Below are 57,671 nucleotides of genomic sequence, written 5' to 3' on the forward strand. Positions count from 1 at the left end.
ACAAGTAAAAGAATTTTGGGTGAAATGGAAGTCATGACTTTTATGATAATTAGCTTGTTGTCATCAGCTTTAGCTTTAGGTACGCTCAGCTATTTTTTAAACGAACCTTTTACTGGATTTTCAGATGCAGGTTGGTTGGTTTTAGTTATTCAAGGTCTTGTTTGTCAACTTTTGGCTTGGTTACTTATTAGCTATGCTACCAAGCATATGCGAGCAACAAGAGTTTCAGTGAGTTTATTAGGACAAGCTGTGCTAGCCTCTATTTTAGCTTGGTGGTTTCTCGACGAACAGGTGTCCATACAAATGGTAATTGGAGGTATTGTGTTGTTATTAGGGATTAGACTTACATTTTATGAAAAACCTTTGCATAAGCTTAAAGCTTAAAAGTATTTGGTATTATTTTAAATATGAGTTATCTATAAATATGGATTGTAGCATTTGTTTTATGTAAATGAAATTTTGATATAAACATTGATGTATTCGTGGCAGAATGAATTAATAATTTATTTTTACAAAATCTTAATTTCAGAATAACATAATTATAATAACAGCTATGACATTCGCCATCATAAAAGAACGTAAAAATCCACCAGATAGACGTGTGGTTTTTTCTCCAGAACATTTAGCAGCAGCAAGAGCACAATTTCTAGAGGCTAATTTTATAGTAGAATCTTCGAGTATTAGGGTTTTCTCTGATGAAGACTACAGAAAAGAAGGCTTTGAAGTTCTAGATGATGTGTCTCATGCGGATGTTATGATTGGTGTAAAAGAAGTGCCAATTGAAAATTTAATTCCGAATAAAAAATATTTTTATTTTTCGCATACCATCAAAAAGCAACCTTACAATAGAAAGTTATTGTTAGCGATGTTAGAGAAAAATATCGAAATGTTTGATCACGAAACTATCGTTAAAAAATCAGGAGCACGTTTAATAGGTTTTGGACGTTATGCTGGTTTAGTTGGTGCTTATAATGGATTTAGAGCTTTAGGATTGCGAGATGATTTATTCAATCTACCAAAAGTAGAGACACTTGCAGATTTAAACGAAGTAAAATCAGAATTAGATAAGATTACTATTCCAAACATAAAGATTCTACTTTCAGGAACTGGTAAAGTAGCACATGGAGCAAAAGAAATTTTAGACCATTTAGGTATAAAGGAAATTAGTGATGCTTTGTATTTAACATCGCAATTTACAGAACCTGTTTATTGTATGGTAGATGTTATGGAATACAGTAAACGTAGCGATGGTAAAGTAGGAGATAAGTTTAAGTTTTATAAAGATCCATCTGGCTATGAAAGCAATTTTATGCCGTATGCAAAAGAAACAGACTATTTTATTGCAGGTCATTTTTATGGTAACAACGCACCTTATTTATTTACACGAGAAGATGCTAAACATCCAGACTTCAGAATTAACTTAGTCGCAGATATATCTTGCGATATTGATGGACCTGTTGCAAGTACAATTAGACCATCTACAATAGCAGACCCATTTTATGGTTATGATGCAAAGATAGAAAAGGAAGTTGCTTTTAATGCTGAGAATGCAATAACAGTAATGGCTGTAGATAATTTACCATGCGAATTACCAAAAGATGCGAGTGAAGGTTTTGGTGTCACATTTTTAGAACACGTAATCCCAGCATTTTTTAATAACGACGAAAGAGAAATCTTAAAACGAGCTAAGATTACCGAAAATGGCAAATTAACCAAACGATTTAGTTATTTACAAGATTATATAGATGGAAAATAATACCACTAAAACAGCATTAGTAACTGGAGCAGCATCAGGATTGGGATTTGAGTTGGCACTTTTATTAGCTAAAGATGCTTATAAACTGGTGCTAATAGATATAGATTTAGAAAAGCTTGAGACAGCAAAAAGTGATATTTTAAAGACCTATGACACCAATATTATCTTAATGAGAAAAGATTTAAGTTTGGTAAATATTTCACAAGAAATCTTTGAAGATCTAAATAATACACCAATTGATGTTATTATAAACAATGCAGGTTTTGGGTTATTTGGTACTTTTAATGATACAGATTGGGAGCGTCAATCTCAAATGCTAAATCTTCATGTGTTAACAACAACGCATCTTGTAAAATTACTGTTACCAAGTATGGTAGAACGTGGTTACGGTAAAATTTTAAATTTATCATCGTTAGCCGCTTTTCAACCAGGTCCGATGATGGCCTTATATTATGCCTCAAAATCTTATATCTTATCGTTTTCGCAAGCTATTGCAAATGAGTTAAAAGGCACAGGTGTTACAGTTACTGCTTTATGCCCTGGACCAACAAAAACGTCTTTTCAAAGTACGGTTTCTCAAGATGCAAATGAGAATAAGATTTCCTTTAACATGGCATCTGCTAAAGATGTAGCTGCTTATGGTTATAAAGCCATGCATAATGGAAGGGTTGTAGCAATTCCTGGTACATTTAATAAATTTTTGTCCATACTACCAAGAATGCTAACCCGAAATAGAGCTACGAAAATAGTTCGTAAAATTCAGGAAAAGAATCGCGAGTCTTAGTGACTTAAATGATCAGAATATACTTTAAATTAAAAAGAGGAATATCTTAATTGATATTCCTCTTTTTAGTTTTTAGATTATTTTTTAGTTTTTCAAAAGTTCTACCATAGTATCAATTTCGCTTACTATTTTTTCTGCAGAACCACTAAAACCAACAGATTTAAAATTAATTCTACCACCAGGACCAATAATTACCTTTGTTGGTATGCCAGAAACTTTATATGCACTTGCTACATCATATTTATCACTATCCTCATTTATGGGATCAATTAACACGTTAAAACTGTATGCATTGTCTTCTATAAATTTAGATACTTTTTCAATACGGTCTTTACCGCTTTCAAACGTATCAACAAATAAAAATACAACACTATCATCGTCTTTGTATTTTGTAACTACTTTTTGCATACCAGGAAATGATGCTATGCAAGGTCCACACCAAGTTGCCCAAAAATCTAAAACAACTGTCTTTCCTTTTAAATCCGATAAAGTGACTACATCACCATTTAAACTTTTTACAGTAAAATCTGGTGCTTCTTCATCGATGAGTGTTTTTCTAATGCGATTAAATTCTTTTTCTTTCGCTTTAGCTTCAAGCTTAGCTAACAATGTTTTTGGATTTTTTGAGTTGTCCGTTTTTTGAATGGCCTCTATGAAGTTAGCTTTTATGTTTGCTGTACTTTGCCCTTCTTTTATAAATTCTGAAGCTTCTTCAACGATGTTATTATGTTGATTGTCTGCCTTTAAAAATTGAATATAACGTTCATTCATTTCCGGATTTTCACCTTCGCCAATTGCTATTTTTTGGTAATTTATAGCTTCCTTTAAATCCCCATTTTTAAAAGCTAATAATGCATAAGTGTCTGCATACATATTATAAGTGCTCTCTAAACTTTTCTCGTATTGTTTAGGCGTATAATATGGAGGCTTATTTTGTGGTGCTTTTTGTTCTGATTTAATGAGTTCTAAAGACTTTTTTGATAGTGTCATAGCACCTTCAATGTCTTCGCCTTTTTCAGCTTTTGGCCAAGCAATAGTGTTATAAAGTGAAGCCTTATCCGTTTTATTGTTTTGTAGATTTAAATAATCTTCAAAAGCTTCAATATTACCTTTATTATAATTTGCTTTAGCTAATGTTTCAATAACAAAACTTGAATACTTTGATTTTAATAATTTGTCTTTATGCAAATTAAAAATAGTTTCTAATGCACTGAGCTCTTTTGTATCAAAGAAATTATTAATTACAGATCTTAATGCTAAATCGCTATCAGGAAATTTTTCTGCCGCTATTTTAAGGATACTATCACTTCGTTTAGAATCTCGCATACCATTATAAACACTTGTTAAAGTATTGTAATCTTCTAATGTTTCGGCTGGCTTAGTGATAAACTTCGAAAGGTACATATCGCTAACATCTTTAGCTGTCTTTGCGTCTACTTGTCTCGCTAAGTAAATATGTCTATCTATCCATTCTTTTTTTAATTCCGGATTTTTTTCTAATGCATTTTCTAGTGCATTTAATGCATCTTTTGCATTGCCTTCAATACCAAAATTTTCACCATAATTTATAATGTAGTTTTGTTTGGAAGCTTCAACATCTATAGCCATTTTTTCATCATTATCCACTACAGAAAAAAGGAAGCCTTCATTGTTGTTATTCGCATAGTCATCATCAACTTTAAAATTAAAAGCTATAGCTGAAATACTATCTGGTATAGTAATCGTTGCTGTATTGTTATTAAAATCTAAATCAAAAGGATAAGATTTAGAATGACTTAGTTGGTAGAAAAAACTATCATCTAATTCTCCGTTTCCATTATAAGTAATCTGGAAAGGTGTATTAGCTTCAATGGTTTTAGAAGAAAAGCTAAAGTCCCCAATTTCAATAGGCTGAGGTACTGCTTTTTCTTCATTTTTACATGCCGAAAAAAGGAATAAACAGAGTAAAGCATAAAGTGCTATTTTTTTCATAAAAATTGATGTTTGAATTTATTAGCTTAAAGGTATAAAGAATAGATTGATAAATTGGACTAAAATAGCTATTGGTTTTCTAAAGTATTTAAATTTCTAAATAGCCAAAAGCCAACTGCTAAAAATGTACCAAAACCAATGGTGAATAACCAAGCTTCATAGTGTTGGAATGGTGAAATTAGAATATTAAAAACATCAGAAATTAAGACATGTGGATTACTAATTATTTCCCAAGAATTATAACGTAGAAAACGACCTAAATAAACCCCAAATCCACATAAAAATAGAATACTAAATGTTAGTGTTGCAATAGGAATTTTTTCAAATTTAGATTTTACAAGATTTTGCATATCTATAATTGATAAATAAAATAAGAATAATCCACTCAAAGCAAAAGATAATACCACTAAAATATCGAGCCATAAAAGTGTGTTGTTTCCTGTTTTTATATGAATAAGGTCTGTAACAATATATGGAGCATTCGGTAAAAATGCCAACCAGATTATTAACCAAACTATGAGTTTAAATGTACTGATATTTTGTTTTGAGCTAAGATACATGGTAATCGCAAAAGGTATAATGGCTAAAAATACATTCCAGATTAAGAATAGGTAAAAAAAGGACTTGTTCAGTTTTATGCGTACCATCAGTAAAATAACACTAAATATTAACGCAACAGTTACTAATGATAGCGTTTTAAATTGTGATTGAATGGCTTTTTTTACGGTTTCCATAATGTGGTTTTTTGTTGTGATTCAAATTTTGAAATTGAGGTTTCTACAATTAAAACGGTTGCAATTCCCAGGGTATAAGCAATTAAATCTGTAAACTGAAAAGTGCTACCAAAGATTAATTTTGCCGTAAAACTGTTTTGTAAATTAAAATAGCTTAAGAATGGAGTAAGTTGCAAGAACTCAATACCAAAAGCAATTAAGAGGACGACCAAACTCGAGGCCCAAACACTCAAATTGGTGCATCCTCTAATAATTGCATATAGTAAAATAACGACCAGATAATCGCCAAAAGTGTAGCGGATAAACCCAGTATTTAGTAAAAAAGCGATGGCTAATTCTATTAAAAATAAGCTGTGTGCTAAGGCTAAATAATATTTGTTGAATTGTATTTTCATAGTAAGATGTATTTTGTTCAATTTATGGCAATTTTGTCTCCCAAAAATTTGGGTTCAACATTAAATAGTAAATCTAAACTGGCTTTTGCCCTTGCTAAATATTCTCTTTTAGGGTTTTTATAAACGTCTTTGGCATTAAAAGCAATAGCATTAATGCCAAAATGTTGCGCGATATAAATAGCACGTTCATTATGGAATTTTTGAGAAATAATAGTGATATCATTCTGACCAAATATTTCCTTAGCTCTCACAATAGAATCTAAGGTTCTAAAGCCAGCATAATCTAAAAATATACACGCTTCAGGAACACCATTTGCAATTAAATCGTTTTTGAAATCAGTAGGCTCATCATAGTCTTTTCTTCCATTATCGCCACTCACTAAAATGTAATCTATCTTACCTGCTTTGTAAAGTGCCACAGCTGCATCTACTCGGTGTTTATAGAACAGATTAATGTTTCCGCTTGGCGCAAGTTTGCTTGCTCCAAGGACAAGTCCAACTTTGTTTTTAGGAATATTATCTATGTTGTCATAGTTAAATCCTTTGGCTTTGTAAGCTACCCAATAGAAAGTGCTGATAATACCAAATAGAATGCACAGTCCTGAAAGGATTAATAGTTTTAGTTTTTTCATGCAGCCGTGAGGTTAAGATTTAATAATTCATGTTTTGAAAAAATAGCTTTTCTAAAGTCTGAAATAGGAACGGTTAATAATTTCTTATAATCGAAATGATGAAATGCATTTGCTGCTTTACCTGTTTTAAAAGACTTATAATAATATTTGTAATAATCTGGAAGAATAGAAATACCAAGCACAATAGCTCCATATAAATATGGACTGCGTTTACCGTTACCAAAACAAAGACATTGCAGTGCAATTTCATCTTCCACTTTTGTGCTATAGCCACAAAGCACATGGTAGCAATCGTGACGTTCTACTTTGGGTAATAATTCAAAATTATTTTCATCTAAAAAATGACCTAAATGTCTGCCAAAAGTAGGTTCTGGTAGATTTAGTAAATCGGCTTTTGTAATCTTCCAAGGTTCATGATTTTTAAATAAAGATGTATAAATGCGTTGCGAATGTTCAAACATCCAAATGATCAGATCCTTTCGTTTTTGTTTCAAAATTTTAAATAGGTTGTTCATGGTAATTCGGGATGATGAGGTTTTGTGATGTTTTTGATAGTAGTATATTTTCTTTTACAATGCTTCAATTTAAAGTTCCAAATTATAAGAGCTAGCAGGTATGTGCTTATTGCATAATAAATGGCAAAATATGCGAAGTCTAGAGCGATAATCAATGCTGCACATAACCCGAATAAAACTATGATGTAATAAGGGAAATGCGTCTTAAAAACGTACGGTTTATCATTAGGTTTTTTAGAGAACCAAAACACACAAGACACGCTTAATCTTAGGATGATAAAAGTAAATCCGCCAGCAATAAGACAGGCAAAAATTATAAGTGCTGCCATCTTATTTAGTATTTAGTTTAAAATTATCGTATTGTAATTCTTGCCAATTGTTAGTTCTTAATTTATAGACGTATTTGTTATATTTATCTTTTATAAGTTGAATAGAATTGTTATCTAAAGTTGTAGATGCAAGTTGCTCATTTAGTAGTAAAGTGTTGTTGTTAGAAAGATTATACAAATAATTAAAATCCATAGATTTTGCATAATTGAAGTTGTAGTTGGTAATATGATAATCCCAATTTACAGTACTAGAAATAATGAGAATTATAAATGCAGCCTGCGTGTTTATTCTAAATAAATACCAATTGTTTTTTGCGCTATTTATTTTTAAAAGCGTGGTGACAAGTCCAATTGTGGCAAGTAGTAGATAAACAATAACACCAATACGCTTATAAGTGAGACCAAAATAATAGATATACTGACTGTTTTTAAAAACGATGCTTAAAACCAAAAGAATATTTAAGACAATCCAAGTAAAAGCTAAACGTTTCAGCGTTGTATTTTCTTTGTAAAAATTGAGATTGCCTCTAAAGACGTAAAGTAAAATCATGATAGCAATGACAATGGAAGCTATTAAAGCGTTTATTCCGTTATGTACTTGAGCAGAGTAAGCTGAAGCTCTAAGGTCTTGTTGTGATGCTAAAAAAGTAATATCTGTGATAAGATATAATACAATTAAAACATTGAGTAACGCAATGAGTATCACACCAAGTTGATTTTCTTGTTTCAGTTTTGGTATAGAAAAGGCTTCAGTTTTAAGTAAGGTATTGTTGGTCTGTAGATCGATTTCAGTAGCAGGTTCTACTTCGATGGGATCATATATATTATTGAATAAATAATACCCCAAACCAGCAACTAATAACCATTGAATATTTATAAACCCAAAATCTATTGTCTCTATTATGTTACTAAACACTGGGTTTCCATCTTTGTAAAGTGCGATAAAAGCAATAAGAATTACTGTAGGAATTAGAATGATTTTAGCCCAATGTAGATAATCAATTTGTGTTTTTTCTTCTTCATCTGTTTCAGTTTTTGGTAGAGCAAAATTGCGATGAAATAAACCAGCGATAGTTGTGTATATACCATTAAGCCAATGGACATAAATAGAAGATTTAGTCTCAGAAAGATGACCTATTAGGGTAAAGAAAGCGACCAAATTAGCAATAATTGATAGGGTAGAGCTGTGAAAAAATATAGTAAGACCAGTGATAAGATAAGCTATACTGTAGATTTGGGTTTTTCGATTCTTAAATTGTGATTGATTATTAATAAAGAGAATCACTATAGTAAGAATACTAAATAGAAATAGGTTAAGTCCGATAGTCTGATCGTAGAAGAAGGTGCTAAATAAAATAGCTGCGATGAATAAGGCTGGTTTTTTCATGTTTTTTGTTTTAAAGTACTTTGTTTTTCAAAGTAGATGTTTAAAAAAATAGTTGACGTACATAGAGTAGTCAAAGAGTTAGGTTTTTCGTATTAATTTTTCGAGAGCTTCAATGTGTTTTTTAAATTCTGCTTTGCCAAGTTTGGTAACACTATATCTTGTGTTTGGTTTTCGTCCAATAAATTGCTTTTCAACTAATATATATTCTGCTTTTTCTAGAGCTTTTGTATGGCTTGCTAAATTGCCGTCTGTTGCTCCTAATAATTCTTTTAGCATATTAAAATCCGCATACTCATTTACCATAAGCACTGACATAATGCCGAGTCTTATTCTATGATCAAAAAGTTTATTTATGTTGGTAATTATGTTCAAATCTCAGTATATAGTAATTCTTTTGTGTCTTTGTGAAAAACTTTTCACTTTGCGTCATATTTAAAATGCATCCAAGTGCCATAAATAATGTGCAATAATCCAAAACCTACAACCCATAACCAGAAACCATAACCTGGATAATATGCTGCAAACAAACCTAAAACAATTTCAGCAAATCCTAAGTATTTTATATCACCAATGCTATACTTAGAAGCATTAACTAAGGCTAAGCCGTAAAAAATAAGCATTAAAGCTCCTGTTTGTCCATATCTTCCTTGGTCTAATATGATTAGTGTATATAAACCACCAGCTACTAATGGTATTAAAAAATTGAACAGTAGACGTTTTGATGAATTGTCCCAAATTTTTTCTCCATTTTTTTTAGCTTTTCTAGTTGTTAAAATAATACCAGTTAAGGCGCTTAATAAAGCAATCATAAATAAAACAAACATGCTTGTCCAAAATACCCAACCATGAAATATGTATAATTTGCCACCACTGTACGAAATAACGAGCCAATAAGCTATTGCTGCACCAATAAGAGCGTAAATACCAGCTAGAATTCCAGATAAACCACTTAAGGATATAAATCGGGAAGATTTATTCATAAGATTTTTAATCTCACTGATGTCTTTTAAGTAATCCTTGTCGCTCATATTTAAAGTACTTTGAAATACAAAGTAAAATAAAATATTCGGTTTCAACAAATTTATTTTCAAGATTTGACTAAATTTATGAATTAACAGTTAAAATATTAAAGCGATATGATTGAATTACTTTTAGCGATAGCAAATATTTCTGGTGGACTTTTGTTAGGATTAGCAACCTTAGATAAGTGGGATGGTGAACGCGATTTTTTTAATAGAATTGCTGGAGTTTTAGCCCCTTTTGATACCGTAATAGGTCTTGCACTTATTATTTTAGCAATACTAGAATTTTGGGATGGTCTGTTATTTAATGTGGTCAGTATATTGGGTGGTATTTTACTTTTAACTCACGTATTTGGAAAAGTACCTGCTTTAGAAACAAGCTTAAGAAAGTTGTCTGCTAAATTAATGCCTTTTAAAGCTATTATTGGAATTGGGCTTATTGTGATTGGTATCTTAGGTATTTTTTAGCGACCCTCAATGTATTTCTTATTTATAATTTTCATCACAAAATTTCGAACCAATTTTTGTAATGTCTCCAAGTTTTCTTCTTTTCTCGGAGGCTTTTATGTATTCAAAATAACATAAAATTAACCAGAGAAACACCTGTTTTGTATCGGAAAAAGTTACGGTATTTTCATTAATTAACAATCTTTCAGACTTATTAACAAGTATGACAATTGTCATGTTTTTGAGATTTATGTTGGCTAGCTTTGTGTCTACTTTATAAACATTTCAAAACCCTTTCCATCATGAATCAAACGCTTTTGTCTTCAAAATCATTTACTTACGAAGAAGTTTTAAAAATAGCTTTAGACTACTTTCACAACGATGAACTTGCCGCAACTACTTGGATTAATAAGTATTGTTTAAAGGATAAAGATGGTAATTATTTAGAAAAATCGCCAGATGATATGCACCTGAGAATGGCAAAAGAATTTGGTCGGATTGAAAATAATTATGCACTTACCGAAACGCTTTCAGAACACTTATCTGATTACGGAAAAAACAGAAAACCATTAGATGATTCTAAAATATACCGACTCTTTAAAGATTTTAAATATGTGATTCCACAAGGTAGCGTTATGTTTGGCTTGGGTAACTCTGAGGTTATTGCATCACTATCAAATTGTATTGTGGTACCTTCAGTTATAGATTCGTATGGAGGTGTTTGTTATACCGATGAACAATTAGCACAATTATTTAAAAGACGTTGTGGAGTAGGAGTGGACTTATCCGAACTGCGTCCAAAAGATGCGTTAGTATCTAATGCAGCTGGTTCTACAACAGGAGCTGTATCGTTTATGAATCGTTTTTCTAATACCACAAGAGAAGTCGCTCAAAACGGAAGACGTGGTGCCTTAATGCTTACTATGGACGTAAAACATCCAGATATAGAGGATTTTATTACCATAAAACAAGATTTAACCAAGATTACAGGTGCTAATATTTCAATTAGGTTGTCGGACGAATTTATGCAATCCGTTGTTAACAATACTAAATTCACGTTACAATGGCCAATTGAAAGTAAATCTCCAAAATACACTAAGGAAATTGACGCTAAAGATCTATGGGAAAAAATTATTACCTGTGCTCATAATTCCGCAGAACCCGGTTTGATTTTCTGGGATAGACAACATCATTATTCTACCTCTTCTGTTTATCCTGAATTTAAGAATAGTTCTACCAATCCATGTTCGGAAATTGCGATGCAAGGAGGTGACAGTTGCCGATTGATTGCTGTTAATTTATTCAGTTTTGTCGACGCTCCTTTTACTAAAAAAGCAACATTTAATTTTAAAAAATTCTATGAAGTGGTTTATGAATCACAACGTCTTATGGATGATTTGGTAGATCTCGAATTGGAAGCCGTAACTCGAATTTTAGCTAAAATCAATGCAGATCCAGAACCAGATGCCATTAAGAGAACCGAAAAAGAAATCTGGAATCTATTGGCGGAAACAGGTAAGAAAGGAAGACGTACAGGTCTAGGATTTACAGCTTTGGCTGATGCTGTTGCTGCTTTAGGAATTAAGTTTGATACCGACGATGCTTTAGCTGTAGTAGATGAGATTATGAAAACAAAGATGACTGCCGAGTTTGATAGTAGCATAGATATGGCAATTACAAGAGGTCAGTTTGAAGTGTTTAATAGAAATATTGAAGACACCTCAGAATTTGTACAAATGCTAGCAGAAGAATTTCCTGAGACCTACAAAAGAATGATGGATCATGGTCGACGAAATATTTCCATAAGTACTGTGGCACCAACAGGTTCTTTGAGTATGTTGGCACAAGTGTCATCTGGAATTGAACCCGTATTTCTACTATCTTATGTAAGACGAAGAAAAGTAAATACCAATGACGAAAACTCTAAAGTTGACTTTGTTGATGATATGGGTGATGCGTTTGAAGAGTTTACGGTGTATCACAAAAAGTATGAAACTTGGATGAATACTACAGGTAAAACTGATGTAGCCGAAAGTCCCTATGCTGGAGCAACAGCACCAGAAATAGATTGGAAAAAACGAGTGGAAATGCAAGCTTTGGTCCAAAAATACACCACACATTCCATTAGCTCTACTATTAACTTAGCATCTGATGTTACCGTTGATTTGGTTGGTGATATTTATGTCGATTCTTGGCAAAAGGGATTAAAAGGAATTACCGTTTACAGAGATGGTTCCCGTAGTGGAATTTTAGTATCAACGGATCAAAAAACAAAAGAAGAAACGGTGACGTCTACAGAAACGTTAATCGCCAAACGACCTGATAAAATCGAAGCAGAAATTGTACGTTTCCATAATGAATCTGAAAAATGGTTAGCTGTTATTGGTTTCATAGACGGACGACCTTATGAAATCTTTACTGGTCAAATGAAAGATGCCTTTAATTTACCACAATGGGTAGAAAATGGTTGGGTGATAAAGAATAGAAATGACGATGGTTCGTCGCGATACGATTTTCAGTATATAGATAATGAGGGTTATAAAATTACGATCGAAGGCTTGTCGAGATCTTTTGACAAAGAATTTTGGAATTATGCCAAATTGATTTCAGGAGTATTGCGTCACGGCATGCCAATTCCTTATGTTGTGGATTTGGTTCAGAATTTAAATTTATACGATGATCATATTAATACATGGAAAAATGGTGTGGCAAGAGCCTTAAAACGTTATGTGCCAGAAGGAACTGAAGCTTTAGATAAAAAGTGTTCTAATTGTAATGACCCAGAAGGTTTAATTTTTGAAGAAGGTTGCTTAAAGTGTAAAAGCTGTGGCTATTCTAAATGTGGGTAACAAATTCCTGCGAAAGCAGGAATCTTGCAATGATATAAAAGGCTTTAAAAGCAAATTAAAGACCTCACGTGAATTTGAAAACGCCTGCAATGGAATTTAGTTTAAGAAAGTTGTCTGCTAAATTAATGCCTTTTAAAGCTATTATTAGATTTGGGCTTATTGTGATTGGAAGATTTTAAGTTGCTTTTTAACCTTAAAATCTAAAATTTTTTCACCATCATAGTATAAACTTAAGCCTTTAGATCGGTTGGATTTATATTTCAAAACTGCCACATAGACATCATTATTATTTTTCGTTAACGAGAGTTTTCTAAGTTTATTTTCATTATTAAACTTGTAATAAATTGTCCTATTACGTTTTTTGTTTTTAAAACTAAGATGAATTTTATCATCTTGTTTTGATACATATACCGTCCCTGTTTGATAATGAGAAAGCTCTAAGCCACTTTCAAAATATTTTGCGTAATAAATAGGGAGTTTAAAAAATGCTTTAGTACTAATTGGCTCTGAAATAAGTTGAAATTCAGGTTTTTCAGGTAAATGAGAAGACAATAGTTTTTCTGGATCAGTAAAGAAATAGAAATTATTAAATTGCTGAACCCATCCTCCTGAATTTCTATCTTCAAAGCCTGAAGCAAAAGTTACGTCAATAAGTTTCCATTGCTCATTGATTTTTACAGCATTCCATGCATGATTTTTTGAGTAATGAGGTTTTTCAATATTATCCACTGTCCTCTTAATAATACCTTCAATCAATTCTACCTCAATATTAGACTTTAAACAGAGTTCCGAAAAAAGAGAACTAAATCCTAAACATAATGCCTTTCTATGTTTGAAAACTTGTTTAGCTAATTTTTTTCTTTTTTGATTTTCAATACTTTTATTAATACTCTCTGAGTCAAAAATTAACTCTAATACTGGAGGTCTAATAGAGTAATATGTATTCAGGTCGTAAGTTACATTATGAGCAGTCCATATGTAGAATGCCCTTACTTTTTCTGTGTCAGTATTAAATTCATTGTTTACATGTTCTACTAAATCATCAATTTGGTTAAAATGTGGATAGTTTTTTACTTTTTCATCAATCAATTTGTAATTTTGAGAGTGAACAATTATAATTGAAAATGTAAACAGGATAGTGATTAATAACTTCATAGTTTAAATATAAGACAAAATAATAATAAATGAACCCAGCCGAAGCACACATCCTTAAACAACCAGAACCATACAAATCTATTTTTTTGCATTTACAGGTATTAATAGAACACACTTTGCCAGAGGCAGATTTACTATTTAAATGGCACATGCCTTGCTATTATATTGGTAAACGTCCTATGTGTTATATCAATCAAAGTAAAGATTATGTTGATGTTGGCTTTTGGCATTCTGCACACTTATCAAAAAAATGGGATGATTATTTAATTACAGAAAATCGGAAAGTAGTAAAATCATTGCGTTACAAAACGATAGAGGATATTAATGACACCGTTTTTATTTCAATACTAAAAGAAGTAGAAGGGCTGAAGGAAAAAGGGTTTTATAAGAAGAGTTAGTCTTCTGTTTTCAAAGAGCAGTTTAAAGTTTTTACTAAGTCGTAATTATTGAAAAGGGTGAAATTTTTGTATTTCTATAGTTTAATAAGCGAAACTACTTTACCAACCAAATTCCTAAAAACACAGCCAAAAATCCAATCACAAAACTAGCTATTGTATAAATGGCGAAACTCATAAAGTCACCAGATTTTAAAAACACATGATTCTCATAAGCAAAGGTTGAGAACGTTGTAAAACCACCACAGAAACCAGTGGCTAAAAGTAAGGTTTGATTTTGAGACAATGTTTCGTTTTTAGCTGCTAAACCAAGTATAATGCCTATTAATAAACTTCCAATAATATTAGCGGCAAACGTACCATAGGGAATTCCGGTTTCGGAGTTGTTTAACCATTTTCCAATTAAAAAACGGAGCACACTACCAAAACCACCTCCAATAAAAACGAGTAAGAGCTGTTTCATTCTTTAACGGCTACATAAATTTCAGTAATCCATTTTGCCGGATTTTTCTCGCTCATCGGATCCGTTAAATAGGTTTCTAGCATTGGTCCACCTTCAACCATTTCTAAACCATTATCGGCAATATATGCCATGGTAGTATTCCAAGCTTCTTTCAAATTAGAATAATTGCCTTTTAAAACTGTTTTTACGGTTCTAAAAGATTCGAGTTTACCGGTTAAAATTTCGGCTTCGTCTGTGATGATTCTAGAGTTTGTAGGTACACAAGTAGAGAACATTACGGTATCATTTTCTTCATCCCATTTATGATACAAAATAAATGGAGGACCAGCCATAGTTACATTATGAGTCATAGCATACGCTCCAACTTTAGGTAACATTGTGGTCATGTTTTTTTCGAAATCACTAAATTTACAAGATGCTGTATTGTAAAGGTAATAGCCACCACTATGTTGTGTAATGCCTTCAACTTTAATGCTATAAACTTTCATTTCATTTTGAATCACACTATCTAACAAAATCAAACCTCTATCAAAATGAGGTCCAATTTGTTTTTCCATACCTCCCATAAATGCCGAAACCATTTTAAATCCAAAAGGTAAATCTTTGCCAGTGATGGTCCATGTAACTTCTGTAGAACCATCATCATTAGATTTAAACTCCCAATTAACATCAGATTTTGGGAACTCACCAAATTGCATTTCTTGTGTAATAGTTGAGTTTGGTGTTGTATCAACGGTTTTAAAATTTCCGACTTCTCCTTCGTCAGTCCATTGGTAAGAACCTCCAATGCCTTTTGTTTTTTCACCAAGCGTCATTACCATTTCAGGTTTTTCTTCAATCCAAGAGTTCCAAGCCTCCCAATTTTTAAAATCAATGACATTATCATAGACCACAGATTGTGGTGCATTTATGGTTTTAGTTCTTGTAACTTCGAAAGAATTTGGTTGTACTGCAATATAAATTGAAACTCCAATAATAAGGATGAGGAGTAGCAAAAGTATATATTTAATGTATTTCATTTTTAGACGTTCTATATTGTATAATATCAAAGATAGTCATTTTATGATATGTGATATATATCTTACCTTTGTTTCAACTAAAATCTAATAAAATGAATATAAAATCACTATTTAAAGTTTGCCTTTTTGCTTTATTAATTGTGTCATGTAAAAATGATACTAAAGAACAACCTAATGAAACGGTTGAAGTCGTTAAAACAGATTTCAGTTTTAATGTAGAAGAATTTGCTGATATTAAGGTATTACGTTACCAAATACCAGGTTGGGATAACTTAACTCTAAAAGAGCAAAAATTAGTTTATTATTTAACACAAGCAGGTCTTGCTGGTCGCGATATTATGTGGGATCAGAACTACAGACATAATCTTAAGATTAGACGTGCTTTAGAAAATGTATATGTTTCATATTCTGGTGATAAAAGTACAGACACTTGGAAAGAATTTACAATTTATTTAAAACGTGTATGGTTTAGTAATGGTATTCATCATCATTACTCTAATGACAAGATTGTACCTGGCTTTACTAAAGAAGGTTTAGCAGAATTATTTGCTGCAACTAAAACAGAGTTGCCAGCTGAGGTTTTCGATGTTATTTTTAACGATAAGGATACAAAAAAAGTAAATCAAGCAAAAGGCATTGATAATGTATTGGCTTCTGCAGTTAACTTTTACGGACCAGATGTCACTAGTGATGATGTTATTGATTTTTACAAAAATAAAAAGTCGCCAGATGCTACTAGACCATTATCTTATGGCTTAAACTCTCAATTAGTAAAAGAAAACGGTGAGCTTAAGGAGCGTGTGTACAAATCAGATGGTTTATATGGTGATGCCATTGATGAAATTATTAAATGGTTAGAGAAAGCTAGTGAAGTAGCAGAAAATGAAGAACAAGGTCATGCTTTAGATTTGCTAATGAAGTATTATATGACAGGTGATTTACAAACTTGGGATGATTACAACGTCACTTGGACAGCAGCAACAGCTGGTAACATTGACTACATTAACAGTTTTATTGAAGTGTATAACGATCCAATAGGTTACAGAGGATCTTACGAAAGTATTGTACAGATTAATGATTTTGACATGTCTAAAAAAATGGCTGTACTTTCTGAAAACGCACAGTGGTTTGAAGATAATTCTCCATTAATGAGCGAGCACAAAAAGAAGAATGTTGTTGGTGTAACTTACAAAGTCGTTAACGTTGCTGGTGAAGCAGGTGATGCATCTCCAAGCACGCCAATTGGTGTTAATTTACCAAATGCTAATTGGATTAGAGCTGAGGTAGGAAGTAAGTCTGTGTCTTTAGGAAACATTATACATGCTTACAATAATGCTGGTGGTTCTGGTCGATTGAAAGAATTTGTAAATGACGAAGAAGAATTACAATTAGAAGAAGAATACGGACAATTAGCAGACAAATTACATACAGCATTACACGAAGTAATTGGGCACGCCTCAGGGCAGTTAAATCCTGGTGTTGGTGAAACAAAAGAAACACTTAAAACCTATGCATCTACTTTAGAAGAAGGACGTGCAGATTTAGTTGGGTTATATTATTTATACGATTCTAAATTACAAGACTTAGGTCTTGTGAGTGATTGGGAAAAAGTTGGAAAAGCAGCTTACGATGGTTATATTAGAAATGGTTTAATGACACAATTAATTCGTTTAGATCTTGGAAATGATGTTGAAGAAGCACACATGCGAAACAGACAATGGGTTTCTGCTTGGGCTTTTGAAAAAGGAAAAGCGGACAACGTTATTGAAAAAGTAACTAGAGACGGAAAAACCTATTTTAATATTAACGATTATAAGAAGTTACATGAGCTTTTTGGTCAGTTATTAAGAGAAACACAACGTATTAAATCTGAAGGTGATTATGCTGCCGTTGAAGCTTTAGTAGAAGGTTATGGTGTAAAAGTAGACCAAGCCATTCATAAAGAAGTTTTAGAACGTAACAAGAAGTTTCCTTCACCTCCATACAGTGGGTTTGTAAATCCGGTTTTAACACCAGAAACAAACGAAGCAGGTGAAATAACAGCAATTAAAGTGGAGCAACCTAAATCATTTGATGAGCAGATGTTAACCTATGGTAAAATCTATAGTCATCTTCCAGATGTAAATTAATCAATTATAACGCTATATTTTAAAAAGCACTTACAGTAATGTAGGTGCTTTTTTTATATTTACATAAGGAGGATTCAAGTTAAATATATCATCAGTAGATGGTTTACTGTACTTTTGTTTTCAGTAATCTCATTAACCAATTTATTACAATGCAGAACTTATTATACCACTTTAAACGACACAAAGGAAAACAACAGCTTGTGTGTTTACTTTTTATATTCCTCGTTCTCACATCTTGTAATAATGAAATCAAACCAGCACCAGAAACCGATTTTTGTGCTCAAATTCACAGAGACGAAAGCACATCACTCACCAAAGAATTAAAAGCCATTGAAACACAAATGGAGACTCAAACAGGTGTTTATGTTTTAGAGGATGGAAGTGGTTCTATGGTCGCCAGAGCATGGTTAAGTGAGTATGCCGAAAAAACTATAGACATTCAATACTTCATCTTTTCAATGGATAATGTTGGGCTCATTGCTTGCGATTATTTAATTAGAGCAGCAGATCGTGGTGTAAAAGTGCGCATAATAGTCGATGATATTATGGTAGATGCAGATATACAAGATATTTTAACTTTTGCATCTCACGAGAATATTACCGTTAAAATCTATAATCCAGGAGTTAATTTAGGCAAGAACCTGTTTAGTAAACTAAAGAAATTCACTACCGATTTTAGAGCAGCTAATCAACGCATGCACAATAAAACCTTTATCGTAGATGACAAAGTGGTTATTACAGGAGGTCGTAATATTGCTGATGAATATTTTGATTACGATCACGAGTATAATTTTAGAGACAGAGATATTCTCTTGTTAGGTAAAGTCTCTAAAAATATCAACACTTCTTTTAGTCAGTTTTGGGACAGTGATTTAAGCAAAGATGTGACAACGATTATAGACGATTTACCAACCAATGCAACCGCAGAAAATAGGTTTGATAAATTACATGAGTATGCCTGCAATCCCGAAAATTTCTGGCCACAAGTAAGAAATCGCATAGCCAACTTACCAAGTACGTTTAAAACCATTAATGAATCTGGTGATTTAGTGTGGTTAGACAATGTGCAATTTATTTCAGATGATCCAGGGAAAAATGATGGAGAAAACGGATTAGGTGGAGGTGGACGTTCTACCACAGCTTTAATAGATTTAGTTAAAAATGCAAAATTGTCTATAGTGATTCAAACCCCTTATCTAATTACTACAACCTTAGCTCAAAATTTGTTTAAAGAAGCTACAACGCGTGGTGTAAAAATTAGAATATTAACCAATAGTCTAGCCTCTACAGATAATGTTGAAGCTTTTAGTAGTTACCAAACCGATAGAGAACGCTTATTAAAAACAGGTGTACGTATTTTTGAATTTAGACCAGATGCAGCAGAACGTCTCAGTATAATGACAGGCGAATTGCAAGAAACTCTAGAGCATACACCTATTTTTGGTTTGCATGCCAAATCTATGGTTATAGATAATAAAATTACCGTCGTTGGTACGTTTAATCTAGACCCAAGGAGTGCCAATTTAAATACCGAATGTGTAGTGGTTGTAAATTCTACACAAATCTCAGAACGTGTATTAAAAGGTATGGAAATAGAATTTAAACCCGAAAACTCATGGGAAACCACTTTAGATTTTAATCCAGACGCAGAGGTAGATAATTACAAGCGCTTAAAAACATGGACACGCAAAATTTTGCCTAAGTCTATTTTATAGGTTACTAAATAGTATAAATTAAAAAATACGTAGTTATACGTATAGGTTTTTGTCTGCTTAATTCTTAGTTTTATAAATTGTTATATTAGAGTAATTATACGTCATATCCCTCCAATAAATTGGAATATGAATTGTATTTGTTTTGATATAACTAGTTGTACAACATAGATGAGAAACCTAGATTTAAACGAAATTACAGATAAAATTACAGATTACTCTTCTGATATTAGATACTCTGATAGAGAACATCTTGAAATAAAAATTCCTCAATTTTTACAATTTCTAAATGACCAACCGATTTCTAAACGGATTATCGAGCGAATTGAAGAGGACTTTTCTGAATTAAAACAAATGTTGAGCGAAGACCGAAAGGTTATGAATTGGAGAAAAAGTAAAGAAAATATTTTAAAAACTCTAACGACAAGAGAACATCAAGGAGCTTTTGGATATTTTGAGATCTATGATAAAAACACATCTGACAAAAAATATTCAAACCATTTCGTTGAATTAGCAAATGACTGGTATAATCCTAGAGGAAATTACATCAAATACCACGAATATTTTAATACTTATTTCTTCGAACCATTTATAGAACTTTTAGAATGGTATTTTAGAGAAAGTAAAATTGAACAAGAAAAAGATTATTTTTCGAGAGAGGAAATCCTCAAATATGAAAATAATTTTGAGGCATTCGAAACGCAATTAATGAAGTTAGGTTTTGGTCAGCAAATAATCTTTGATGAGGCAGATGAAATTAAAGAATTGATTCTCGGCTTAAACAAAAAAAATTGGACTGAAGTCATTAAAGGGAAATTTGAAAATCTAATTATAGACGGAATTATATCACTCGAAACGGCTGAAATACTGATAAAAACAATAACGGGAGAAGATTTGAAATTAAGATAATTAATAAAACTACGTTGTACAACACCGTATAAAAATAATTGCGGTTTAGTGTTTAATCAAAGGTCGTTGCGTGTTTGTAACGTCTGATTTTCCTTCGGAAAATCCTCGCATACAAACCCGCAACTATTCTTATACATAAACGTTAGCCTCAAGTAAATTCAGCACTCACTACGAACTTAACTCATTTTATTCCAAGGATTATTTTTTAATTTTTTAGGAAAATGTTAATATATTTAGTTGATAATTCAGGATATTGAAAATGCATTGCGTGACCTGAATCGGGTAAAATAATATGTTGAATTGTAGGAGCATTTTTTAGAAGTGGAAACCAATTTTCCGTAGCATAAGATATATCGTGGTCTGATGAAATGACTAAAATTGGTGTTTGTAAAATTGTATACTTTTCTCTAAAATTTTCTTTATCCTCTAACACTGATGGTGCAACAGCAAAATAACGGTTAAATTCTTCTTTACTAGATGGAATTTTTGAAGTATCTATGTTAGAATTAATTCTACTTCTAGATTCTTCAGCTGCTTTTCTACTCTTTTCTGATTTAGGTTCATAAAAAATAATAATTTCATCCTCTAAGTCATTTATAGGTTTTAAGGCGTACTTCAGAAACAGTGGTTCAAGAGGTATATCATTTTTCCCAATTGGATTACTTCCAATTATTACCGTTTTTAAAACTCTTGAAGAATTAATAAATGTTACATATTGTGCTACCCAACCACCATAAGACCAACCTAAAACAAAAAATTTATCAATTTTTAAATAGTCTGCAAGTTTTACTATTTGACTTGCAACCTCTTTAATATCTGTTGGTAATTCACCTTCAGAATAGCCTACACCAGTATAATCAAAAGTAATTACAGTATTGTTTTCTGATAATAAATCTAAGAAAAGTGGGTCCCATGTGTCTAAAGTACCTCTAAACCTATTCGCCAAAATAATTGGAGTGCCATTACCTTTTTTTCGATAAGCAATTCTTAAATCATCAATATTTGCATATTCTGTATTTATAGTATTTGAATTTTTCATTCCTAAAATTTTAATTATATATTTACTTGCATTTTACAAGTACAAATATAAAGATTCACTTGCATTTTGCAAGTGTTTTAAAATTATTTTTATGTCAAAAGATAAAAACAGGTCAAATTGTCCCATAAGTTGTTCTCTTGAGTTATGGGGAGATAAGTGGTCATTAATCATTATTCGTGATTTAATGTTTGCTAAACAATGTACTTATGGAGATTTTTTAAAATCAGAAGAAAAAATATCAACTAACATTTTAGCAGCAAGATTAAAGACGTTAGAGCAACATATGGTAATTGAAAAACTTGAACATCCAAATAGCAAATCAAAAGTATTATATAAACTCACTAAAAAAGGAATTGAATTACTGCCTATACTTGTTGAAATCAATTTATGGGGAGAAAAATATTATGCTGACATTCCTGATAGAACAAAAGCGCTTTTAAAAGATGTTAAAAAAGATAAAAAAAGTTTTATAAGAAGAACAATAAAAAAATTAGATATTGATTAAAAACTAGTGCCTAACACCGTATATAATTTATTGCTAGTTCTAGCCTACTTACAAAAATCCTTGCAGATTTTATATTCGGTTTTATTTGCTAAATTACGTGCTTAACCACGCAACAAACCATATACAAACACGTTAGCTACCATATAACGAACCATTGAACATATGAACAAAATTATTTTCTTATTCCTTATTTTCACTATTCTGAGTTGCACAAAAGAGAAAGAAATAAATCAAGAATATGGTGAAATTCCAAATCAGATAATTAATGTTTTTGAATCTATTAATAACAATCAAAAATTCGAAATAAATACTTCTAAATCGAATACAATCGTTGGAAAAAAGGGAACAATATTAATTATACCAGAGAATTCAATTGTAAATAATGATGGTGATATTATTAAAGGAATCATAAGTCTAGAAATTAAAGAGAATTTTAATAAGGCAGATTACATTACTTCAAACCTTCAAACAATACATAATAACAGAATTTTAGAAACATTAGGTATGATTTACCTAACTGCTAAGGATAAAAATGGAAATAAATTAAAAATAGCTGATGGAAAAACTATTAGAGTCCAAATTCCTCAAAGTAGACCTAATCAAGATGCTACTATTTTTTTAGGAGAAAGAGACCAGACTGGATTAATTGATTGGAACATTAAAAAAGAAACGGAAAAAACATTAGTTCCATTTCCTATTAAGTTTATAAGTAAGAGCAAAACCGTAACTGAATGTTCAGATTATTATGGTATTACAACAGACACAATTAAAAACCAATATTTCACTCATTATGGTGATATATCAGATTATGAAAACACTCTTCTAGCAACAAAAGAATTTGCTGATAGATACAATCAATATTGTTCAGATTCATTAGTAAAAATCTATATTGATAATCTAGATAAAAATCTTTGGGAAATAGACGAAATGATGGTTAAATATCTGATTAAAGATTCTATTCGGAGGGTAAATTATTATTTAAAAGATATTCCACCTGGACCAAATGGAGGGCCAAGAACCAAAGCGCAAATTGAAGCCAATGAATGGTTAATAAACAACACTAATAAATGGTCGGAAAGAGAAATCAAAGTTTTTAAATATTTCGCAAGCTTAAGACAAACGAAAATCGATACAACCAAGAGAGTTGACATTTCGCAACTGACCGAATTAGATAGGGTTTTAATGTCGTATGATGCTATGGAGTTTGGATGGATTAACGTTGATTTCTTTTATGACGACCCAAAAGCTGTTCCAATAAAACTAGCTATCAAAACAACAAAAAATGCAAGCTTAACAAATTTGATTTTAGAAAAAAGGAACGTCATTCTAAGCGGAATAGAAAAAACAACAAATGAATATTGGTTTACTAAAAACGAAGATGGTTACAACAAATTACCAAAAGGGGAAAAAGCAATAATCATATCAATCGGATTTGATAATAACGAATTTACTTTTGGAGAAAAAACTATAATTATCGGAGAAAAGGAAGAAGAAACAATTGAAATGAAACCAGTAAGTGAAAGCGAACTAAAAGAAAATCTGAATAAATACGGTAGCTAACAACGTATATAATTTATTGCTAGTTCTAGCCTACTTACAAAAATCCTTGCAGATTTTCTATTTGGTTTTTATTTGCTAAATTAGTTGCTTACACACGCCACTAACAATACACAAAAACGTTGCCACACATTTGAGAAAACCAATGATTGAACAATTAATCGAGAAAACTAATACAACCGAATTCTATCAAAATGGACATTTTCATTTGACTGAATTAAAAGGTCTAATCGGACATTTTAAAACAATGGAATTCAACTTTATTGTAGAAGAACGAGACGATTACGGAAAAATTAGCGGAGTTGACTATTGGAGATTAATTGCTCATAATACGATTAAATTCAGAGGACTATTCTCGGAGCAATATTTACCTTATATCAAATTAAGAATTTTGGATGAACATCCACTACTTTGGACTTTCCACAAAAACGAATTGGAATGTGAATTACAAGGTTTTCCGAGTAATTCAAGTGAATTTATTGGAGATTTATACTTTGCTTACGAACAGAAAGCAGGAAATTGGATAGAATTAAACAGGCATTTTTTCAACATTAAGGAATATTACAAAAAAAATGGAAAAATGAATCTCGGAATTTCGGAACCGTTAGCTGAACCGATAAGAGAAGTCTGTGAAAAACACGGAATTGAATTCAATGTAGAAAATGTAATTAAGGATTATGACAAAGGTTATGCATATCGACCAAATGCGAAACTATTGATTTTTGGAAATGAAGATGTAAGTCCACACGATTTTAATTTAAGGCAACCTTACATAATTGCGGATGAATTCATCGCGAATAAAAAATAAAAAACGTATGGCAACATCGTCTATAATTCATTACTAGTATTCGCCTACTTACGAGAATCCTCATAGATTTTCTATTCGGTTTTTATTTACTAAATTAGGTGCTTAAACACGCCACTAATCATACACAAAACCGTTGGCTACAATTATGAAAATGAAGAACTTTATAACTATAACATTCCTAGTGATATTTTTAGCTTTCGGGTATTCTCAAAATTCTAATAAAAAAGAATTTTTATATGACGAAAATTGGAAAACAATTGAAATGAGCGAGTTTAAAGATAAAATAAAAGATTCGAAGTACACATATAAGTTATTCGAAAATGACACTGTATATGTTGGAAAAATTCTTCTACGAGAAGAAATCGGAAAAATTACTACTGATGACAGAACTCAACTAATTAAATACCTGAGAAAAATAACTAATTCCGAAGTAGATTCAACAAAAAACATAATTATCAACTTTTTTTTTAAGCCTGAATTTAAACCAAATGGGTCATGTATTGATAATTATACATCTGATAATAAGTACAAAAGATACTTCAAAAAGAGTGCCAATGATATACAATTTTTTGTTACACAAAAAGACTATGCCTATCAGAAAAAAAATGTATTTCAAGACAACGATGATTTTATAAGAGAATTACTTTTTAAATATTATTTTGATTGTGGTAATTATATAATTATAAAACCAAATGGAGAATTTTTACTCAGAAGAGGAGAATATCATCAGAATGAAATTAAAGAAAAAATAAACTCGCAATGGAAAAAACTGTAGCTAACATTGTATATAAAAAATAGTGCAACTCTATGCTAACAGTAAAGTTTGAGCATTTTTGTAAAGTCGCCAAATTTTTAAATTTGACGATTTCCAATAAAAAAATAAAAATAGTAAAATTTAAAAATTCAGCTTGTGTTAATCCGAAAAGTACCAACTTGTTTTCAACGCTACTTTTCATATACGGAGCCGTCGGCAAACATTAAAAGGAACAATGAATAGATACATAATTTTAGCATTATTACTGATTAATTTTTCTTGCTCATCTCAAATTCCTATTGTGGAGGCAACTTCGGATTTAGTTGATATTAGAGATGGAGAAAACTTAAAAAAAGGTGGTTGGTCATTAGCACCAGGTGTAAAGCCAGACATTTATAAAACCAATGTAATTACTTCAAAAAAGGTAACATTTTACACAAACATTGATTCTATATCGTTTATAGTTGAGCCTAAAAAAAAATATGACTTTATTATTTTATTGAATAAAAAAGATACGTGTTGGACTCAAATAAATACAATACCTCATTTTGACTTTGATGATAAATATATTGAGAAAAATAGTGGAAAATACAGTTTTGAAATTCCGGAAGTTCAAGAATTAGTTCATCTTATTTTTGCCTTAACACCTACTGGAATAGTTGATAAAAATATGGTAAATCATCGAACAGAATACTACGAAAAAATTATTGAAGAATTTTCAAAATATAAAGATGAACCTATTGTTCTCAAATTAGATTCTTTATTAAAACAAGGGTATTATTCAAGATTAAAAATGGATGCTTGTGGATTTTACTTTAATGGAAATAAAATAGAAAAAGATTCAATCTACGAAAGATTAAGTTGGAATGGTGCAAACCAAATTGAACCATTTATTACTGAAATAGAAAAATTAGCTACTAAAATAGATTTTAGAAAATTCTACAAAAAAAACAAAGAATACTATAATGACCTTACGACTAAAATCGAAAAGCAAATGCCTATTAAAAAGCAATGGGATTGGCTGGAACAGCAATTTGATTTTAATTACGATAATTATAGAATTACATTTTCGCCATTAGTAGAAGGTGGTCATTCAACTAATAATTTTATTCAGAACAATTTTAAACAAACCGTAATGTTCATTTGTGGCCCAACAGAAAGCACAAAATTTGACGAAGAAATTATTGAAGGATTAATGACAAGAGTTGTCTTTACAGAAATAGACCATAACTATGTAAATCCCATTTCAGACGAATATCTGAATGAAATAAATAATTCTTTAAACGAACTTTCTAAATGGACTACTGAGAATGCTTTAAGCAATTATGGAAATTCATATTTGGTTTTTAACGAATATATGACTTGGTCTGTATTTACATTATATGCTTTTGATAATTATAAATCAGATAACTTTGAATTTATCAATAATCAAGTAGAGTTGCAAATGACCGAAAGGAGAGGATTTATAAAGTTTAAAGAATTTAATCGAAAAATGATTGAACTTTATAAAGGAAAATCAGCAAATGAAAAGATTAAAGATTTATATCCCAAAATTATTTCTTGGTGTAAAGAACAGTAGAATAATGTTTGCCAATACCGTATATAATTAATGGCTAGCCCTCGCTTACTTACAAAAATCCTTATCGAATTTTTATTCGGTTTTTATTTGATAAATTAGTTACTTAAACACGCAACGAAATCATACACAAAACTGTTGGCAAACATATAAGAAATGACAATAATCAGATATACAAAAGAGAGATTAAGAAGTAATTCAAGAATGGGAATATTCTTTGTAGCAATCGGAATTATTCTCGTTTTGCTATCTTTTATTACTTCAGAATGGAAAGAAATTTCACTCGCATCTATTGGAATTGGACAAATAGGTGCTGGAATTTTTATGTTTATAATTTATTACTTTGAAAACAGAAAACAATATCTAACTCTGAAAAACGGAGAATTAATAAAAAACAGTCTATTTCCAAAAAAAATAAAACTAGCCGAAATAAAATCTATAAAGGAATTTGCTGGAGATTTAAGACTGATTACACAAAACACGGAATTTGTAATTGACACTCAAATTATTGAACCGAATTCTCTTGAGAAATTAAAAAATGAATTGAAAAATTATAATCTGAAATAAAAATACGATTTGCCAACACCGTATAAAATTAATGGCTAGCCCTCGCTTACTTACTGAGATCCTCGCGGATTTTCTATTCGGTTTTTATTAGTTAAATTAGGTGCTTGAAACACAAAACTTTCCATATACTAAACCGTTGGCAGTAATTATTACCAAAATAATGCAAATGGAAGAAATAATAATACGTTCAAGCAAAACAAAATTAGTGTTAATGCTAATTGTCTGTTTGGCATTTATTATTGGTGGAATTAATATGATTATAGAACCTAATAAATCTATTAATAATCGACATTCAGAGGAATATCTAGTTTTTATTGGATTATTAAGTGTTTTATTCTGTGGTCTAGGTGTTTTTTTTATTGCTAAAAATATTTTTAACAGAAAAGTAGGTTTGATAATAAATAATAAGGGAATTACTGACAACTCAAACACAACAAGTATCGGATTAATAGAATGGGATGATATTACAGGAGTTGAAACTATTCAGGTCAGCATTCCTGCTTATGAATACTTATTCACTGTTTCATCACCTAAAATGTTAATTATAAAAACAAGTAAACCTGAAAAATATATTGAACGTTCAAAAAATATGATTTCAAAAGAAGCTATGAAAACAAATAACAGAATGTATGGAACACCATTAACTATAACATCACATACTCTGAAAATAAAATCATCGAATTTGGAAACAATTATTTCCGAACAACTAAACAAACGAAAAAATAAACACTACCTACAACACCATGTATAATTAATTATATGGTCAATAACGACTTACGAACATTCCTGCGGAATATTATATCTGTGATTTATTTGTTAAATTAGGTGCTTAACTTCGCGACATCAAAGCGCAGCGAACAGAAGAAGTAAACCAAATACTAGACCATTTGACGCCATTAAATAAACAAAATGAATAAATACATTTTTACTTTACTACTTACTATTTTACTTGTTTCTTGTAAACAGAAAAACGATGAAAAACAAAATATTGAAAATCTAACTCAAGGTCCAATTGTTCACAAATCATTAAGTCAAGATCAGTTAACTCAAATCAAGTATATACAGAAAACTTTTAACGAAGTATTACCTGTTTCTCTTGAGGAAACAATTACTAACTTTAAACGTGATCAAAACCCTGATAATGAAATACGTATTTGGTTAAATATGGCAAAAGCTTACGAAGCTTTTTCATTAAAAAACCCTGAGGAGGAAAAAGTCAATTTAAGAAAAGAAGCATTTATGCTCGTTTTTATGCGCTCAATGATGTCTGAAGAGGAAATAATGAAAAATGAAAAGACTGAATATAAATTATTGACGGAAAAAGATATTAAAGAAATTTTTAAGAATTACACATTGGTACCTAAACCTATTACAATTAACAAATAATAATTAACAAAAGTACAATAACTCGTGAAGTCAATTTGATAGATTCTCGACTACTTGGAGATGTTTCTTTGTCGTTCCATTTTTGCAAAATTATGTACTTAAGAATACACAAATTTTGTAGAAATATGTTGTGTGTAATATAAAAAACAGACTGTAAAAAATGAGTTTTTGGAAAAAATTATTTAATGGTAAAAAAGATAACCATAAAACTGAATCGCATTTTGATAAGTATCGAAATGAGCTAAATATATTAAATTTAACAACGATTTCAGATTTAGAGAATTTAGTAAAGCCTGTCATTAGAACGGCAACAAAACTTGAGGTGTTGTCTCCTTCAAGACCTCCTGAGAGTTCTCAATTAATTTCACATTTTGGCGGACAGCCTTATTTTGAAAAAGGCGAATTATGGCCAGCCAGTAATAACGGGAAGCCTTTAGAATTTATTTTTCAAGTATTTAATTCTACTGATTTGCAATTACCTAAAAATATAGAGCTCATTCAATTTTATTATGATTGGGATGAGTTTCCATGGGAAACTTCAAATGATGGTTGGTTAGTGAAAATTTATAAAAAAATTGACAAAGAAAATATCGAATTTGTTGATAAACCAAACGAATTAGAAAGATCTAAATATTGCGAAATAAAATTTAGTTCTACCAAATCCTTACCTGATTGGGAAGGAATAGATTTACATTCTTATAATGCTTCTAAATTATCTTGTGTTTTAAATGAAGATGAGCCTTGGGATAGCTATGATCAAATGGTCACTAAACTTATTGGAGAGCAAGATTATCAAAGCCAACTAGGAGGTTATCCAAACTGGGTGCAAGGAGAATCTACGCCAAATGATAACGAAGGGAACCCAATGAAACTCTTATTTCAAATAGATTCAGAAGAAAATGCTGGATTAATGTGGGGAGATGTTGGATTAATTTACGTTTTCTATGATGATAACACGGAGAGAGTAGAATTCATCTTACAATGTCATTAATTAATGTCTTTGGTAATTGATTATCAATAAAATCGTTTCTGTGTTTTCTCTAGTTCGAGTTTGTTTACTAAATTAGTTGCAGAAGCGTGAAACGAAATCATATACAAACACTTTGATAACAATCTAAAAAAAAGATGATATTATTTTATTCTTTAGGAATTATTAGTCTTATTTCAATCGGAATTTATTATTTCATATGGAAGGATAAACAGAATGATAAAAATAATTTAGATAAGGATTGGCAAAGATTTCTAAAATCTATATCCTTAAATGACATTAAAGGAATCGCTTCTAATGGTGATAAGTTAATTTGGAATAAATATCTTAAGACCGAACAACTTGATAAAATAATTGAAGTCGTAAATTCAAAAGTATCTGATTTTCCAGAATTGAAAGAATTAGAAAATAATGCATTCAATAAAAAGTTGCATTTTAATAGGCCTTTACCATATCTAGGAAGTAGTGATGGTTAAAAGCAAAGTTAGTAACTAACTTTAGAAATGACAGTTATTAAAATATATAAAAACCTGCTACCTGTAATTATAGAATAGACTTGATAATTTAGTACTACTTTTAATAAAATAGAAACAGCAAAAATCGGATGACTAACAACGGCATGGAACTAAACCAAATTATTGATACTATATATCCACTAACAGCGAAATCAAAAAACTTAATAAAGGAGTCAATAATTGAAACAAAGTTTCCAAAAGGCCATATTTTATTTAAAGCCAATAAAATTGAAACCAGTATTTATTTTATAAAAAAAGGCATAGCAAGAGCATATGCTTATTCAGATGATAATCAAATTACGTTTTGGTTTGGCAAAGAGGGAGATCCTATTGTTTCCATGCAAAGTTATGTTAATAATCAAAAAGGCTATGAAGATGTAGAATTACTGGAAGATTGCGAACTCTACGAATTAAAGATAGAACAACTTCAAAAACTCTTTTTAGAAGATATTCAAATTGCAAATTGGGGACGGAAATTCGCGGAATTTGAACTTATTAAATCCGAAGAACGCCTTATTGCTTTGCAATTTAATACCGCAACCCAAAGGTATTTGGCACTTCTTAAAAATTATCCGAGCATTATACAACGTGTGCAATTATCTCATATCGCATCTTATTTAGGTATTACTCAAGTTAGTTTAAGTAGAATTAGAGCAAGCATAAAATAAATAACGTTTTTATCATTTGTTAAATAGTTTCTTCAAAATGTTTAAGACTTTTGTCCTATAGTATTATTCTTTATTGGAGGTTGTCATTCGGTTTCAACTTTAAAAAATGTGAATAATCTAAAACCTTATTTTAAATAAATTTAGATATGTTAAATACGATAAAAATTAAAACACTTATTATTCTATTCTTGTTTACGGTTCTTCTTATAGGCTGTAATGATAAAAGTAACTCAGAGAAATCAACTGTGCAAACAGAGGCTAAAGCTCTAAAAAAGATATTATTTGTAGTAACAAGCCACAGTGAAAAAGGCGATACAGGAGAAAAAACAGGTTACTATCTTGGTGAAGTTTCTCATCCTTGGGATGTATTGCATACTGCTGGATATGAAATAGATTTTGTAAGTCCACAAGGAGGAAAAGCACCTGTAGATGCATTTGATATGTCTGATGCTATCAATAAGAAATATTGGAATAACAACACGTATCGTAACAAAATTGAAAACACCAAAAAGCCTAGTGAAGTTAATCCAGAGGACTATGTAGCCATTCATTATGCAGGTGGTCATGGCGCAATGTGGGATTTTGCAGATAACGAAGAAATAGCAGAGATTGCAGCTAAAATCTATGAAAATAATGGTATTGTAAGCGCTGTGTGTCATGGTCCTGCAGGCCTTGTAAATATTAAATTAAGCAACGGGTTGTATCTTGTGGATGGTAAAAAAGTAAACGCGTTTACAAATGAAGAAGAGGTGAAAGTAAACCTAGAAGATGTGGTTCCTTTTTTACTAGAAGATACATTAAAAGAACGTGGTGCTATTTTTGAAAAGTCAGCGCCTTTTACTGAGCATGTGGTTGCGGATCAACGATTAGTGACAGGTCAAAACCCTCAGTCTGCTCATGGTGTAGGTAAGGCTACCTTAAAAGAGTTACAAAGACTAACTAAAAGCGAAAAATAAATGAGTGGAGAAAAAAATTTAGAGGTGCTTTTAAAGTCAATGAAACCGAAACTCAATGTGGGTGAATTTGTATTCTGTAAAACAGAACATTTGGATCAACTTAATTTGAGCCAAATCATAATGACTTTTAAAGAAGAAGAAAGCACTACCATTATTGCCAAAAAGGAAATTGCAGACCAGCTCAAATTAGATTACTCTTTTGTAGCATCTTGGATTACACTTACTGTACATTCTTCCTTAGAAGCTGTTGGCTTAACAGCCGCATTTTCAAAGGCACTATCTGAAAACGACATTAGCTGCAATGTGGTTGCAGCCTATTATCACGATCATATTTTTGTAGATAAAAAACATACAGAAAAGGCCATGGATATTTTGAATGCATTTTCGAAATAATAAATCTCATAGTAGTACATAAAAAGTAATTGAGAACTAATGAACTGGATACTATTAATAATTGCAGGACTTTTTGAAGTCGCTTTTGCCGCTTGCTTAGGAAAAGCTAAGGAAACCACAGGAATTGAGTCCACTTACTGGTACATCGGTTTCTTCATTTGTTTAGCAGTAAGCATGTCTCTTCTTATAAAAGTAACGCAACATTTACCTATTGGCACTGCATATGCAGTTTGGACAGGTATTGGTGCTGTAGGCACTGTTTTGGTTGGGATTCTGGTTTTTAAAGAGCCAGCAACATTTTGGCGACTCTTTTTTATTATGACATTGATTACGTCAATTATAGGACTAAAAGTAGTTTCCCACTAAACGGACTAAAAAATACAAGAGATGTACAGTCAATTCCGTGTACTATTAATTGCTTAATTCTACTTCTCTTTACCAAAATCATCATGGAATAGTCTATTTATGATTTATTGGTTAACTTACTCACTTAACTAAGTAATCAACCAAAGACAAATGCATTGGTCTTCATTTAGTCTAAAAAAATTCGAATTTAATTATGAGGAATAACTCCTATATTATTTTTAGCCACATTATTTGTGTTGTCTTTTTAATGATTTTTAATAATGTTTATGCACAATGTATAATCGATAACAACTTAGATGATGCTATAAGCAGTATTGAATTAAATCATGTTGGAGAAACCCACTCCTATGGTCAATCTTTTGTTTCTGACTGTAACGGAAATATTGAATATTTTGAGATATCAAACAGTACTCAAGAAGGATATTTTGATGTGCAAACTATTGAAATCTACAATGGCACAGATTTTAATGCCACTCCTATATACACTCAAGCATACGACCAAGTGACAATATTTAGTATAGGAGAATCATTTGGATTTGTTATTGATAATAACATTGAATTACTCTCAGGCAACGTATATACAATTATAGTAACTTTTAGTGGAGCAAGCTTTTTAATATCTGATACAGATAATTATAATTCTGGTTCAGCAATTATAGATGGAGTTAGTCAAACAGATAAAGATTTATTTTTTAAAGTCTTACTTTCTGATACAAATGATAATTGTAATGCTGGCAATGAATATATAATGGGAGATGCAACAAATATAGTTTCAGGTTCAAGCGGAAATACACATTATCTACAATTATTACCTTTAAGTTTATCAAATACAGGCTATTTAACGGGTTTAGGATATACAGGAATAAGCTCTAACGGTGAAATAAGAATGGCTTTATACGATGACCTTAATAACGCACCAAATAATTTATTAGCAGAAACGACTATAGAAGATTTTAATTTTGGTAAACAAACACTATCTGTAACTCCTGTTACTTTAAGTCCAGGTAACTATTGGATTTCATATATAGTAAATGCGCCAACTAATACGTCTTTATGGAGGGTTGATTCTTATGAGCCCATTGAAGATTATTACTACTTAGCGTTAGACACTTTTGGAAGCGATTTGCCCAATCCGTTTGTAGGAGGTACAATGTCTATTAACGATACCAAATATCCTTTATTTGCAGAAATATCTTGTGATTTTTTAAATGTTGAAGAATTTGAATATCAAAAAATAGAAATGTATCCAAATCCAACTTCAGGAAAACTATACTTTAAAGGAATTCATAAAAATACAGCGTATACTATTTATTCGCTTCTCGGAAAAAAGGTGCTTCATGGAAAAATAATAGATGACTCTTTTATTAATCTTTCGCACTTAAATGATGGTTTGTATATTGTAAGATTAGAAAATGGATTTAACTATAAATTTGTAAAGGAATAAACTACAGGCAACACGTAAAACAATCATCGATGAAGATATTAACTTTTGGAATTTTAATATTATTACTATTTACTTGTAAAGAACAACCAAAACCTGAATTCTCATTAAAAGGGAAAACGAAAGATGTTGAAAACGGAATGGTTATCTATTTAGTAAATAAAGAGTTTCAAGATTCTACCGTCGTGGAAAACAATACTTTTTACTTTAAAACTAAATTACCTTATTATCCTATCCAAGCCGTTTTACGTACTAAAGACAATTTTGCTTATAGATTTTTATGGTTAGAGGATAATTCAATGACGTTTGATGCATCAAATGGAGATTTCTTAACGGCTAATGTAACAGGTTCTGAGTCCGAGAATTTAAGTCAAGATTTATATAGGGTTATAGATACATTACCAAGAGAAGAACGTTTAAAAAAAGAGTTAGAATTTGTTAAGAATAATCCCAACAGTATTGTAAGTGCATCAATGCTTGCAGTATATTCCACAACGTTTGGAAAAAAGAAAACAACGGAACTTTTTAAACCGTTTTCTAAACAAAACAAAAACTCAAAATACGGAGAGAAAATTGCTAAATACATCGAATTAAATAAAGAACCAAAAATAGGAGATCAATTTGCGGACTTTGAAATGGCAGACCAAAATGGTAAGTCCCAAAAATTATCTGACATTAAAGGAAAAGCAATTCTTCTTGAATTTTGGTCCTCTTGGTGTGGGCCTTGCAGAAAAGAAAATCCGAATCTCGTGAGAACTTACAAGAAATTTCAACCCAAAGGATTTAAAATATTTGCAGTGTCTTTAGATGAGGACAAAGATAGTTGGCTACAGGCCATCGAAAAAGACAGCTTAAACTGGACACACGTGAGTGATCTAAAAAGTGACGAAAATGAAGCTTCGCTAATCTATGGAATTAACGGAATTCCAGACAATTTTTTAATAGCCGAAAATGGTGAAATAATAGGAAGGAACTTACGAGGAGAAGAACTGAACCAAAAATTAAGTGAACTTTTAGACTAATAGCTCAATGACGTTACCTCAAAACAAAAAAACGAAACATAAATGAATAAAATAATACTTCTATTAGTAGTCACAGTTACTCTGTTAGGCTGCAAAACCTCAGAAAAAGAAGTAGACAAACTTGAGTTAGCTAAAAGGTATTATAAGTTTCTAGATAGTTCTGATACTTCTAGCATGCTAACTTTATTGGGAGATAGTATTGTTATTAGAGAAAGTGAAGACAACTATGAAGAGCGTTTCTCTAAAAAAGGATATATTAATTGGCTAGAATGGGATGCTATATTTGAACCAACATACAAAATCATTGAAATTGAACAAGACAGTGAAATGGTTAAAGCAAAAATTTCAAAAATAGACAAAAGACTTTTTTTTCTTCATGAAGAACCCATGGTTTGGAATGAAATTATACAATTTGATAATAATAAAATCACTAGAGTAGAAAGGGTAAAATACGAGGTGTTCGATATTTCTAGATTTGTTAAAAACAGAGAAGTACTTGTACATTGGGTTGATAAAAATCATCCTGAATTGAATGGGTTTTTAGAAGCACAAACAAAATCTGTTGCAATGAAATATTTAAAAGCACTAGAGTTATTTCAAAACAAAAAATAACGTACAATACCATTTAATGTAATAGTTAGATAAGATGGCTACGCACAGTACCTAGAGCCAATCATTTCTTCAAACTAATTAGGTCTAAATTTAAAGAAATAATTCAGTGATATTTTAAGTAAAATGCATAAGAAAATAGCCCTCTTTTTTTTGAAATTTTCATTAACTTTGAGTAGCCATTCTAGTTAACATGTTGTTGCAGAGATAGTCGTATGATATGGCTAAATAAATTCACAAATAGGTTATTATGTCACTTCGCCAAATTATCTATACAAGTCAAGCTTCCGAACAGTTTAATAAACGCAGCCTTTTAGATTTACTTCATACATCGCGTGGTTATAACACAATAGATAATATCAGTGGAGTTTTGATGCATAGAGATGGCTATTTTCTTCAAATTATAGAAGGAGAACAAGATGTTATTGAAGATTTGTTTCAACGACTTAATAATGATACACGTCATAAAAATATTAAAATGATACTCGATCGATCTGTAGAAAGTAGATTGTTTTCAAACTGGGCAATGGGTTGTGCAGATTTCGACGAGCCAGAGTTGAGTATGCTACCAGGAATTCGCACTGATTTAAGTAATCCTGAGGTGATTGAAGATCTTATAATACATCTACCTGAAATCGCGGATTTTTTGCTAGATAAATTAGACTAATTTGTGTTTTAGAATCTTGAGATAATTATTTTCATTGAAATAAATCAACTGAAAACAAGATTATAAAAGGTGTAAATTTATAGCCGAAAGAAGATAAGGTAATCACAATCTGTTAAGGATAAACAAGCTTTAGTAGTAAAATTAAATTATTCAAGCGCTAACAACATGTATCTTGCATGAATAAATATATTACTATGAAACTAAACTTATTATCATGCGACGCTCAAAGACCAGATAAAAGAGCAATATCCAAATGTATTACAGAGATTTCAAAACAAGGTAATCCTTCTTTGTCAAATGAGCTTGCAGATATTCTTTTAGAAGGCGATGCAGTAGATATTGAAGTCCACGACAAAAACTCTGGCTCTGCATTAAGGGCCTTGCGAAAACTAGATATTGATTACGAAATAGTAGAATAAAAATTAAGCACAAGTAATGATCCACTTAATAGTAGGCAACACAGGTTCTGGTAAAACCACCTATGCTAATGAATTAAAAAGAAGAATCAACGGTATTGTTTTTTCAATTGATACATGGAACAATGTGTTGTTTCTACCAGATAAAAAAGATACTGACGGTTTAGATTGGTTTTTAGAACGGATTGAACGGTCCGAACGTGTGATGTTAGATTTAATTCATCAGTTAGAAGTTTCAAAAATAGATACTATTTTAGATTTAGGATTGGCTAAATTTGGACATCGCGAAAAGTTTAGAAAATTCGCAGAGATGAATAACTACAACATAAAATTGCATTTTTTAGATGTTTCTAAAACCAAACGGTTAGAGCGTGTAATGAAAAGAAATGAAGAAAAAGGCGCTACTTTTGAGTTTGAAGTCACCAAAGATAACTTCGATTTTATGGAGACTTGGTTTGAAAAACCAACGGAAAGTGAGATGATTGATGCGTTTTTAATTAAAGATGAAAACTAAATAGTATTAACTAAAAAGTCTGACTATGGATAAGCGGGAAAATTCAATTGAAATTAGCAAAACAGAATTTCAAAAAATAGGCTACCAACTCATTGATACCATTTCAGAATTTCTCGACGATATTTCCGGTAAACCAGTAACAACCAGTAAGTCGCCAAAAGAGTTGCAAGAGGTATTAGGTAATGCCTCATTACCAAAAGAGGGCAAACCAGCAGAACAATTATTGGCATCTGCTTCAAAATTATTATTTGATAATTCGTTATTAAATGGTCATCCCAAATTTTTCGGATTTATAACATCATCTGCTGCACCAATTGGCGCCTTGGCCGATTTGTTAGCCGCTTCAGTAAATCCAAATGTTGGAGGACAAATATTGAGTCCAATAGCAACCGAAATAGAAAAGCAAACCATTAAGTGGTTGGCAGAATTTATTGGAGTGTCACCAAATTACGGAGGTGTTTTAGTGAGTGGAGGTAATATGGCCAATTTTACAGCATTTTTAGCCGCAAGAACAGCAAAAGCACCTAAGGATTTAAAAGAAAAAGGTCTTTCAAATAATTCAAAACAATTAATATCCTATTGTTCTAAATCTACACATACATGGATAGATAAAGCAGCAATTTTGTTTGGTCATGGGAGTGATTCTATACGTTGGATTCCTACAGATGATTCTAATAAAATGAATACTCAAACTTTAGAGCAAACCATAAAAGAAGACATAGCGCAAGGACATCAACCTTTTATGGTTGTTGGTACAGCAGGTGATGTGAGTACAGGTGTTGTAGATAACCTTGAAGCGATTGCTGCAATATGTAAAACCAACGATTTATGGTTTCATATTGATGGAGCATATGGCATTCCTGCTGCGGTTATTCCTGAGTTGAAAGAACTATTTAATGGAGTAGAAGAAGCAGATTCAATTGCTTTAGATCCGCATAAATGGTTGTATAGTCCTTTGGAAGCTGGTTGTACGTTGGTTAAAAATCCAAAACATTTAATTGAAACCTATAGCTCGCATCCAGAATATTATAATTTCAGTTTAACTGAAGAAGGAGGTTCCCTAAACTATTTTGAGTATGGTCTTCAGAATTCAAGAGGCTTTAGAGCTTTAAAAGTTTGGTTGGCATTACAGCAAATAGGCAGTGATGGTTATGTAAAGTTGATAAGTGAAGATATAGCCTTATCAAAATATTTTGCGGAATTGGCGGATAAGCATTCGGAATTAGAAGCTGTAACTCAAAATTTGAGCATTGCGACATTACGATATATTCCTAAAAATCTTGACTTAGTAGGTGAAGAAAGAACAGAGTATTTAAATACACTAAACGAAACCTTAGTCACTAAACTACAAGAAGGTGGCGAACTGTTTTTATCTAACGCCATTGTAAAAGAACACTATTGCATGAGAGCTTGTATCGTTAACTTTAGAACGACGAAAAAAGATATTGAAGAGTGTATTGAAATTATAGTGAAAGCAGGTTGTGAAATACATAAATTACTCATTCAACAATAACTATATTTAAGACACTTTTAGTCTGTTTTGGTAGAAAAGATGAATTTAACAATTATCATTTCGTTAAGATTAGCGGCATTAATTATATTACACATAATTTAATCTAGTTTAAATTTTTGAAGTCGTAATTCCACAAATACAGCGCTTTAAAACCTTTCAATCCTTTTTTCTATTCTCTATATTTAAAGAACACAAAACTTTAAATAACGTATGCGAATAGGTATTATAATTGGAAGAATTGGAGGTGTCGATGGTGTCGCTCTCGAAACCGAAAAATGGATAGATGTATTAAAAAAACTAGGACATGAAGTCTTTATTATGTCTGGGGAATTCGAATCCTGGGAAATGGATTATGAGCACGATTATCTATTTCCGGCTTTATCCTTTTTTTCAGTAGAAGCAGAATGGGGACAACGTAAAGCATTTTACGAGCCAGACAAAGATCCTTATCCTTTGCTTGACCATGTTGAGGATGCTTCTAATATGATACATCAAGCCATGGAAGCTTGGGTTTTAGAAAAGCGTATAGAAGTTATTCTTTCAGAAAATGCTTCGGCTTTACCATGCCATTTATCAATGGGTGTTGCCATTAAAAAATTAATTAAATCTACAGGCTTACCTGTTGTTACTCACGATCACGATTTTCATTGGGAACGTGGTCAACGTTACGTGTCTGTACACCCTGAAGTAAATAAGTATGTCGATGAAAATTTTCCATTGTTGCTGCCAGATGTTAAGCATGCGGTTATTAATACGTTTGGTGTAGAAACCTTTAAAAACCGATTTGATATTGATGCCACTTTGGTGCCTAATGTTATGGATTTTAATCGTGTGTATGGTGTGCCAACACCAGAGAATGAGTTTTTCTTAAGAGACGTCGGTGTTTTAGAAGATGAAATTGCTCTATTACAAGTAACACGTATTGTAAGACGTAAAGGAATTGAAACTGCTATTTCATTAATTGATCAACTCAACGATAAGAAACTAAAATTAGTCATTACAGGTAATAATAATGACGATGAGAATAAGGAATATTATAATGAATTAATAGACCAAATACATGATTTAAACCTCTCTAGTCAGGTCATATTTGCAGCTCACAAAGTTTTAGACCATAAAGATTTATCTGACGTGTATGCTCACGGTAGAGCAGCAACTTATTTTAGTACGTATGAAGGCTTCGGAAATGCTTTTGTAGAAACAGTACTCGCTAAAAAACCAATTTTTGTAAATGATTACAAACCAGTCTATAGCCAAGATATAGGTAATAAGGGATTTGAAACGGTAATGATTACAGATAGTAATTTAACACCAGAAAGTGTACAGCAAATGTCTGATATTATTTATAACCCAAAACGCTGTTTAGAGATTGGAGAATACAATTTTAACATCGGTAAAAAACACTTTTCATATGAAGTATTAGAAGAAAAGCTAAGCCAATTATTTAAATTTTAAGAACTAGAAGATGACTGATAAGAAAACAACAAAAATTACTAATATTTTAAATGAGCTTAACAATGAAAAGATAAATACCTGGTTTGATTTAGGTTTATTCATGGATAAATTTAAAGAGAAAAATTTACCATCTGCTTTTAAAGGTAATGCCTCTACTTTCGATTCACATGTGGAGAAAGGAGGTATTGCATTCTTAACGTTTTATTTTACAATTGATGGTATAACGGTAGAAACTGAAAAGTATGCCAAAACTTTTAAGAACATATATCCAGATATTCCTATTCACTTTATTGCTGGAGAAATTAAAGAGGAAGCGGATGAGTTAATTCCTAAAGGTGCATTCAAAAAAGTAATTCCAGAAATGGAAGCTTTTGATGCTTGGCCTTTATATAAAGATTTCTTTCAGATTAAAATGGAACGAGGTAGTGAAGCTTACAATAATCTTATTGGTAAGTTTTGGGCTGAGGTTTTAGTTATTGTAGAAAAATTAGGTAGTTATATCGAAGAGAATGATATTTCGTTGTTATATCTTATAAATGTCTGTTCTAATCCAGGTAATGTGTCGTTGGCTTTGGCTACGGTTTTAATTTCAGAATACTTAGGCATTCCGGTCATTAACAATAATCACGATTTTTATTGGGAAGGTGGAAACAGAGCAGTAGAAATAAAGAAAAAAGGGCTTAAAAAAGGGCCAAGAGATTTCTTTTTCCATAATGCACATGTTGGTGAGTTTTTCTCAATTATAGAAACTATTTATCCATGGGAAAGTCGCTCTTGGATGAATGTAAATATCAATAGAATTCAACAAGACCATTTAATAAATATTAATGGACATAATCCTGCCAATGTTGCATTGTTAGGTACAGCAGTAGATACCAAAATGCATCAAATGAGTAAGCGTGATATTATTAAAGCGTTCATGCAAGTGTCTACTATTTTTGCGAATAAAAAAGATACAATTACAGTTCATACAGCCGCACACCATACAGAAAGTAAACGCTCTTTAAAACCTATATTATTAGGATATAAAACTATTAAAGATTTCGATTTTGTAAATAACAACATCGTGTTTTTACAACCTACAAGAGTTATTAGTAGAAAGTCTATTGAGTTGAATTTTAAACTCATTAAACGTTTGTTCTCTTACGATGCTTTTGCGGATAAGTTTATTACCAATCCACAATTAAAATTATCCTTAATCGTTTCCGGACCCATTCCTCATGGTCAGCAGAATTATTATGAAGACTTAAAAAAAGACTTTAAAAAGTTTTTAAAAGACCTTCCAAAAGAATTTAGAAAACGTGTATTACTTGGGTTTTTGTTTAGCGAGTTCGATAAAAATGATTTTAAAAAGAAACACAAAAAACCTTTAGATATAAAGCAACTTTTTGATGTTGCCTCTTTAATTTTATTACCAAGCCAAACAGAAGGGCGAGGTTTGCCAATTATTGAAGCAGCAGCTTGTGGAACACCTATATTTTGCAGACAATACGAACCAAGAGAGGTTTATGATGAGGTTATTGGTCGTCACTTAGACGAGTCGCTTCGTCTTAATGTTTTAGAATTTAAAGGGTCTAAAGTACCAAAGAAATTAGCAGAAAGAATCTGTGACCATGTGTTTTATCCGCAAAACAGAATGGTAGATGTAACACACAATAGAAGTGTAATTAAAAAACGTTACAGCTTAGAATCCTTAGAAGATAATATCCGCTATATTTTACAGCGTATGTATTATCAGTTGGCTTCGGTTTCAATTGACGATAATCCTCAGGTAATTAATTTATTAAAACAATATAAAGCGTCTGTAGATTTTGAAAACGATGATCTTAATGCAATTCTCAATAAAAAAACGAGACATTATTTGCCTGGTTATGGTCGTTTATCTTTTATGCATTATTTAAAGTCGCTGATTGACCCAAGTTTCTTTAGAGTTGAACAGCAATTGGTAAAAGGACGAGTAATGCGTTATGCCAGAACGATGGAAAATGACATTCCAGATTTGGTAAATACGAATCTCGAAGTCATTCATAAATATTACAATGCTATTGATGATATTTTTAAATATGTTGATGGCGAAATTTCTATTCGTCATGATCATGCTTTAGCGTATCGTCATAGAAATAAAAAATCGTATGCTTATCAAGCTTTTACGCTTCAAGAGATAACAGGTTTGGTAAATATGATTTATACAGATGTTTTTAAACCAAAACATCTTCCAGATTTAACTTTAGCACCACAATTTTTTGCCGATTGGGAATTAGCGCTTTTTCAGCTAACCAATAGTAAATCTTTAGGTATTGATGACCGAAAAATATTAACTAAGAATTTAAAAAAGAATGTGCCTAAAGGTTATTTTCCTGGACGTTACATTAAGCATGAATTAGAATATTTTGTGTTACAGCCAGTTAGAGCACAATTAAATTTAACAATACAGCAAGAGTTAACTTCAGAAATACTTGAAGCTAACGTAGATAAGTTAGAGAAAATCTACATTTTTATACATGAGGCAAGAATTACCAAATGGTTTTCTAGTGCAGATATTAAGGATTATTTAGAAAGCGGAAAAGAGCCAGAATTAGGCTTGTTGTATAGAGCAGGCGTTGTTCAGATTATTGAAACGAAGCAATGGTCAGAAGGTGTGCATTTTCCACAAATGGGAGCAAAGGCTATAAAGATTTTACGAGATATTAAAGCTGCAGATGGTTTCTTAATCACCAATGGCGAATCTGCGGCAATGATGACAGATATTATAGAAATCGACCATTTCCATATCGGAAAAGTATTGTATGAAATGACAGCCAAAATTATGGGAATTCCTAAAGGCAGTGGATTTATTCAGTTTGTGCCAGCAGGTGTACGTACTACTTTGGCATATCCTACACCAATTCAAACCGCTAAGGATTTTGATAAGGTTCTTAAAAGCGATTTGTATCAAGATTTAAAAGATACATTAAGCGAAAAGGAGTTGTTGGGTATGATAACGAAAGATGCTATTGAAAACGGAACACCTATCGCTAAATTATTAATTCAGATTAAAGAGGGTTTAAAATTATCTAAAACCGTTGAAAAAGTAAAATCATCTTATGCAGGAGGCGTTTATGCAGACGGTTTACCTTGGAGTGGTGTTTTAGCTGAAATTGATACCAAAAAATACCATTGGAAATTTGCGGCACATATTGCCAATAAAGAACCTAAAAATGTACCAGCACTTGTAACAGAGTACAAGAAGAAAAGCAAAAATCCAAATAAAATTGAGTTGGCTTGGAATGGTGGTTATATTTTAAATCCGGAATTGGTTGGTAAACTCGGACTGCCAGAAACCTATATTGGTTCGCCTTTAGGTTTGTTAATTATGGATAACAAAGTGTTTTGTCCACCACTTTTTAATAAACCTGCTTTTATCATTTATAAAAATGGCGATGTAGATATTAGAAAAGTGAATAGTAAAGCAGGTTTTATTATTAAAGAAAAAAGTAACGCAATAACTTTTTCTAGTAATAATTATAATAAGCATAGTAACACAGAGCCTTGTTTTTATGATTTGTCTTATTCTGAAGAAATTTTTAAAGCCAAAGGAAATGTTATTGTAAGAATAGCAGGTAATACAGTCAAAGAAATTATTAAAACAAAATCAGACGAAGAGGTGCGAGTGATTCCTGTTGGAATTACATTATCTATTCCTGAAGCTTTATTTTTAGAAACCATGTTTGAAGAAGGTAAACCATTATCAATTCAATTATTAGAGCCAGAAGAAAATCCTTATAAATGGGATGAGATTTCTTATGCAATTGAAGCAGGGCCAATGTTAATTGATGGCGGAAAACAAATTCTAAATATGGAAGACGAAGGTTGGAAAACCTCTAATTCCATAAAAACACAAGCAGCACGATTAGATTATACAGATATGCGTGGACCAAAAATTGCTGTTGGTATTACCAAAGAAGGTAAATTGATGGTATTGATGGTAAATGGTCGTATTAGAGAATCTGTTGGAGCAACACATTTTGATATGGTAGATATTCTTTTAAAATATGGAATGGATAAAGCTATGGGCTTTGATCCAGGTGGAAGTAGTACGTTAGTTGTAGATGGAAATATTATGAATATCTCACCATACAATAAAAATTATGAAAAAGATATTTATGCCTTACCACCAGAACCAAGATTTGTAGCCAATGCTATTATGGGTTGGATTGAAGACTGATTTGAAGCATAAAGTTGAAAAAGAGGCAAATAGTGATATTTGCCTCTTTTTTTATTCAATTTATTCCTTAATGCCTGGTTGAGCGTAGTCGAAACCTCTTTTATAGCGTAACATCACTTAGAGTGAAATTCCTTTTTTAGGAATTTTGTATAGAGAAGTTAACGAATTATAACAGTTCTCGATACAATTTTTTTTGTGCCTCAAAATCACTCTAACTGACGATTTATTTTTTAATATAACGATTATTAGTAATCAAAACTTATCCTAACAAATCCTCTAAAGCAGGTTTCAAATTCACATATTTAAAATCAAAACCTTCACTTTCTACTTTTTTAGAACAGACACGTTGACTTTCAAATAATAAAATATGCATCTCTCCTAAAACGAGTTTCATGGCAAACTTTGGAATGTTTGGTAGTAATAATGGACGACGAAGCACCTTTGCTGCAGCTTTAGTTAATTCTTTATTACTTACTGCATTCGGAGCAACTCCATTGTAAATACCTTCAAGACGATGCTGAACTGCATATACAAAAAGTGCTGCTAAGTCTTTAACATGAATCCAGCTTTGCCATTGTTTACCGCTTCCAAAGGCTGCACCAGCACCAAACTTTATAGGTTTTACAATTTCTGGTAATGCACCTCCATCTTTAGCTAAAACTAAACCAATTCTAATTTTGGCGACTTTACAGCCTAAATCTTTAAATCCATCTACAGCAGCTTCCCATTGGTGTACTACTTTTCCTAAAAACGAATCTGAAATCTCAGTATTAGTTTCTTCGTAATAGTTTACTAAACTTGTTGGGTAAATGCCAATTGCACTAGCTGAAACGACATGGTCAATTTTATAATTATGCGTTTTTATAGTGTCTTGTAAAAGTTGTGCTGTTTTGGTACGGCTATCTAGAATTTCTTTTTTGTAACTGTCTGTCCATCGTTTAGAAATAGAAGCGCCAACCATATTTATAATAGCAGTAACACCTTCAAAGCACTTGTGATCTATTTGGCGCTTATTAGGATTCCAATAGAAACCTTTATAATTTGTGTCTGTACTGAGTTTAGATTTTGAAGTGGTTAAATAATGGACATTTATTCCTTCAGTATGACATTTTTTTACAATTTCTTGTCCAATTAATCCTGTAGCTCCTGTAATTAAAACGGTCATTTTTCTTTTTTAGTAAAGATACGAAAGGTCTAAACTGTGCGCATGAAATTTAGATTGGATTTAACGTTTGTAGTAGTAATAATTATACTTGCGCTAAATCGAGGATTTCAATGATGTGGTAAAGGTTTAAAGAACCTAATTTTAAACTGAAAGTTTTGTTGCTCTCAACATTTCGCGTTTTCCTGGAGGTCCAGGCAATCGTTCAACAGTAAATCCAACGGCTTGCATTGCACGTCTCACGCTTCCTTTTGCAGAATAGGTGACTAAGATACCATTCTCTTTTAGCGCATTAAACATGATTTTAAAAATGTCTTCTGTCCATAAATCAGGCTGTACACGAGCTCCAAAAGCATCAAAGTATATGATATCAAATTTATCTTTGGCCTCTATCTCTTTAAAGAACTTTTGCTGTTTTTCTAATTTAAAAAGCGGTGTGATATCATGTGGTGTTTCCCAAGGCGTTTCATGTAGTTTTTCAAAGACTGCATTATGTGAAGTGGAAATCAATTCAACATAATTAAGCTGATTAATTTCTTCAATTTGAACAGGATAAGCCTCTACGCCAACATAATTTAGCGGTAACTTTAATTTTTCCGCTTCAATTAAAGTTAAAAAAGCATTTAGTCCTGTGCCAAAACCAATTTCTAATATAGAAACCGGTTGTGATTCTGAAACCAATTCAGAATTACTAATTATATCAGTATAAAAAAACAAACCATGTTTTAAAAAAACGTGGTTTGCTTCTTGTATTGCACCATGAATAGAATGGTATTGCTCGTTCCATTCTTCAATCTGTATGGTTTTTGAACCATCTGAGGTGGTAATTATTTTTCGCTTCAAATTATTGAATCAGTAGTTTCTTAATTTTCGGAATAGGTCCTGTGCATTCTGTTTTATGACAATTTAAACAATTGTTTATCGCAGCATTATAGCGTTCCTTCAATTCTATATTAGACAGTGTGTCTACAATAGCTTCTTGCGATTCAATAAAAACGTTTACAAAACTTTGCCAGTTTTCTGTTCTAGATTTACCATCAGTCATTTCAGCTGAGTGTAACTTTAATAAATCTAAAGGCAGTCTTGCTGGTGTTTCTCCGGCAACAATTTGTGCTTTTAATTGTTGGTTATACGCATACATAGCGTTCATAAAACCTGCCATTTCAGAAGGTTGGTACATGTCGTATTCAACTATCTTTTTTGTTGGTTCTTCTATTGCTTTATCTTTATTTTTACAGCTAAATAGTGTTAAAAATAAAAAAACAACAATGCCTAAAATCTTATTGTTTAAGTAAAACTCCATCAGCTTCAAAACCATATTCAAATTTAGGATCTGTAATTGCAGCAATTTCTTCTTCAGATTTACCAGCATCTTCTGCATAGTGTCTTAATTCCTCAACAGAAGTTTCAGAAACATAAGCTTTTCCGTTCATTACAACTTCACCTTCAGCATTTAATGGCATAAAAAAACCGTAGTCTTTAAATTTTACCATTATCTGGTCTTTTCCATTAATATCAATTGTCATCCAACAGCCTTTTTTAGAGCATACCTCTTTTATTTTACCTCGCATTTTGGCATTTATAGTATCGCCTGCTTTTAAATCTTTATAACGCTCTAACATCCCTTTTGGATACATAGCATCTGTATCATTAATTTCTTTACCAAAAGAAGCATATGCAATTTCTTTTTGCGCTTCTTCAGCTTGGTTGTCAGTAGCTTTTGTTTCGTTTTTACAAGATAGAGTAGCGAAACATATCGCTACGAGAAGAATCATTTTTTTCATTATTATATTTTTTTTGTTGAATTATTCCTGAATTGCGAAATTACAAAATTTAAGGGAATATTGTTTTTTTTTAACGGTATCGATTATGTACTTTTGTTCTTAAATCTTAATAATTATGGCTATTCATACAGATAAAATTAGTGTTGAAAAATCTAAAACATCTAAAATCGGAAATGTTGATTTTAGTAATTTAACTTTTGGTCGCGAATTTACGGACCATATGTTTGTCTGTGATTATGAAGATGGAAAGTGGCAAAATCCAAAGGTCATACCATATCAAGCTATGAGTTATGAACCTTCGGCACGTGTTTTTCATTATGGACAAGCCGTTTTTGAAGGTATGAAAGCTTATAAGGATGATGACGGAAAGGTGTTTCTTTTTAGGCCGAAGCAAAACTTTGATAGAATTAATAAGTCTTCTGCACGTTTGGCAATGCCAGCTTTTCCTGAGAATTATTTTTTTGAAGGGTTAGAGACTTTATTAAAACTAGATAATGAGTGGATTAAGCCAGGAGTTGGTAATTCATTATACTTGCGTCCATTTGTTATAGCAACAGAACCTGCCATATCTGCTTCACCAGCAAATATGTATCGTTTTATGATTATTTGTTCTCCAGCAAAATCGTATTACAACTCAGCTGTTCGTGTATTAATAGCAGAGCATTTTAGTCGTTCTGCAAATGGTGGAGTTGGTGCTGCAAAAGCTGCAGGAAATTATGCTGCTCAGTTTTATCCAACAAGTTTGGCGCAACAAAAAGGATTTCAGCAAATCATATGGACAGATGCAGATACACATACCTTCTTAGAAGAAGCAGGAACTATGAATGTGTTTTTTAGAGTGAATGATAAATTAATTACGGCACCTACAAGCGATAGAATTTTAGATGGTGTCACTAGAAAAAGTATTATTCAACTTGCAGAAGATTTAGGTATTACTTGCGAAGTAAGACAAGTCACAGTTGAGGAAATTAAAAACGCATCTAAAGATGGTAGTCTCAAAGAAATTTTCGGAGCAGGTACAGCTGCAGTGATTAGTCCAATTTCAGCATTTGAACATCATGAAGAATTATTTGAAATTGCTGAGGTAGAAGATTCTTATGCTAAGAAATTTAAACAAACCTTATTGAATATTCAACATAATCTATCTGAAGACAAACATGGATGGAGACGTGAAGTTAAATAATCAGTTGTTATAAAAGTTTATATAAAAAAAAGTAGCCGTGAGGCTACTTTTTTTATGATTCTAATATGGCTTTAATGTGTGGTTTAAAATAATTGGGTCCTTTTAAAACCTTGCCATCTTCTCTATATATAGGTTCACCATCTGCACCTAATTTGCTCATGTTGCTGCGTTGTATTTCCTCGAAAACTTCTTCAATTTTATGTTGCATACCATGTTCTATAATGGTACCACATAATATGTAAAGCATATCGCCTAAAGCATCTGCAACTTCAACTAAGTCATTGTTATTTGCTGCTTCTAGGTATTCCTCGTTTTCTTCTCGCATGAGTTTATAACGTAGCATGTTTTTTTCAATTCCTAGGTCAGCTTTTGGAGTTTCTCGATGTCCAATTTTAAAAGCAGTATGGAATGCTTTTACAGCATTGATTTTGTCTTGCATAGTTGTAGTTTTAATCCTTATTTTTGTATAAAAATAAGAAGATGTTTAGTACTGGTCAATTGATTTTTGGAATATTATTTTTTATTGCCTTTGTTATCGTTGTTGGTTACCAATATCGTAAAGATCTTAATTTGCATAAACTGCATTATAAAGGTACTATTTGGGTACTTATTGCATTTATAGGTTTTATAGGTATGATTGCTGCCATAAAATTTATTTTTATGTAAACCCTATTATTTTTAGGTTGAAGTCTAGAAACATAAAAAATTAGCACAAAAAAAAGCAGTCATATTATGACTGCTTTTTATATGGTACTCTAATTTTATTTAGATTTTTTCTGCAGTTACTGTCACTTTCATTTCCATATCATCATTGATAAATTTATCACCTAAATTATCAAAAAATGATTTAGAGCCATATTCAACATTCCATTTAGAACGGTCAATTGAAAAGGTTTCACTTTTTAAAGTTACCACATTATCATTTACTTCTGTTGTTACAGGGAAACTGATATTATTGGTTTTTTCTTTAATCGTTAAGTTTCCAGATAACATAGTTTTACCATCTGCCGTTGCAATACCTGTAACTTCAAAAGAAGCGGTTGGGAATGCTTCAACATTAAAAAAGTCAGCATTTTTAAGGTGTCCAGTTAATTTTGCGTTGCCTTCGTCCTCAACCGGTATATCTGCTACAACAATACTATTCATGTCAATAGTAAAATTACCACTTTCAATAGCTCCGTCGTTAAGTTCTAATTTTCCTTCTTTTATAGAAATTGTACCATTATGGCTACCTGTTGGTTTAAAACCTTTCCATTCAATCATAGATTGATCTGAATTTACTGCGTATGCAACTGCAGTTACTTCAGCCACGGCAGCTTCTTCTGTACTTGTTGTTTCAGCTTCTTTAGCTTTATCCTTACAGCCTGTAAATGCTATTAATGCAACAACAGTAAAAATTTTTAAAAATGATGTCTTCATGTCAGTAATTATTTGTTTTAGTTTTAAGTTGTAAAGATAAGTAATAGAAGATAAAAGTTTGATAAAAAAATGTTAATGACATTTTGACATTTTTATAATAATGGCAGTACTTTTGCCAATTCTAATTGAAAGATAAAAAAGAACTCTAAAAATGAGTAAAAAAGATAAAAACAGTAAGGTAGAAGATTCACAATTTGAGGATCAAACTTCTACAACAGCAGAAGCAGCTGCAGAAGAGCAAAAGGAAACTAAAACTCCAGAAGAACAATTACAAGATCAATTGGTCAGTGAGAAGGATAAATTTATGCGTTTGTTTGCTGAGTTCGAAAATTATAAAAAACGAACAACAAAAGAGCGTATAGAATTATTTAAAACAGCAAGCCAAGATGTTATGGTGTCTATGTTGCCTGTTTTAGACGACTTTGAGCGTGCTTTAACGCATATTGAAGACGATAAAGAAGCTGAAGAATTAAGAAAAGGCGTTTTATTAATCTATAATAAGTTAGTAAACACTTTAGAACAAAAAGGCTTAACTAAAATAGAAGTAAGACAAGGTGATACGTTTGATGCGGACAATCATGAAGCTATTACGCAAATACCTGCACCAAGTGACGATCTTAAAGGAAAAATAATCGATGTTGTAGAACGTGGTTATAAATTAGGAGATAAAGTTATTCGTTTTCCTAAAGTAGTTATTGGACAATAATATTGAAAAATGAGTTTTTACAAAAGTAAAGACGCTGAATAAATTAGTTGATGAAAGAAGATTATTACGACATATTAGGAATTAGTAAAGGAGCATCTGAAGCCGAAATTAAAAAGGCTTATCGCAAAATGGCATTAAAGTATCATCCAGATAAAAATCCTGATGATAGTAGTGCTGAAGAGAAATTTAAAAAAGCAGCAGAAGCCTACGAAGTCTTAAGTAATGCAGATAAAAAAGCACGTTACGACCAATTTGGACACCAAGCCTTCAACGGAGGAGGAGGTGGTGGCTTCGGAGGAGGCGGAATGAATATGGATGACATCTTCAGTCAATTTGGCGATATCTTCGGCGGAGGCTTTGGAGGTGGAGGCGGATTTAGTGGTTTCGGAGGAGGCGGAAGACAACGCGTCGTTAAAGGAAGTAACTTGCGTATTCGTGTTACCTTATCACTAGAGGATGTAGCAAATGGTGTAGAAAAGAAGATTAAAGTAAAACGAAAAATACAAGCTCCAGGTACTACGTATAAAACGTGTACGACATGTAATGGTGCTGGTCAAGTCACTAGAGTTACCAACACTATTTTGGGTCGTATGCAGACTTCTGCTGCTTGTCCAACTTGTGGAGGTGCTGGTCAGTCTATTGATAAAAAACCATCTGATGCTGATGAGCATGGTTTAAAAGTTTCAGAAGAGACGGTAACGGTTAAAATTCCGGCAGGTGTTGTAGATGGCATGCAGTTAAAAGTTACAGGTAAGGGTAATGATGCACCAGGAAATGGTATTGCTGGAGATTTATTAGTTGCAATACAAGAAGAGGATCATCCAACACTAAAGCGAGAAGGAGATAATTTGCATTACGATATGTATGTAAGTTTACCAGATGCCGTTTTAGGGAATTCAAAAGAAATTGATACCGTAACCGGAAAAGTTAGAATAAAAATAGAACCAGGTGTTCAGTCAGGCAAAATTTTAAGATTACGAGGCAAAGGAATACCAAGTATTAATGGTTATGGCAAAGGTGATCTTTTAGTTCATGTAAACGTATGGACGCCAAAGACTTTAAATAAAAAGCAAAAAGCTTTTTTTGAAAGTATGAAAGAAGATGAGCATTTTGTACCTAAGCCAGAAAGCACTGATAAATCTTTTTTTGAAAAGGTAAAAGATATGTTTTCATAATCGGGATCTATTTAATAAAATTTAGTATATTTGATTTATCGCTAATGTAAATTAGCGGTAATTTTTCTTTTTCATAGCAATTTTTTCCCATCCTTGTCTAACCATAAGGGTGGGTTTTGTTTTTATAGCAAAATCGTATTTTATCATCTTTGATTTAGCTATTTCTAATTAAAACTTGGAATTTTAACTGATTTATGTTCTATTAAAATCAGTACTCATTTATAAAAAAATGGCGTAATCTATTTCAGGTTTACATCTACATTTTAAAGCTGTTTTTAAAAAAATATAAAATTTGTAGAATTAATAGGCCATTTTTATTCATAATCTATAACATTTAATATCTTTACGTAATAACCAAACCCAATAAATTTAGTTAAATATGAATGACTTATTAGTTGCTAATTCCGTGTCTAAAAACTTCGGAAAATTTCAAGCGCTAAATCAAGTATCTATTGCTGTACCTAAAGGTAGCATCTTTGGCTTGCTTGGTCCAAATGGAGCAGGAAAAACTACTTTGATCCGTATTATTAACCAAATAACAATGCCAGATCAAGGCGCAGTTTTTTTAGATGGCCAACCATTAAAACCAGAGCATGTTAGAGATATTGGTTATTTACCAGAAGAGCGTGGGTTGTATAAATCTATGAAAGTAGGAGAGCAGTGTTTATATTTGGCTCAATTAAAAGGCTTAAGTAAAACAGAAGCGAAGGCGAGGTTAAAATATTGGTTTGATAAACTAGAGATAGGAGACTGGTGGAACAAGAAAATTCAGGAATTAAGTAAAGGGCAAGCACAAAAAATTCAATTTGTTGTAACCGTTTTACATCGCCCAAAATTGTTGATTTTTGATGAACCTTTTTCTGGTTTCGATCCTATTAATGCCAATTTAATTAAAGATGAAATCTTACAGTTAAGGGACGAAGGAGCAACTGTGATTTTTTCAACACACAGAATGGAATCGGTTGAAGAGTTATGTGATCATATTGCGTTGATTCATAAATCTAATAAAGTTTTAGATGGAAAACTAAACGATATAAAACGTCAATTTAAAACCAACACTTTTGAAGTTGGTTTAGAATCTCCTAATAAAGACAAAGTATTTGCCGAAATTCAAGATAAATTTGAAGTGCTTCCTGCAACCTTTAGAAATCTACATGATGATATAAAGTTAAATATTAAGCTAGGAGAGAACGCATCACCAAATGATTTACTTTCATTTTTAACATCAAAAGCAGAGGTGCATCATTTTGTAGAAGTGATCCCTTCAGCTAGCGATATTTTTATTCAAACTGTAAAAAACAACTAAAAATGAATCATTTACCCTTAATTATAAAACGTGAGTATCTTACTAAGGTTAAAAACAAATCATTCATTGTAATGACGTTTTTAAGCCCCTTAATAATGATAGCTCTAGCAGCCGTTGTTGCATATTTATCGCAATTAAATAATGATAAAGAGCGTACCATTTCAATTTTAGATGAAACAGGATATTTAAAAGAAGTATTTCAAAATTCTGAAAATACCACTTACACTGACTTAACTGGTTTAAGTTTAGAGAATGCCATTGCCTTAGTTAAGGAAAAAAAGGATTATGGCTTATTGCACATCGCTAGTGTAGATGTTTTAGGTGATGCTACTAATAAGATTAAATTTTACTCAGAGGAATCACCTTCGTTGAGCGTTATTTCTGGTTTAGAACAAAAAATAGAAAAGCGATTAAAAGAAGAAAAGCTTCAAAAAGATGGTGTTACATTGGCACAAATTGAAGCATCTAAAACCAATATTGAAATTGCACAAGAAAGTTATGACGGACAAAAGAGTTCTAAAGCAGATAATGTTGTAAAACTTATTTTTGGAGGTGCGGCTGGTTACCTACTGTTTATGTTTATAATCATTTATGGTAATATGATTATGCGAAGTGTAATTGAAGAAAAAACAAGCCGAATTATAGAGGTTATTATTTCATCTGTAAAACCAATACAATTAATGATGGGCAAAATTATTGGTACATCATTAGCTGGTGTAACTCAGTTTGTTATTTGGTCTATTTTGGGAGGAGTTTTTATGTTTGTGCTAGGTTTTATATTCAATATAGACCTTTTGGCAATGCAAACGCAACAACAAGAGGTGGCAATGCAAACACTTCAAGATTCTGGAATGGAGCAGAGAATAGGAGAGTTTTTTATTGCTTTTCAAAATTTACCAATGACTAATCTTATCATTGCTTTTTTATTCTTTTTCATAGGAGGTTACCTATTGTACAGTTCGCTTTATGCAGCAATTGGTGCAGCAGTAGATAATGAAACGGATACACAACAATTTATGTTGCCAATTCTTATGCCTTTAATGTTGGCCGTATATGTTGGTTTTTTTACGGTAATTGAAGATCCTCACGGAACGGTTTCTACGGTGTTTTCATTTATACCGTTTACATCACCAGTTGTAATGTTAATGCGTATTCCTTTTGGTGTACCACTTTGGCAGCAAGGCTTATCTTTATTATTACTTATAGGAACATTTGTCTTTGCAGTTTGGTTTGCAGCCAAAATATATAGAGTAGGTATTTTAATGTATGGTAAAAAACCAACCTATAAAGAACTTTTTAAATGGTTGAAATATTAATCAATGGTTCAGAATTTTGATGATATAGAAGATAAAATTACAGAAAGTGGTGCTTGGGAGAAAACCCGAGATTTCTTAGGGTTACACATGGAAATTGGTAATGATATTAGTATTTCCATCCTTGATGTATTAATAGTTATTACTGCTATATTTATTACAACAATAGTATTAAGAATAGTTTTAAAAATAATAACTAGAAATTTGCCTGATGATGATAAAGGTAAATTTAGTGTTGTTTATGGCTACTTTAGATGGTTAATTTATCTCATAATATTATTAGTAACGTTACATAGTGTTGGTGTTAATGTAACAGCCGTTTTTGCAGCTTCTGCAGCACTTTTAATAGGTATTGGTTTAGCGTTGCAGACCTTGTTTCAAGATATTATTTCTGGAGTTTTTATATTGATTGACCAATCTGTACATGTTGGTGATATTATTGAAATTGATGGTAAAGTAGGTCGAGTAGAAGAAATTAAATTAAGAACCACTAGAGCTGTAACTATCGATAATAAAGTGTTAGTAATTCCTAATCATTTATATTTAGAAAACAGTTTGTACAATTGGACACAAAACGGAACTACAACGCGAGAAAGTGTAGAAGTAGGTGTCGCTTACGGAAGTGATGTTCAGTTGGTTAGAAAGTTGTTATTGCAAGCAGCGAGTACAAATGATAGAGTGCTTTCAGAGCCAGAACCATCGGTTATTTTTACTAATTTTGGAGATAGTTCATTAGATTTTAAATTGGTATTTACATTGTCTGATAGTTTTAAAGCTCAGTTTCCAAAAAGTGAAATTCGGTTTGAAATTGAACGCCTTTTTAGAGAAAACAATGTGTCAATTCCGTTTCCGCAACGCGACATACATATTATTCAAAAATAAAATAAGCTTTAAGTGCTATCCTTACAAGTCCTTATTCAACATAAAAATAAATTAAAGTTATGCCAAAAATATTAATTATAGAAGATGAAGCTGCGATTAGACGTGTGTTAGTCAAAATACTTTCTGAAGAAAATAATACGTACCAAGTTGAAGAAGCTGAAGATGGTTTGGTTGGGATTGAAAAAATAAAGAAAGAAGATTATGATTTGGTGCTTTGCGATATTAAGATGCCAAAAATGGATGGTGTTGAAGTTTTAGAGGCTGTAAAAAAGATTAAACCAGAAACGCCAATGGTTATGATTTCTGGCCATGGTGATTTAGATACTGCAGTAAATACGATGCGCTTGGGAGCTTTTGATTATATTTCTAAGCCGCCAGATTTAAACCGCTTACTTAATACAGTGCGTATTGCTTTAGACCGAAAAGAGTTGGTTGTTGAAAACAAAATGTTGAAGAAAAAAGTAAGTAAAAACTACGAAATGATTGGTGCGAGCGATGGCATTGCTCGTATTAAGGATATGATTGATAAAGTAGCGCCAACGGATGCTCGCGTTTTAATTACAGGTCCAAATGGAACAGGTAAGGAACTTGTTGCGCATTGGTTACATCAAAAAAGTGAACGATCTAAAGGACCAATGATTGAGGTGAATTGTGCCGCAATTCCATCAGAATTAATTGAAAGTGAATTATTCGGTCATGTAAAAGGAGCATTTACTTCAGCAGCAAAAGATAGAGCAGGTAAGTTTGAAGCTGCCAATGGAGGTACTATATTTTTAGATGAGATAGGTGATATGAGCTTGTCTGCACAGGCCAAAGTATTACGAGCCTTGCAAGAAAGTAGAATTCAACGTGTTGGTAGTGATAAAGACATTAAAGTTAATGTTAGAGTTGTAGCTGCGACCAATAAAAACCTTAAAAAAGAAATTGAAGAAGGGAATTTTAGAGAAGATTTATATCACAGATTAGCGGTTATTTTAATTGAAGTGCCAGCGCTTAATGAGAGACGTGAAGACATTCCATTATTAATAAATTATTTTGCTGAAAAGATCTCTAGTGAACAAGGCACTGCTAAAAAATCATTTTCTGCTAAGGCTATTAAATTGCTTCAAAATTATGATTGGACAGGTAATATTCGTGAGCTGAGAAATGTTGTTGAACGTTTAATTATTTTAGGAGAAAAAGAAGTTAGTGAGAATGATGTAAAAGCTTTTGCTTCTAAATAAAATTTATAATTATGAAAGACATTCACATAAAGGATTTTAAGATTTCTTCAAAAATCAATATCAAGGATTTACCAACATCACTTGATTTAGGACTAAATAAAAAGAAAATTGAACGCGAGCTAAGAACTGTAAGTGAAAACTTAGCAGACATTCAAAATACCATGTATGCACATGGTAAGTATGCTGTTTTAATGTGTATTCAAGGTATGGATACAGCAGGAAAAGATAGTTTGATTCGTGAAGTTTTTAAAGAATTTAATGTCAGAGGTATTGTTGCTCACAGTTTTAAAAAACCTACGGAATTAGAGTTAAAGCACGATTATTTATGGAGGCATGTTATTGCCTTACCTGCGAGAGGAAAATTTGGCATATTTAACAGAACGCATTACGAAAACGTACTTGTAACTAGAGTGCATCCGGAATATCTAATGTATGAAAACATGCCACATGTTAATAGTTTAGAAGATGTTAACGAGGCCTTTTGGGACAAACGGATTAATGAAATCAATAATTTCGAAAAGCATATTGCCGATAATGGTACCATCGTTTTTAAATTCTTTTTAAACATATCTAAAGACGAACAAAAAAATAGATTATTAAGACGACTTAATAAACCAGAAAAAAACTGGAAATTTTCACCAGACGACTTAGACGAACGTTTATGTTGGGATCAATACCAAACGTATTATGAAGATGCTTTAAATAGAACATCTAAACCACACGCACCTTGGTATAATATTCCTGCAGACGATAAACCAACAGCACGATATATTGTGGCAAAAATCTTATATGACACTTTAAAAACGTATACAGATATTAAAGAGCCAGAATTACCTGCGCATCAAAAAGAAAATATAGATTTATATAAAGCCCAATTAGAAAATGAAGACTAGAATAGTTACTATTATTTTATGCTGTTTTACAGCATTTAATTTTGCTCAGAATGACGAGTCTGTTTTAAAAGAAGTGTATAAGACATCGCTTACTAATGGGAAA

General features: G+C 31.7%; 61 protein-coding genes (2 of these 61 cut by a window edge). 42 read left to right on the top strand and 19 right to left on the bottom strand.

Translation table 11 applies throughout. The features are described 5' to 3' along the window. The 3 genes from DFQ10_RS10250 to DFQ10_RS10260 form a co-directional block, all read left to right on the top strand. A protein-coding gene (locus DFQ10_RS10250; RefSeq protein WP_115817329.1) for a DMT family transporter crosses the window boundary here: on the top strand, window positions 1–384 show its end. The gene continues 486 nt to the left of window position 1, outside the view; the window shows 384 of its 870 coding nt (coding positions 487–870); its start codon lies beyond the left edge, outside the window; its stop codon occupies window positions 382–384. 169 nt (window positions 385–553) lie between these two features. Further along, window positions 554–1,756 (top strand): NAD(P)-dependent oxidoreductase, encoded by a 1,203-nt coding sequence (locus DFQ10_RS10255; RefSeq protein WP_115817330.1) that lies wholly within the window; start codon window positions 554–556, stop codon window positions 1,754–1,756. Further along, entirely contained in the window at window positions 1,746–2,540 is a 795-nt protein-coding gene (locus DFQ10_RS10260) for an SDR family NAD(P)-dependent oxidoreductase (protein ID WP_115817331.1), read from the top strand. The genes DFQ10_RS10255 and DFQ10_RS10260 overlap by 11 nt, the downstream gene beginning before the upstream one ends. A gap of 84 nt (window positions 2,541–2,624) precedes the next feature. On the opposite strand, the gene DFQ10_RS10265 is transcribed toward DFQ10_RS10260, so the two are convergent. From DFQ10_RS10265 to DFQ10_RS10305, 9 genes are all read right to left on the bottom strand, one after another. After that, window positions 2,625–4,511 (bottom strand): TlpA disulfide reductase family protein, encoded by a 1,887-nt coding sequence (locus tag DFQ10_RS10265; RefSeq protein ID WP_115817332.1) that lies wholly within the window; start codon window positions 4,509–4,511, stop codon window positions 2,625–2,627. Window positions 4,512–4,579: 68 nt separating this feature from the next. Continuing rightward, on the bottom strand, window positions 4,580–5,245 hold the full coding sequence (locus DFQ10_RS10270; protein ID WP_115817333.1) for a DUF1361 domain-containing protein: 666 nt from the start codon (window positions 5,243–5,245) through the stop codon (window positions 4,580–4,582). Continuing rightward, a complete protein-coding gene (locus DFQ10_RS10275) occupies window positions 5,233–5,640 on the bottom strand; it encodes a ribosomal maturation YjgA family protein (protein WP_115817334.1) in 408 nt (135 codons plus the stop codon). Before DFQ10_RS10275 ends, DFQ10_RS10270 begins: the two co-directional genes overlap by 13 nt. Window positions 5,641–5,657: 17 nt before the next feature. Then, on the bottom strand, window positions 5,658–6,272 hold the full coding sequence (locus DFQ10_RS10280; RefSeq protein WP_115817335.1) for a SanA/YdcF family protein: 615 nt from the start codon (window positions 6,270–6,272) through the stop codon (window positions 5,658–5,660). Next, window positions 6,269–6,766, bottom strand: a complete 498-nt coding sequence (locus tag DFQ10_RS10285) for a Coq4 family protein (protein ID WP_245940685.1) — start codon at window positions 6,764–6,766, stop codon at window positions 6,269–6,271. Before DFQ10_RS10285 ends, DFQ10_RS10280 begins: the two co-directional genes overlap by 4 nt. A 17-nt stretch (window positions 6,767–6,783) precedes the next feature. Then, window positions 6,784–7,116, bottom strand: coding sequence for a hypothetical protein (locus tag DFQ10_RS10290; protein ID WP_115817337.1), 333 nt, complete (start codon window positions 7,114–7,116; stop codon window positions 6,784–6,786). Between the two features lies 1 nt (window position 7,117). Further along, window positions 7,118–8,503 carry a DUF4153 domain-containing protein gene (locus tag DFQ10_RS10295; RefSeq protein WP_115817338.1) on the bottom strand — a complete coding sequence of 462 codons (1,386 nt, stop codon included), beginning with the start codon at window positions 8,501–8,503 and terminating at the stop codon, window positions 7,118–7,120. Between the two features lie 78 nt (window positions 8,504–8,581). Then, on the bottom strand, window positions 8,582–8,875 hold the full coding sequence (locus tag DFQ10_RS10300; protein ID WP_115817339.1) for a winged helix-turn-helix domain-containing protein: 294 nt from the start codon (window positions 8,873–8,875) through the stop codon (window positions 8,582–8,584). A gap of 44 nt (window positions 8,876–8,919) precedes the next feature. Further along, window positions 8,920–9,531 (bottom strand): hypothetical protein, encoded by a 612-nt coding sequence (locus DFQ10_RS10305; RefSeq protein WP_115817340.1) that lies wholly within the window; start codon window positions 9,529–9,531, stop codon window positions 8,920–8,922. 108 nt (window positions 9,532–9,639) lie between these two features. Between DFQ10_RS10305 and DFQ10_RS10310 the strand changes: the two genes are divergently transcribed. Then, window positions 9,640–9,993 (top strand): hypothetical protein, encoded by a 354-nt coding sequence (locus DFQ10_RS10310; RefSeq protein WP_115817341.1) that lies wholly within the window; start codon window positions 9,640–9,642, stop codon window positions 9,991–9,993. Between the two features lie 281 nt (window positions 9,994–10,274). Then, a complete protein-coding gene (locus DFQ10_RS10315; RefSeq protein ID WP_115817342.1) occupies window positions 10,275–12,821 on the top strand; it encodes an adenosylcobalamin-dependent ribonucleoside-diphosphate reductase in 2,547 nt (848 codons plus the stop codon). Between the two features lie 156 nt (window positions 12,822–12,977). Here DFQ10_RS10315 and DFQ10_RS10320 read toward each other — a convergent pair whose 3' ends face one another. Beyond that, window positions 12,978–13,976 (bottom strand): transglutaminase domain-containing protein, encoded by a 999-nt coding sequence (locus DFQ10_RS10320; RefSeq protein WP_115817343.1) that lies wholly within the window; start codon window positions 13,974–13,976, stop codon window positions 12,978–12,980. A gap of 29 nt (window positions 13,977–14,005) precedes the next feature. On the opposite strand from DFQ10_RS10320, the gene DFQ10_RS10325 reads away from it, so the two are divergent. Beyond that, window positions 14,006–14,374: a DUF1801 domain-containing protein gene (locus DFQ10_RS10325; protein ID WP_115817344.1), complete on the top strand. Its 369-nt coding sequence runs from the start codon at window positions 14,006–14,008 to the stop codon at window positions 14,372–14,374. A 94-nt stretch (window positions 14,375–14,468) separates the two neighbouring features. On the opposite strand, the gene crcB is transcribed toward DFQ10_RS10325, so the two are convergent. Both crcB and DFQ10_RS10335 read right to left on the bottom strand, forming a co-directional pair. After that, window positions 14,469–14,834: a fluoride efflux transporter CrcB gene (crcB, locus tag DFQ10_RS10330; RefSeq protein ID WP_115817345.1), complete on the bottom strand. Its 366-nt coding sequence runs from the start codon at window positions 14,832–14,834 to the stop codon at window positions 14,469–14,471. Next, window positions 14,831–15,853 (bottom strand): SRPBCC family protein, encoded by a 1,023-nt coding sequence (locus DFQ10_RS10335; RefSeq protein WP_115817346.1) that lies wholly within the window; start codon window positions 15,851–15,853, stop codon window positions 14,831–14,833. Before DFQ10_RS10335 ends, crcB begins: the two co-directional genes overlap by 4 nt. Window positions 15,854–15,945: 92 nt before the next feature. On the opposite strand from DFQ10_RS10335, the gene DFQ10_RS10340 reads away from it, so the two are divergent. The 3 genes from DFQ10_RS10340 to DFQ10_RS10350 all read left to right on the top strand — a co-directional run bounded on the left by DFQ10_RS10340 (window position 15,946) and on the right by DFQ10_RS10350 (window position 20,603). Beyond that, window positions 15,946–17,982 carry a dipeptidyl-peptidase 3 family protein gene (locus tag DFQ10_RS10340; protein WP_115817347.1) on the top strand — a complete coding sequence of 679 codons (2,037 nt, stop codon included), beginning with the start codon at window positions 15,946–15,948 and terminating at the stop codon, window positions 17,980–17,982. Window positions 17,983–18,131: 149 nt separating this feature from the next. Then, on the top strand, window positions 18,132–19,697 hold the full coding sequence (locus DFQ10_RS10345) for a phospholipase D family protein (protein WP_115817348.1): 1,566 nt from the start codon (window positions 18,132–18,134) through the stop codon (window positions 19,695–19,697). 168 nt (window positions 19,698–19,865) lie between these two features. Further along, the gene (locus DFQ10_RS10350) at window positions 19,866–20,603 is read left to right on the top strand and encodes a hypothetical protein (RefSeq protein ID WP_115817349.1); all 738 of its coding nucleotides are present in this window, start codon (window positions 19,866–19,868) and stop codon (window positions 20,601–20,603) included. Between the two features lie 205 nt (window positions 20,604–20,808). Here DFQ10_RS10350 and DFQ10_RS10355 read toward each other — a convergent pair whose 3' ends face one another. Next, entirely contained in the window at window positions 20,809–21,642 is an 834-nt protein-coding gene (locus DFQ10_RS10355; protein ID WP_115817350.1) for an alpha/beta fold hydrolase, read from the bottom strand. 91 nt (window positions 21,643–21,733) lie between these two features. Between DFQ10_RS10355 and DFQ10_RS10360 the strand changes: the two genes are divergently transcribed. From DFQ10_RS10360 to DFQ10_RS10470, 23 genes are all read left to right on the top strand, one after another. Next, window positions 21,734–22,147: a winged helix-turn-helix transcriptional regulator gene (locus DFQ10_RS10360; RefSeq protein ID WP_115817351.1), complete on the top strand. Its 414-nt coding sequence runs from the start codon at window positions 21,734–21,736 to the stop codon at window positions 22,145–22,147. Between the two features lie 162 nt (window positions 22,148–22,309). Further along, entirely contained in the window at window positions 22,310–23,707 is a 1,398-nt protein-coding gene (locus DFQ10_RS10365) for a hypothetical protein (protein ID WP_115817352.1), read from the top strand. 142 nt (window positions 23,708–23,849) lie between these two features. Continuing rightward, a complete protein-coding gene (locus DFQ10_RS10370; protein ID WP_115817353.1) occupies window positions 23,850–24,512 on the top strand; it encodes a hypothetical protein in 663 nt (220 codons plus the stop codon). Window positions 24,513–24,663: 151 nt separating this feature from the next. Further along, window positions 24,664–25,287 (top strand): hypothetical protein, encoded by a 624-nt coding sequence (locus DFQ10_RS10375; protein ID WP_147299205.1) that lies wholly within the window; start codon window positions 24,664–24,666, stop codon window positions 25,285–25,287. A 214-nt stretch (window positions 25,288–25,501) separates the two neighbouring features. Next, entirely contained in the window at window positions 25,502–26,845 is a 1,344-nt protein-coding gene (locus DFQ10_RS10380; protein ID WP_115817355.1) for a DUF4932 domain-containing protein, read from the top strand. Window positions 26,846–26,998: 153 nt separating this feature from the next. Then, on the top strand, window positions 26,999–27,409 hold the full coding sequence (locus DFQ10_RS10385; protein ID WP_147299206.1) for a hypothetical protein: 411 nt from the start codon (window positions 26,999–27,001) through the stop codon (window positions 27,407–27,409). A 166-nt stretch (window positions 27,410–27,575) separates the two neighbouring features. Then, window positions 27,576–28,160: an STM3941 family protein gene (locus tag DFQ10_RS10390; protein ID WP_115817498.1), complete on the top strand. Its 585-nt coding sequence runs from the start codon at window positions 27,576–27,578 to the stop codon at window positions 28,158–28,160. 158 nt (window positions 28,161–28,318) lie between these two features. Beyond that, window positions 28,319–28,795 (top strand): hypothetical protein, encoded by a 477-nt coding sequence (locus tag DFQ10_RS10395; protein WP_115817357.1) that lies wholly within the window; start codon window positions 28,319–28,321, stop codon window positions 28,793–28,795. Window positions 28,796–28,955: 160 nt separating this feature from the next. Then, window positions 28,956–29,786 carry a DUF1963 domain-containing protein gene (locus DFQ10_RS10400; RefSeq protein WP_115817358.1) on the top strand — a complete coding sequence of 277 codons (831 nt, stop codon included), beginning with the start codon at window positions 28,956–28,958 and terminating at the stop codon, window positions 29,784–29,786. Between the two features lie 134 nt (window positions 29,787–29,920). Further along, window positions 29,921–30,259, top strand: coding sequence for a hypothetical protein (locus DFQ10_RS10405; RefSeq protein ID WP_115817359.1), 339 nt, complete (start codon window positions 29,921–29,923; stop codon window positions 30,257–30,259). Between the two features lie 143 nt (window positions 30,260–30,402). Further along, window positions 30,403–30,966 (top strand): Crp/Fnr family transcriptional regulator, encoded by a 564-nt coding sequence (locus tag DFQ10_RS10410; RefSeq protein ID WP_115817499.1) that lies wholly within the window; start codon window positions 30,403–30,405, stop codon window positions 30,964–30,966. 146 nt (window positions 30,967–31,112) lie between these two features. Further along, window positions 31,113–31,922 carry a type 1 glutamine amidotransferase domain-containing protein gene (locus DFQ10_RS10415; protein WP_115817360.1) on the top strand — a complete coding sequence of 270 codons (810 nt, stop codon included), beginning with the start codon at window positions 31,113–31,115 and terminating at the stop codon, window positions 31,920–31,922. Beyond that, entirely contained in the window at window positions 31,923–32,315 is a 393-nt protein-coding gene (locus tag DFQ10_RS10420) for an ACT domain-containing protein (protein ID WP_115817361.1), read from the top strand. 39 nt (window positions 32,316–32,354) lie between these two features. Beyond that, complete coding sequence (locus DFQ10_RS10425; protein WP_115817362.1) at window positions 32,355–32,681, top strand: DMT family transporter; 327 nt, start codon at window positions 32,355–32,357, stop codon at window positions 32,679–32,681. A 193-nt stretch (window positions 32,682–32,874) separates the two neighbouring features. After that, complete coding sequence (locus DFQ10_RS10430; protein WP_115817363.1) at window positions 32,875–34,125, top strand: T9SS type A sorting domain-containing protein; 1,251 nt, start codon at window positions 32,875–32,877, stop codon at window positions 34,123–34,125. A 29-nt stretch (window positions 34,126–34,154) separates the two neighbouring features. Then, window positions 34,155–35,144 (top strand): AhpC/TSA family protein, encoded by a 990-nt coding sequence (locus DFQ10_RS10435; protein ID WP_115817364.1) that lies wholly within the window; start codon window positions 34,155–34,157, stop codon window positions 35,142–35,144. A gap of 42 nt (window positions 35,145–35,186) precedes the next feature. Next, the gene (locus tag DFQ10_RS10440; protein WP_115817365.1) at window positions 35,187–35,756 is read left to right on the top strand and encodes a hypothetical protein; all 570 of its coding nucleotides are present in this window, start codon (window positions 35,187–35,189) and stop codon (window positions 35,754–35,756) included. 247 nt (window positions 35,757–36,003) lie between these two features. Continuing rightward, window positions 36,004–36,420 carry a BLUF domain-containing protein gene (locus DFQ10_RS10445; RefSeq protein WP_115817366.1) on the top strand — a complete coding sequence of 139 codons (417 nt, stop codon included), beginning with the start codon at window positions 36,004–36,006 and terminating at the stop codon, window positions 36,418–36,420. Window positions 36,421–36,614: 194 nt separating this feature from the next. Next, entirely contained in the window at window positions 36,615–36,839 is a 225-nt protein-coding gene (locus DFQ10_RS10450) for a hypothetical protein (RefSeq protein ID WP_115817500.1), read from the top strand. Between the two features lie 16 nt (window positions 36,840–36,855). Further along, entirely contained in the window at window positions 36,856–37,350 is a 495-nt protein-coding gene (locus DFQ10_RS10455) for an AAA family ATPase (RefSeq protein ID WP_115817367.1), read from the top strand. Between the two features lie 25 nt (window positions 37,351–37,375). Further along, entirely contained in the window at window positions 37,376–38,863 is a 1,488-nt protein-coding gene (locus DFQ10_RS10460) for a pyridoxal phosphate-dependent decarboxylase family protein (protein ID WP_115817368.1), read from the top strand. Window positions 38,864–39,073: 210 nt separating this feature from the next. Beyond that, a complete protein-coding gene (locus DFQ10_RS10465; RefSeq protein ID WP_115817369.1) occupies window positions 39,074–40,318 on the top strand; it encodes a glycosyltransferase family 4 protein in 1,245 nt (414 codons plus the stop codon). Between the two features lie 10 nt (window positions 40,319–40,328). Then, window positions 40,329–44,522: a phosphodiester glycosidase family protein gene (locus DFQ10_RS10470; protein WP_115817370.1), complete on the top strand. Its 4,194-nt coding sequence runs from the start codon at window positions 40,329–40,331 to the stop codon at window positions 44,520–44,522. Window positions 44,523–44,781: 259 nt separating this feature from the next. On the opposite strand, the gene DFQ10_RS10475 is transcribed toward DFQ10_RS10470, so the two are convergent. The 4 genes from DFQ10_RS10475 to DFQ10_RS10490 all read right to left on the bottom strand — a co-directional run bounded on the left by DFQ10_RS10475 (window position 44,782) and on the right by DFQ10_RS10490 (window position 47,468). Continuing rightward, window positions 44,782–45,687 carry a TIGR01777 family oxidoreductase gene (locus tag DFQ10_RS10475; protein WP_115817371.1) on the bottom strand — a complete coding sequence of 302 codons (906 nt, stop codon included), beginning with the start codon at window positions 45,685–45,687 and terminating at the stop codon, window positions 44,782–44,784. A gap of 141 nt (window positions 45,688–45,828) precedes the next feature. Further along, entirely contained in the window at window positions 45,829–46,527 is a 699-nt protein-coding gene (gene mnmD, locus DFQ10_RS10480) for a tRNA (5-methylaminomethyl-2-thiouridine)(34)-methyltransferase MnmD (protein WP_115817372.1), read from the bottom strand. Window position 46,528: 1 nt separating this feature from the next. Continuing rightward, window positions 46,529–46,987, bottom strand: a complete 459-nt coding sequence (locus DFQ10_RS10485) for a hypothetical protein (RefSeq protein WP_115817373.1) — start codon at window positions 46,985–46,987, stop codon at window positions 46,529–46,531. Continuing rightward, complete coding sequence (locus DFQ10_RS10490; protein ID WP_115817374.1) at window positions 46,965–47,468, bottom strand: DUF4920 domain-containing protein; 504 nt, start codon at window positions 47,466–47,468, stop codon at window positions 46,965–46,967. Before DFQ10_RS10490 ends, DFQ10_RS10485 begins: the two co-directional genes overlap by 23 nt. A 115-nt stretch (window positions 47,469–47,583) precedes the next feature. On the opposite strand from DFQ10_RS10490, the gene DFQ10_RS10495 reads away from it, so the two are divergent. Then, on the top strand, window positions 47,584–48,651 hold the full coding sequence (locus tag DFQ10_RS10495; protein WP_115817375.1) for a branched-chain amino acid aminotransferase: 1,068 nt from the start codon (window positions 47,584–47,586) through the stop codon (window positions 48,649–48,651). Between the two features lie 52 nt (window positions 48,652–48,703). Here the strand turns inward: DFQ10_RS10495 and DFQ10_RS10500 are convergent, their stop codons facing one another. Next, complete coding sequence (locus DFQ10_RS10500; RefSeq protein WP_115817376.1) at window positions 48,704–49,090, bottom strand: pyrophosphohydrolase domain-containing protein; 387 nt, start codon at window positions 49,088–49,090, stop codon at window positions 48,704–48,706. 41 nt (window positions 49,091–49,131) lie between these two features. Between DFQ10_RS10500 and DFQ10_RS10505 the strand changes: the two genes are divergently transcribed. Further along, window positions 49,132–49,317: a hypothetical protein gene (locus DFQ10_RS10505; protein ID WP_115817377.1), complete on the top strand. Its 186-nt coding sequence runs from the start codon at window positions 49,132–49,134 to the stop codon at window positions 49,315–49,317. Window positions 49,318–49,416: 99 nt separating this feature from the next. Here DFQ10_RS10505 and DFQ10_RS10510 read toward each other — a convergent pair whose 3' ends face one another. After that, the gene (locus tag DFQ10_RS10510) at window positions 49,417–50,070 is read right to left on the bottom strand and encodes a YceI family protein (RefSeq protein ID WP_115817378.1); all 654 of its coding nucleotides are present in this window, start codon (window positions 50,068–50,070) and stop codon (window positions 49,417–49,419) included. 151 nt (window positions 50,071–50,221) lie between these two features. Here DFQ10_RS10510 and DFQ10_RS10515 point away from each other — a divergent pair, with 151 nt between their 5' ends. From DFQ10_RS10515 to DFQ10_RS10550, 8 genes are all read left to right on the top strand, one after another. Then, window positions 50,222–50,776 (top strand): nucleotide exchange factor GrpE, encoded by a 555-nt coding sequence (locus tag DFQ10_RS10515; protein ID WP_115817379.1) that lies wholly within the window; start codon window positions 50,222–50,224, stop codon window positions 50,774–50,776. Between the two features lie 50 nt (window positions 50,777–50,826). After that, window positions 50,827–51,951: a molecular chaperone DnaJ gene (gene dnaJ, locus DFQ10_RS10520; RefSeq protein WP_115817380.1), complete on the top strand. Its 1,125-nt coding sequence runs from the start codon at window positions 50,827–50,829 to the stop codon at window positions 51,949–51,951. A 379-nt stretch (window positions 51,952–52,330) separates the two neighbouring features. Continuing rightward, window positions 52,331–53,257, top strand: coding sequence for an ABC transporter ATP-binding protein (locus DFQ10_RS10525; RefSeq protein WP_115817381.1), 927 nt, complete (start codon window positions 52,331–52,333; stop codon window positions 53,255–53,257). A gap of 2 nt (window positions 53,258–53,259) precedes the next feature. Continuing rightward, the gene (locus tag DFQ10_RS10530) at window positions 53,260–54,573 is read left to right on the top strand and encodes an ABC transporter permease (protein ID WP_115817382.1); all 1,314 of its coding nucleotides are present in this window, start codon (window positions 53,260–53,262) and stop codon (window positions 54,571–54,573) included. 3 nt (window positions 54,574–54,576) lie between these two features. Then, a complete protein-coding gene (locus DFQ10_RS10535; RefSeq protein WP_115817383.1) occupies window positions 54,577–55,452 on the top strand; it encodes a mechanosensitive ion channel family protein in 876 nt (291 codons plus the stop codon). 59 nt (window positions 55,453–55,511) lie between these two features. Continuing rightward, on the top strand, window positions 55,512–56,675 hold the full coding sequence (locus DFQ10_RS10540; RefSeq protein WP_115817384.1) for a sigma-54-dependent transcriptional regulator: 1,164 nt from the start codon (window positions 55,512–55,514) through the stop codon (window positions 56,673–56,675). 11 nt (window positions 56,676–56,686) lie between these two features. After that, complete coding sequence (locus DFQ10_RS10545; protein WP_115817385.1) at window positions 56,687–57,568, top strand: PPK2 family polyphosphate kinase; 882 nt, start codon at window positions 56,687–56,689, stop codon at window positions 57,566–57,568. Continuing rightward, window positions 57,558–57,671, top strand: the 5' end (the start) of a protein-coding gene (locus DFQ10_RS10550; protein ID WP_115817386.1) for a M20/M25/M40 family metallo-hydrolase. Its footprint extends 1,290 nt past the window's final position; only the first 114 of its 1,404 coding nucleotides appear in the window; its start codon is at window positions 57,558–57,560; its stop codon lies off the right edge, out of view. The genes DFQ10_RS10545 and DFQ10_RS10550 overlap by 11 nt, the downstream gene beginning before the upstream one ends.

This window comes from Winogradskyella eximia, assembly GCF_003386165.1.
In the GTDB taxonomy this organism is placed as follows: Bacteria; Bacteroidota; Bacteroidia; order Flavobacteriales; family Flavobacteriaceae; genus Winogradskyella; species Winogradskyella eximia.

What these genes read in the sequence shown, in the direction of transcription:
- DFQ10_RS10255 (WP_115817330.1), top strand. Translation starts at nt 554, where the DNA reads ATGACATTCGCCATCATAAAAGAACGTAAAAATCCACCAGATAGACGT.
- DFQ10_RS10260 (WP_115817331.1), top strand. Translation starts at nt 1,746, where the DNA reads ATGGAAAATAATACCACTAAAACAGCATTAGTAACTGGAGCAGCATCA.
- DFQ10_RS10265 (WP_115817332.1), bottom strand. Translation starts at nt 4,511, where the DNA reads ATGAAAAAAATAGCACTTTATGCTTTACTCTGTTTATTCCTTTTTTCG.
- DFQ10_RS10270 (WP_115817333.1), bottom strand. Translation starts at nt 5,245, where the DNA reads ATGGAAACCGTAAAAAAAGCCATTCAATCACAATTTAAAACGCTATCA.
- DFQ10_RS10275 (WP_115817334.1), bottom strand. Translation starts at nt 5,640, where the DNA reads ATGAAAATACAATTCAACAAATATTATTTAGCCTTAGCACACAGCTTA.
- DFQ10_RS10280 (WP_115817335.1), bottom strand. Translation starts at nt 6,272, where the DNA reads ATGAAAAAACTAAAACTATTAATCCTTTCAGGACTGTGCATTCTATTT.
- DFQ10_RS10290 (WP_115817337.1), bottom strand. Translation starts at nt 7,116, where the DNA reads ATGGCAGCACTTATAATTTTTGCCTGTCTTATTGCTGGCGGATTTACT.
- DFQ10_RS10295 (WP_115817338.1), bottom strand. Translation starts at nt 8,503, where the DNA reads ATGAAAAAACCAGCCTTATTCATCGCAGCTATTTTATTTAGCACCTTC.
- DFQ10_RS10305 (WP_115817340.1), bottom strand. Translation starts at nt 9,531, where the DNA reads ATGAGCGACAAGGATTACTTAAAAGACATCAGTGAGATTAAAAATCTT.
- DFQ10_RS10310 (WP_115817341.1), top strand. Translation starts at nt 9,640, where the DNA reads ATGATTGAATTACTTTTAGCGATAGCAAATATTTCTGGTGGACTTTTG.
- DFQ10_RS10315 (WP_115817342.1), top strand. Translation starts at nt 10,275, where the DNA reads ATGAATCAAACGCTTTTGTCTTCAAAATCATTTACTTACGAAGAAGTT.
- DFQ10_RS10320 (WP_115817343.1), bottom strand. Translation starts at nt 13,976, where the DNA reads ATGAAGTTATTAATCACTATCCTGTTTACATTTTCAATTATAATTGTT.
- DFQ10_RS10325 (WP_115817344.1), top strand. Translation starts at nt 14,006, where the DNA reads ATGAACCCAGCCGAAGCACACATCCTTAAACAACCAGAACCATACAAA.
- crcB (WP_115817345.1), bottom strand. Translation starts at nt 14,834, where the DNA reads ATGAAACAGCTCTTACTCGTTTTTATTGGAGGTGGTTTTGGTAGTGTG.
- DFQ10_RS10335 (WP_115817346.1), bottom strand. Translation starts at nt 15,853, where the DNA reads ATGAAATACATTAAATATATACTTTTGCTACTCCTCATCCTTATTATT.
- DFQ10_RS10340 (WP_115817347.1), top strand. Translation starts at nt 15,946, where the DNA reads ATGAATATAAAATCACTATTTAAAGTTTGCCTTTTTGCTTTATTAATT.
- DFQ10_RS10345 (WP_115817348.1), top strand. Translation starts at nt 18,132, where the DNA reads ATGCAGAACTTATTATACCACTTTAAACGACACAAAGGAAAACAACAG.
- DFQ10_RS10350 (WP_115817349.1), top strand. Translation starts at nt 19,866, where the DNA reads ATGAGAAACCTAGATTTAAACGAAATTACAGATAAAATTACAGATTAC.
- DFQ10_RS10355 (WP_115817350.1), bottom strand. Translation starts at nt 21,642, where the DNA reads ATGAAAAATTCAAATACTATAAATACAGAATATGCAAATATTGATGAT.
- DFQ10_RS10360 (WP_115817351.1), top strand. Translation starts at nt 21,734, where the DNA reads ATGTCAAAAGATAAAAACAGGTCAAATTGTCCCATAAGTTGTTCTCTT.
- DFQ10_RS10365 (WP_115817352.1), top strand. Translation starts at nt 22,310, where the DNA reads ATGAACAAAATTATTTTCTTATTCCTTATTTTCACTATTCTGAGTTGC.
- DFQ10_RS10370 (WP_115817353.1), top strand. Translation starts at nt 23,850, where the DNA reads ATGATTGAACAATTAATCGAGAAAACTAATACAACCGAATTCTATCAA.
- DFQ10_RS10375 (WP_147299205.1), top strand. Translation starts at nt 24,664, where the DNA reads ATGAAGAACTTTATAACTATAACATTCCTAGTGATATTTTTAGCTTTC.
- DFQ10_RS10380 (WP_115817355.1), top strand. Translation starts at nt 25,502, where the DNA reads ATGAATAGATACATAATTTTAGCATTATTACTGATTAATTTTTCTTGC.
- DFQ10_RS10385 (WP_147299206.1), top strand. Translation starts at nt 26,999, where the DNA reads ATGACAATAATCAGATATACAAAAGAGAGATTAAGAAGTAATTCAAGA.
- DFQ10_RS10390 (WP_115817498.1), top strand. Translation starts at nt 27,576, where the DNA reads ATGGAAGAAATAATAATACGTTCAAGCAAAACAAAATTAGTGTTAATG.
- DFQ10_RS10395 (WP_115817357.1), top strand. Translation starts at nt 28,319, where the DNA reads ATGAATAAATACATTTTTACTTTACTACTTACTATTTTACTTGTTTCT.
- DFQ10_RS10400 (WP_115817358.1), top strand. Translation starts at nt 28,956, where the DNA reads ATGAGTTTTTGGAAAAAATTATTTAATGGTAAAAAAGATAACCATAAA.
- DFQ10_RS10405 (WP_115817359.1), top strand. Translation starts at nt 29,921, where the DNA reads ATGATATTATTTTATTCTTTAGGAATTATTAGTCTTATTTCAATCGGA.
- DFQ10_RS10410 (WP_115817499.1), top strand. Translation starts at nt 30,403, where the DNA reads ATGGAACTAAACCAAATTATTGATACTATATATCCACTAACAGCGAAA.
- DFQ10_RS10415 (WP_115817360.1), top strand. Translation starts at nt 31,113, where the DNA reads ATGTTAAATACGATAAAAATTAAAACACTTATTATTCTATTCTTGTTT.
- DFQ10_RS10420 (WP_115817361.1), top strand. Translation starts at nt 31,923, where the DNA reads ATGAGTGGAGAAAAAAATTTAGAGGTGCTTTTAAAGTCAATGAAACCG.
- DFQ10_RS10425 (WP_115817362.1), top strand. Translation starts at nt 32,355, where the DNA reads ATGAACTGGATACTATTAATAATTGCAGGACTTTTTGAAGTCGCTTTT.
- DFQ10_RS10430 (WP_115817363.1), top strand. Translation starts at nt 32,875, where the DNA reads ATGAGGAATAACTCCTATATTATTTTTAGCCACATTATTTGTGTTGTC.
- DFQ10_RS10435 (WP_115817364.1), top strand. Translation starts at nt 34,155, where the DNA reads ATGAAGATATTAACTTTTGGAATTTTAATATTATTACTATTTACTTGT.
- DFQ10_RS10440 (WP_115817365.1), top strand. Translation starts at nt 35,187, where the DNA reads ATGAATAAAATAATACTTCTATTAGTAGTCACAGTTACTCTGTTAGGC.
- DFQ10_RS10445 (WP_115817366.1), top strand. Translation starts at nt 36,004, where the DNA reads ATGTCACTTCGCCAAATTATCTATACAAGTCAAGCTTCCGAACAGTTT.
- DFQ10_RS10450 (WP_115817500.1), top strand. Translation starts at nt 36,615, where the DNA reads ATGAAACTAAACTTATTATCATGCGACGCTCAAAGACCAGATAAAAGA.
- DFQ10_RS10455 (WP_115817367.1), top strand. Translation starts at nt 36,856, where the DNA reads ATGATCCACTTAATAGTAGGCAACACAGGTTCTGGTAAAACCACCTAT.
- DFQ10_RS10460 (WP_115817368.1), top strand. Translation starts at nt 37,376, where the DNA reads ATGGATAAGCGGGAAAATTCAATTGAAATTAGCAAAACAGAATTTCAA.
- DFQ10_RS10465 (WP_115817369.1), top strand. Translation starts at nt 39,074, where the DNA reads ATGCGAATAGGTATTATAATTGGAAGAATTGGAGGTGTCGATGGTGTC.
- DFQ10_RS10470 (WP_115817370.1), top strand. Translation starts at nt 40,329, where the DNA reads ATGACTGATAAGAAAACAACAAAAATTACTAATATTTTAAATGAGCTT.
- DFQ10_RS10475 (WP_115817371.1), bottom strand. Translation starts at nt 45,687, where the DNA reads ATGACCGTTTTAATTACAGGAGCTACAGGATTAATTGGACAAGAAATT.
- DFQ10_RS10485 (WP_115817373.1), bottom strand. Translation starts at nt 46,987, where the DNA reads ATGGAGTTTTACTTAAACAATAAGATTTTAGGCATTGTTGTTTTTTTA.
- DFQ10_RS10490 (WP_115817374.1), bottom strand. Translation starts at nt 47,468, where the DNA reads ATGAAAAAAATGATTCTTCTCGTAGCGATATGTTTCGCTACTCTATCT.
- DFQ10_RS10495 (WP_115817375.1), top strand. Translation starts at nt 47,584, where the DNA reads ATGGCTATTCATACAGATAAAATTAGTGTTGAAAAATCTAAAACATCT.
- DFQ10_RS10500 (WP_115817376.1), bottom strand. Translation starts at nt 49,090, where the DNA reads ATGCAAGACAAAATCAATGCTGTAAAAGCATTCCATACTGCTTTTAAA.
- DFQ10_RS10505 (WP_115817377.1), top strand. Translation starts at nt 49,132, where the DNA reads ATGTTTAGTACTGGTCAATTGATTTTTGGAATATTATTTTTTATTGCC.
- DFQ10_RS10510 (WP_115817378.1), bottom strand. Translation starts at nt 50,070, where the DNA reads ATGAAGACATCATTTTTAAAAATTTTTACTGTTGTTGCATTAATAGCA.
- DFQ10_RS10515 (WP_115817379.1), top strand. Translation starts at nt 50,222, where the DNA reads ATGAGTAAAAAAGATAAAAACAGTAAGGTAGAAGATTCACAATTTGAG.
- dnaJ (WP_115817380.1), top strand. Translation starts at nt 50,827, where the DNA reads ATGAAAGAAGATTATTACGACATATTAGGAATTAGTAAAGGAGCATCT.
- DFQ10_RS10525 (WP_115817381.1), top strand. Translation starts at nt 52,331, where the DNA reads ATGAATGACTTATTAGTTGCTAATTCCGTGTCTAAAAACTTCGGAAAA.
- DFQ10_RS10530 (WP_115817382.1), top strand. Translation starts at nt 53,260, where the DNA reads ATGAATCATTTACCCTTAATTATAAAACGTGAGTATCTTACTAAGGTT.
- DFQ10_RS10535 (WP_115817383.1), top strand. Translation starts at nt 54,577, where the DNA reads ATGGTTCAGAATTTTGATGATATAGAAGATAAAATTACAGAAAGTGGT.
- DFQ10_RS10540 (WP_115817384.1), top strand. Translation starts at nt 55,512, where the DNA reads ATGCCAAAAATATTAATTATAGAAGATGAAGCTGCGATTAGACGTGTG.
- DFQ10_RS10545 (WP_115817385.1), top strand. Translation starts at nt 56,687, where the DNA reads ATGAAAGACATTCACATAAAGGATTTTAAGATTTCTTCAAAAATCAAT.